This window comes from Cobetia sp. 3AK, from assembly GCF_029846335.1.
GTDB lineage: Bacteria > Pseudomonadota > Gammaproteobacteria > Pseudomonadales > Halomonadaceae > Cobetia > Cobetia marina.
This window is the reverse complement of sequence record NZ_JARWKR010000013.1, coordinates 57672-106737: the sequence shown is the minus strand read 5'-3', so window position 1 is coordinate 106737 and position 49066 is coordinate 57672. Positions and strand designations below refer to the sequence as shown.

The following is a 49066-nucleotide window of genomic DNA, read 5'->3' as shown; positions in this document are numbered from 1 at the left end:
GAGCAGTTGGCTTTTAACCAATTGGTCGAAGGTTCGAATCCCTCACGACCCACCAGATCTTGCCCCGTGCCTTCATTGGCGCGGGGCAATTTTTGTTATGCGTCAGAAAGATTCCGCGGCGTTGCCTCGACGCACGCCCGGGTACCTGGCGTGAGGTCGACTGGAGCGGGGAGCGTGGCAGGCGTATCCTTGTGCGCGAGCCACGGCTCATGTCCTTCAGAGGATGACGCTCGACAGGACACTGCCAAGGGCGATAGACGCCCAAGGCACCAGTTGCAGTCTGGGGAGCCCAGCTGCAGCGCAAGGGAGGGCCGCCACGCGCCGTTCGTGCTCATGGCCGGGCCCTGACCCACTCAGCACAGGGGGAGCCCCTGTGGGCTAGGTGAGAGACACATGAACAGCCTGACAAATGCCATGCCGGGTCGTGAGGCCCACGATAGCGTCCGCGAGCAGGTGCGAGAGCACCTCGCCCGTGCGTACTGCCCGACCCGTCCCGCGGCAGGGGATGCCGCGCTGATCGCCGAGATCAAGCAGCTGCTCATCAAGCGTGATGCCGTACTGGTCGCCCATTACTATTGCGATGACGCCATCCAGCAGCTTGCCGAGGACACCGGCGGCTGTGTCGCGGATTCCCTCGAGATGGCGCGCTTCGGTGCCCGTCATGACGCCTCGACGTTGATCGTCGCCGGCGTGCGCTTCATGGGCGAGACCTCCAAGATCCTCTCCCCGGAGAAGCGCGTGCTGATGCCGACGCTGGAGGCGACCTGCTCGCTGGATCTGGGCTGCCCGGAAGACGAATTCGCCGCCTTCTGTGATGCCCATCCCGATCGCACCGTGGTCGTCTACGCCAACACTTCGGCGGCGGTGAAGGCGCGTGCCGACTGGGTGGTGACCTCCTCCATCGCCGTTGACGTGATCGAGCACCTCCACGCGAAGGGCGAGAAGCTGATCTGGGCCCCGGACAAGCATCTGGGCGCCTATGTGCAGAAGCAGACCGGCGCTGACATGCTGCTGTGGGATGGTGCCTGCATCGTGCATGACGAGTTCCGCGCCCAGGGCATCACCGACCTGCTCAAGGTCCACCCGGACGCCGCGGTGCTGGTGCACCCGGAATCGCCGCAGTCGGTGGTGGAGCTTGCCGACGTGGTGGGGTCCACGTCCCAGCTGATCAAGGCCGCCGTCGAGCTGCCTCACGAGCAGATGATCGTCGCCACCGACCGCGGCATCTTCTTCAAGATGCAGCAGGCAGCACCGGGCAAGCAGTTGTTCGAGGCGCCGACCGCCGGCAATGGCGCGACCTGCAAGAGCTGTGCGCACTGCCCGTGGATGGCGATGAATGGTCTCGAGAATCTGGCCGCGGTGCTGCGCCGTGATCCCGCCGAGGCCAACGGCGAGGAAATCTTCGTCGACGACAGCCTGCGTGAGCGCGCGCTCAAGCCGCTGACCCGCATGCTGGAGTTCAATCGTGGCTGATCACGCCGACGCCTGATCGACGAGAGGCGCTGCAGGCAGGCGACGCAAACCGCCGCACCCGAGGAGTCGGGGCGGCGGTTTTTCATTGTCGGCGGGAAGGGGCGGGGGAGATCAGAACGCTTCGATGGCGTTGCGGTAGTCCTTGAAGTCCTCACGCCGCGCATTGATGCGATTGGCCAGCGCGAAGTCGTCTGCCTTGCGCGCCGCCTCATCGGCCAGTTTCAGCTGGGCGAAGGCACTGTCCATGCGTCCCTCGAGCTGCTCGAATTCCGCCCGGTACAGGAAGGCTTCGGCCTGATGCCCGCTGCGGCCACTGGCCTCGGCCGCCAGATTCCAGACCTTGGGATCATCGGGATGTTCGCGGCGCATGTCTTCCAGCTGTTGGCGTGCGCTGGCGGGGTCCTGCTGCAGCCTGACCTCGGCAAGTGCCAGGCGTGTCGGCAGGTAATCCGGCTGCAGGCGCAGCAGGCGTCTGGCGCGTTGCGTGGCCTCGTCATAGCGACGTGCATCCCGGGCGACCTCGATGGCACTGGCGCTGATCAGGGTGAGGTCGGGATGCTTGTCGTGCAGGCGGTCCAGCGCCGCGAGGGCGCTGTCGATCTCGTGATTCTCGGCGGCCGCCAGTGCCTGGTAGTAGGCGATGGCATCCGGATCGGCTGAGTCCTCACTCAAGGTCACCAGCCCCTGGGAGGGCTGGCTCAGGTTGAGCGCCAGCAGGGCGCGGGCGCGTATCATCTCGTAGGCCAGCGTGCCCAGCGGATCAGGGGTCGCGGTCTCCAGAGCATCGGCACGCGCCTGGGTGTCACCGATACGTGCTTCGGTGACCGGGTGCGTCAGCAGGAATTCCGGCGCGTTGCTGCCCTGCAGGCTGGCCATGCGCTGCATGGCGCGAAACATGCGGGGCATGGCCTCGGGGTCGAAGCCGGCACGCGCCAGCGCCTCGATGCCGACACGGTCCGCCTCCTGTTCGAAGCGGCGTGAGTAGGCCAGCTGATCCGAGATCGCCGCTGCCTGGGTGCCGGCCATGGTCGCGAGACCGGCCGAGCCGCCACCGCCGGCCGCGATCACCATGCCGGCGAGAAAACCGGCCAGTGTCGGCAGGCGGGTTTCAGCCTGACGTTCCATGTTGCGGGCAAAGTGATGCTGGGAGAGGTGGCCCAGCTCGTGGGCGAGCACCGAGGCGAAGGCGTCGCGGTCCGGCGCGAAGGCGAACAGCCCCGTATTGACGCCGACCACGCCGCCGGGCACGGCGAAGGCGTTCAGCTGACTGCTGGCCACCAGGGTGATGATGAAGTCATTGCGGTCCAGCTCACTCCAGGGCGCCAGCTTGCGAACGATGCCATTGATCCAGTCCAGCGTGATAGGGTCATCCCATTCACGCACGTGGGCGCGGAACTGGCGCAGCCAGGCGCGTCCGATACGATATTCATCGTTGCTGGAAATGCCGCCGCTGGCGCTGCCCAGATCCGGCAGTCCATAGTCGTTCTGCGCCACGGCGGAGGGGCTGGCCAGGGAGGCACCCATCAGCGTCAGGCTGAGCAGCAGGCTGGACAGGGTGACGCGTGTGGTGCGTGCGTGACGAACGCGACCGCTCAAGGGGGACAGCAACGACATGCAGGCAATCCTCTTCAATAAGGTGCAAGGCACAGTCGGCCCGCACGACACATGAAGTGAGCCGGACTGACCTGGCGACCCCTCACTCTCAGGGGGTGGCGGGGCGGAAAGTTGCTTTGTCAGGCAAGGTGCCCTTAAATCGGGGCGTTTTCAAGCTGCACCCTTCATGCGTGTGGCAGAACATCATAACGAGAACGGAAGGGCAGATGGCATTCGAACGACCTGGCGCTGAGACTGCGAATCCGACGGCTGATTCCACGGCCGATACCCACCTGACAACGCTCGATGCGCGCGGCCTGCACTGTCCGTTGCCGCTGCTGCGCACCAAGCTGGCACTGGCTGGCATGAGTGCCGGCGAGCAACTCGAGGTCCTCGCCAGCGACGCCGGTGCCTGGGGCGACATCCCTGCCTATCTGGCGCTGAGCGATCACGCGCTGGTCTCGCGTGAAGAGACGGCCGCGGGTGATTATCGCTTCGTGATCAAGGCGCTCACGGAGGATGACCCCTCATGACCATGAAGACTCTGTTGCGTGGCTGGTTGGAGCGCTATTTCTCCGATGAGGAGGCGGTGGTGCTGTTTCTGGTGCTGGTGCTGGTCTTCGCGGCCGTCATCTGGCTGGGCAGCATGCTGGCGCCATTCTTCACGGCCTTGATCGTCGCCTTCCTGCTGCAGAGCGGCGTGAGCTTTCTGGAGCGGTTCGGCTTGCCGCGTCTGGCCGCCGTCAGTCTGATGACGCTGGTGTTCATGGGCATCATGCTGGCCAGTGCGCTGATCCTGTTGCCGCTGGTCTGGCATCAGCTGGCCAATCTGATCCAGGAGATTCCCGGCATGTTCGCCTCGGGACAGCGCTGGCTGGGCGAGCTGCAGCAGCGCTTCCCCGGCCTGATCACGCCGGAGCAGGTCCAGCAGTGGGTCGGCGCCGCCGGGCGTGAGCTGACCCAGTTCGGGCAACGTGCGGTGTCCCTGTCGCTGGCGTCGCTCGGCAACCTGATGGGCGTGGTGATCTATCTGGTGCTGGTGCCGATCCTGGTGTTCTTCATGCTCAAGGATCGCGAGCGGCTGGTGGAGTTCACGCTGGCATTGCTGCCGCGCAAGCGCCTGCTGATGAGTCGGGTGTGGAACGAGATGGATGACCAGATCGCCAACTTCGTGCGCGGCAAGGTGATCGAGATCGTCATCGTCGGTGGCGTCAGCTACGTCACCTTCGTCATCTTCGGATTGCCGTACTCGGCGCTGCTGGCCATCGTGGTCGGTTTCTCGGTGCTGATTCCCTACATCGGGGCGGCGGGTGCGACCCTGCCGGTGGCCGCCGTGGCCGGTTTCCATTTCGGGCTGGGCGATACCTTCATGTACGTGATGATCGCCTACGGCATCATCCAGGCGCTGGACGGCAACGTGCTGGTGCCGTTGCTGTTCTCGGAGGCGGTCAATCTGCACCCGGTGGCGATCATTCTGGCCGTGCTGTTCTTCGGCGGGATCTGGGGCTTCTGGGGCGTGTTCTTCGCCATCCCGCTGGCCACGCTGATGAAGTCGCTGCTCTACGCCTGGCCGCGTCGTTCCCGCGCCGAGGCAGGCCTGCCCGAAGAAGAAGTGCAGAGCTGAGCGCATGTCCCGGGCCTCGTCCCGTGTCGCCTGCATGAAAAAGCCCCGCCGATCGGTGGGGCTTTTTCATGGGCGAGTGGCGGCGTTTCACCGCCATGGCCCTCCAGCAGGACCCTTGCGCACAGGCAGGCCTTGACGCTCGGGGCTTGCAGCCTTCCGGCGAGCATCACTTGCCGGCGTCGAGCTCGCGGGCGGCGTCCAGCACTTCCTCGACATGGCCCTTGACCTTCACGCCACGCCATTCGCGCGCCAGGTTGCCGTCGGCGTCGATCAGGAAGGTGGAGCGCACCACGCCGAGACTTTCCTTGCCCATGAATTTCTTCATGTGAATGACGTCAAAGATCTTGCACAGGGTCTCGTCCGGGTCGCTGATCAGCTCGAACGGGTAGCCCTGCTTGGCCCGGAAGTTCTCGTGGGTGCGCAGACTGTCGCGGGAGACGCCGAGAATCACGGTGTTGGCCGCTTCGAATTCCTTGAGGTGGTCGCGGAAGTCACCGCCTTCGGTGGTACAGCCCGGCGTGTGGTCCTTCGGGTAGAAATAGATGACGGCTTGCTTGCCCTTGAGGCTCGCCGGGGTGACTTCGGTGTCACTGGTGGCTTGTGCGGTAAAATCGGGAATTGGCTGACCGAGGCTGACGCTCATCGTGCTCTCCTGGCGATGACTGACGGCCATGTGGCGGCTGACAGTGTGGAATGAGGAAAAAAACCGGCAGTCATGGGCATCGCGCTTGCCCGGTTCTGCGGTATGTCCTGCATTACACGCAGGGCGCCCGAACTTGTCAAAGACGGGGCAGAACTCTTGTGTTTCACCGCCTTGGCGACCGGCGTCATCGGGCCCGTCCGGCGTGCATCTGTCCCGTGGACAGGCGAGGGAATCCATCGCTTTGCACAACCGGTGCAGATGGCGTCTGTACAGGCTTCGATGGTCTTTGTAACATCATCACCCTTGGCGCGACTCGCGTGTCGGCGTGCCCACGCAATCAGAGTCCTGCGTCAACCAATCTATGTCAGATGTCTGTCCCCGGGATCTGCTGTTTCAACAGCACAGGGACACGCCTGGCGCATCAGGCACCAGAGGAGAATTCGAGGGATGATCACAGGTAGCATTGTCGCACTGGCGACCCCGATGAAGGCCACCGGCGAGATCGACTGGGACGCCCTGCGCCAGCTGGTCGCCTTCCACCTCGAAAATGGCACCGATGCCATCGTCGCCGCCGGCACTACCGGCGAGCCGACCACCATGTCCTTCGCGGAGCACTTCGATGTGATCCGCTGTGTGGTCGAGACGGTCGCCGGCAAGATTCCGGTCATCGCCGGGACTGGCGCCAACGCCACCTCCGAAGCCGTCGAGCTTGCCCGTTATGCCAAGGAAGTCGGTGCGGATTACTGCCTCTCCGTGGCGCCGTACTACAACAAGCCGACCCAGGAAGGGCTCTATCAGCACTTCAAGGCCGTCGCCGAGCAGGCCGGCATTCCGGTCATTCTCTACAACGTGCCGGGTCGTACCTGCTCCGATATCTACAACGAGACGGTCTTCCGCCTCGCCGAGCTCGACAACATCGTCGGCCTCAAGGATGCCACCGGCAATCTGGAGCGTGGTCAGGAGCTGATCGACCGCCTCAAGGGCACCGATTTCGCGCTCTACTCCGGTGATGACCCCACGGCCTGCGACTTCATCCTGATGGGCGGCCACGGTGACATCTCCGTGACGGCCAACGTCGCACCGCGCCTGATGCACGAGATGTGCGCCGCCGCCGTCGCCGGCGATGCCGAGCGTGCTCACCAGATCAACACGCGTCTGATGCCGCTGCACTCCGCGATGGGCGTTGAGTCCAACCCGATTCCGGTCAAGTACGCCATGCATCGCATGGCGCTGGCACCGGAAGCCGGCGTGCGTCTGCCGCTGACCTGGCTGTCCGAGCAGTATCACTCCACGGTCGATGAAGCGCTGCAACTGGCCGAGGTGCTCAACTGATGAGTCAGCGTCTTGTGCCACTGGCCCTGCTGACGGCTCTCGCGGTCGCCGGCTGCTCCAGTGATGGTTATTACTATGACCGCAACAGCGAGTATGCGGACGCCAGCATCGCGCCGCCGCTCGAGCTGCCCGAGACACGCAATCGTGCCGAATATCAGGACTCGATGCCGGTGCCACAGGCCAGCAGCGATTTCCTGGCCAGCGATGACTTCGAGGCGCCGCGTCCGCAGCCGCTGGCGACCAGCGAGAAGGGACAGCGCGAATTCGTCGCCCTGCGTCAGAGTGGCGATGCCCGCTGGCTGGCGGTGAATGCCGCGCCTGCGGCGGTCTGGACGCGCCTGCAGACCTTCGCGCGTGACCAGCAGCTGGACGTGCAGAGCATCGATGCCGGCAAGGGCGAGATCACCACCAGCCAGGGCGTGATCAGCGTCAATCAGGGCCTGCGTGCCGACGCCTCTGAAGTGCGTTGTCAGCAGGGCGGTGACGTCTCCGGCAGCTGCCTGAACGCGCTGCGTGGCTATCTGGCAGCCTCGCCTGCAGACAGCGGTGTCTCGCTGGCGGCGCAGTCGCTCAGCCGTGACGACCGGGTGCGTCTGGAAGGCCGTGACGGTACCTGGCAGATCGACCTGGCACTGGATACCGAGCGCAGCTGGGCCGAGCTGCTCTACCAGCTGCAGAAGAACTTCAACACCGACTACCAGAAGCTGGTGGATCAGAACCGCTCACGTGGCGAATTCATGGTCAACTACATCCCGCGGGAAGATCGCGACGGTGGCTGGCTGGGGATCGGCGGGGATGGCGAGCCGCTGCCGATGGTGCTCACGCTGCGTGGCGAGCAGGATCATACGCTGGTCACAGCCAAGCGCGCCGACGGTGAAGAGACCACGCCTGCACTGGCCCGCGAGCTACTCGACGCCGTGGCGTCGACGCTGCGCTGAGCATGCTGCTTGATGCGTCTGCCGCCTCATTCGACCTTGCGTCGGATGAGGCGGCTGCGTTCTCGGCGCCGGCCCGCAGCGGCGTGATGTCGATGGCCTCGCTGGGCAGTGGCAGCAAGGGCAACGGCACGCTGATACGCACGCGCGAGGCGCTGGTGCTGGTGGACTGTGGCTTCACGCTCAAGGAGAGCGAGGCGCGTCTGGCGCGGCTCGGGGTGCATCCTTCGCAGCTGGATGCCGTGCTGGTCACCCATGAACATGGTGACCATCTGGGAGGCATCGGGCCGCTGGCGCGCCGTCATGGTGTGCCGGTGCATCTGACCACGGGCACCTGGCTTGCCGGCCGCGCGAAGAAGCTGGGCACGTTGCCGAGCCGTCATCTGATCACGCCGCAGCAGGAATTCGCGATCAAGGATCTCGAGATCCTGCCGGTGACCGTGCCGCATGATGCACGTGAGCCGGTGCAGTTCGTGTTCAGCCGACGTGGCGAGACGGCCACGCGGCGTCTGGGCGTGCTGACGGACCTCGGTCACGTCAGCGAGCACGTGCTGAGCTGCTTTGCCGACTGCGATGGTCTGGTGCTGGAGTTCAACCACGACCCGCAGATGCTGGCCAGTGGCCCTTACCCGCCCAGCCTCAAGCGGCGGGTCGGTGGACGGCTCGGCCATCTGGCCAACGCCCAGGCCTGTGCCGCGCTGCCGTATCTGGGGCTGGAGCGCCTGCAGCGGCTGGTCGCCTCGCACCTGTCGGAGAGCAACAATCATCCGTCATTGGCCCGGGAGGCACTGGCCCCCTGGCTTGCGGATGACGATAGCCGCCTGATCATCGCCGCGCAGGACAGTGGCTTTGGCTGGCAGGCCATCGCCTGATACTCATGACGCCCGGTCGCTTCGCGATCGGGCGTTTGTGATTCTGGATGAGCTGACCAGATGGACAGCTCTCGAATCACGCCATACACCAACGCCACGGTCCTTCTCGACTGGGCGTGACAGACTCAAGCGTGATCGATTCATCGTCGACCGCCTCAACACTCGACGCGACTAGCGTCATCAGGGGGAATCTCATGGAAAAGCGTGAAGAGCTCTACGCTGGCAAGGCCAAATCCGTCTTCGTCACCGACGATCCGGATCTTCTGCTGCTGGAATTCCGCGACGATACCAGCGCCTTCGACGGCAAGCGTATCGAGCAGCTGGACCGCAAGGGCATGGTCAACAATAAGTTCAATGCCTTCATCATGGAGAAGCTCAAGGCGGCCGGTATCCCGACCCACTTCGAGCGTCTGGTCAGCGACAACGAGTGTCTGGTCAAGCGTCTCGACATGATGGCGGTGGAGTGCGTGGTGCGTAACATCTCCGCCGGCTCACTGGTGCGTCGTCTGGGTGTCGAGGAAGGCCTCGAGCTCAATCCGCCGACCTTCGAGCTGTTCCTCAAGAACGACGAGAAGGGCGACCCGATGATCAACGAATCGCTGGTCGAGACCTTCGGCTGGGCAGAGCCCAAGCACCTGGCGCGCGCCAAGGAACTGACCTTCCAGGTCAACGACATCCTCAAGCAGCTGTTCCTCGATGGCGGCATCCTGCTGGTCGACTACAAGCTCGAGTTCGGTGTCTTCAAGGGTGAGGTCGTGCTGGGTGACGAATTCTCGCCGGACGGCTGCCGTCTGTGGGATGCCGAGACGCGCGAGAAGCTCGACAAGGACCGCTTCCGTCAGGGTCTGGGCGGCGTGATCGAAGCCTACGAGGAAGTCGGCCGTCGTATCGGGATCGATTTCACGGCGTGAGCATGGCGTGAGGCCGCCGCCTCACTCACGATGCACGCATGAACGAGACGACCCTCCTGCCAGTGGCAGGAGGGTCGTCTCGTGTCAGAGGTTCGCATGTGCAGAGGTGAAGCGGTACGGAGGCGTTACCCGTGGCGCAGTCTCGCCAGCTCGATCACCTGCTGTGCGACACTCGCCAGCGCGTGATCCTGACCTTCGTCATCCAGGCTGCCATCCTCGCGAAAGGCACTGCCTGCCCGGGATACCGCGATCTGCTGGGGCGCGACCAGCATGCCGAGGTTGTTCAGATAGAGTCGCACGAACGGCAGGGCGCGCATGCCGCCCATCCCGCCCGGGGACGCCGAGACGATGCCGACCGGCATGCCGCGCAAGGCATCCATGCCGCTCTGGCCTTCGGTGTCCGGACGCGACAGCCAGTCAAAGGTGTTCTTGAGCAATGGGCTGAAGAAGCCATTGTATTCCGGGGTGGCCAGCAACAGCCCCTGATGGCTGGCAAACAGGGCCTGCAGACGGTCTGCACTGGCAGGACGCCCGTTGGCTTCTTCGCTGTCCCCATCGTAGAGCGGCATCGGGAAGTCGTTGAGGTCGAGCAGGTTGATCTCGGCTCCCTGATCGCCGGCCAGATGGGCGAGGCGAGTGATCAGGCGCCGATTGACGGAGGCCTTGCGGGTACTGGCGGCAAAGGCAAGCAGACGAATACTCATGCGGCGGACTCCCGGTGGAACACGTGAAGATGCTGGAATGCACGCCCAGTATGGTCAGGAGTCGTGACGGTTCGCCAATGCAATCTGGCATTGTCCTGATCTGGCGCCGCTCTCTCGTTCAGCTGGCCACGATGGCGGCGACCTGCATCGTCAGGCTGCCGTCGGGTTGGGTGTACGCCGTGAAGCGCACATCCACGTCCACCAGCTGCACGCCATATTGACGCTTGCCATCGGCAGTCTTGGCGGCGTGGTAGGCGGGGCGCGGGTCCTGGGCGAGCACTTCCTCGATCAGCGCGCGCAGCGTGGCACTGTCGGAGCGCTGTTCAAGCTGCTGCTCGGCCTCGTCACTGAACATGACGGCATGGCGTGGCGGCGGGGCAGGCGCGTAACCGGCACGTGCCTGGGGCACGGCATCGACCCACGGCAGATAGGGCTTGATGTCCATCACCGGCGTGCCATCCAGCAGGTCATGGCCGCGCAGCAGCAGGCGCACGCCGCTGTGCCTGCCCGTCTGTCTGCCCCCCGGCCTGTCGCTGGCGCCTGTCTCGACGCCTGCAAGCTCGACCACCGACTGGCCCAGTCGGTTGGGGCGATGGGTACTGCGCGAGGCGAACACGCCGGTGCGTGCATTGCCACCCAGGCGTGGCGGGCGGATCAGCGGCGTCCAGCGTGTGGGGCTGGCGTGGAACAGGAAGTGGATCCACAGGTGGCTGAAGCCGTCGATGTCGCGCACGCAGTCCGGGTCATCGAAGGGCGGCAGCAGGTGCAGGATGGCGGTGGCATGGCGTGCCAGACCCGGCTGGCGGGGAATGCCGAACTTGTCCGGGTAGCAGCTCTCGATGATGCCCACCGGCTGCATGGTCTGTTGCCCCAGTGCCATGGCCTGCTCACGCAGATGAGGGGGCAGCTGCGGCATGCGCCTGGCCAGTGCGGCATCGCTCATCGGGCGCTCGGCCGTGTCGGCGGTCGGATGGGGGCTGGCGGGCTGATCGGAAGAGGACATGGCAAGACCGTGGCAGAGGCTGAAGTGATGACGGGGCAGGATGTCGTGTGACATCCCGGGCCGCCATGATGCCATGCTCGTCGTCGTACGGCATGACTGGTCTCGCCGGGCTGGCTTGTGTAGTCTGCCGCGAGAGCAGTGCCCCGCGGCACTGAGTCGTGATGCTGGCGTCGGAGCGAGAGCGCTCCACGCGATTCTTGAGGGCCAATCAGACCATGTCAGACCCCATCGCCATTGCCGCCACCGCCGATGGCCTGCAGCCGACGCTGGATCTTGATCATCTGGCGCAGGCGAGCCAGCAGTTGATCGAGGCCGGGCGCGCACTGGACGCTGCCGGTCAGGTGCCTGCCACGGGCGGCAATTTCTCCTGTCGCCTCAGTGATCGCCTGATGGCGGTGACTGCCTCGGGCTGCCACAAGGGCCGCCTGACCAGTGGCGATATCCTGGTCAGCGATTTTGCCGTCAGATTGCTGGGTACATCACGCAAGGCCTCGGACGAGGCACGCCTGCATGGCCAGCTCTACGAGGATCTGCCGCAGGCGCAGGCGATTCTGCATACCCACTCCAGGGCCGCCACCGTGCTGTCGCTGTGTCATGAGGGCGACACCCTGAACCTGGAGGGCTTCGAGCTCAACAAGGCCCTGGAAGGTATCAAGAGCCATGAGACGCCAGTACGTCTGGCGGTGTTCGACAATACTCAGGACATCGATGCGCTGGCGCTGGACGTGCGGGCCCGCCTCAAGGCGGATGCCGGCCTGCATGGCTACCTGATTCGTGGTCATGGCCTCTATACCTGGGCCAGCAGCATGACGGCCTGCCGCCGGCATGTCGAAGCGCTCGATTTCCTGATGGGCTGTGAACTGGAACTGAGGAGACAGCAATGAGCTTTCTGGCCATCTACGCCGAACAGGACGCCTCGCGTCCGCAGTTGATCACGACCGATGGCGCGCGGATCGCCAGCGAACTCGAGGCCGAAGGCATCCGCTTCGAGCGCTGGACGGCGGGCTGCGAGTTGCGTGATCCCACCGACCAGGCTCAGGTGCTGGCGGCCTATGCCGACGATGTCGCGCGTCTCAAGCTGGAAAACGGCTTCGTGACCGCCGACGTGATCGGTCTGACGCCGGATCACCCCGAGCGGGAAGCGCTGCGGGGCAAGTTCCTCGATGAGCATCGCCACGCGGAGCACGAGGTGCGCTTCTTCGTGCGCGGCAGCGGCATCTTCTACCTGCATCTGGGTGAGCGGGTGCTGGCGGTCGGTTGCGAGAAGGATGACCTGATCGCCGTGCCGGCCGGTATCGCGCACTGGTTCGACATGGGACCGACGCCGGACTTCACCGCCATTCGCCTGTTCACCAATCCGGAGGGCTGGGTCGCCAACTTCACCGACAACGACATCGCCGCCCGCTTCCCGCGTCATGAAGCGCTGGCGGAACACTTCACCCAGACTGCCGCCCCGCATTCCCAGGAGTCCGCATGATTCGCGCCATCGTCACTGACATCGAGGGCACCACCGGCTCGATTCGCTTCGTGCATCAGGTGCTGTTCCCCTATGCGCGCGCCAATCTGGGCGATTTCCTGCGCGCCAATGCCGAGCGCGATGATGTCGCCGAGCAGCTGGCAGCCACCCGTGAGCTGGCCGAGGCGCCCGAGGCGGACCTCGAAACCGTGATCGGCATCCTGGAAGGCTGGATCGATGCCGATCGCAAGGCCACGCCACTCAAGGCCCTGCAAGGCATGGTCTGGGCGAAGGGCTACGCGGACGGCGACTTCACCGGCCATGTGTATCCCGATGCCGTGAAGGGATTGCGTGACTGGAAGGAACGCGGGCTGTCCCTGCATGTCTATTCTTCAGGCTCGATCCAGGCGCAGAAGCTGCTGTTCGGTCACTCGGATGCCGGGGATCTCACACCGCTGTTCGCGGGCTACTTCGATACCACGACAGGGCCGAAGCAGGAGGCCGAGAGTTATCGTCGGATTGCCGCGCATCTGGGCCTGCCGGGTGCCGAGATCCTGTTCCTGTCCGATGTGGTGGCTGAGCTCGATGCCGCCGCGGCCGCCGGCTTCCAGACCTGGCAGCTGGTCCGTGAGCCCGGCATGGTCACGGGGGATCACCCTCAGGCCAGTCGCTTCGATGAAGTGTCCTTCAGCGGGTGAGAGGCAGTCGCTGATCAGACGTCTCTCGACACCCTCTGCGCCACCGCGAGTCAGCCGCATTCCCGAAAGCGAATCGCCCCGTCCCGGGGCACAAGGAGGACCTACGATTGCACAGCCAGACCGATAGCCGCGCAGCAGCCTCGCGCATCAGCATCGTGACCGCGCAGCCGCGCCACGCCGCGGATCAGGCCGAGGTGTTCTATCAGGCCGTGATGCAGGGAGCGGCCAGTCACTATGATCTGGCGCAACGCCAGCAATGGGCGTCCCGTGTGCCCAGGGATGCCGAGCGCTGGGCGGCGCGCCAGCATCGCTTCGAAGTGCTGGTGGCCGAACGGGACGGGCGCTGCATCGCCTTCTGCGAGTATGCCCCTGAATGGCCGCTGGCCCGGATCGAGATGCTCTACGTCTACCCGGGGCTGACCGGGCAGGGGATAGGCACCCGCTTGCTGGAGGAGGCCGAACAGGACCTTCGCCGACGCAAGGTGCGGGTGGTGAGTCTGGAGGCCAGTCTGATGCTGTCGCCAGGGCTTGCACGCCGCGGCTGGGAGAGCCTGGGGCTTGAGCACGTCAAGCGAGGCGGCATCTGCCTCAAGCGCGAGCGCTTCGAGAAACGTCTCGACGAGTGACGCGTGCGTCACGGTGATATCGGACATGAAGACGCCCCCACCGGTCACCCGGCGGGGGCGTCTTGCGTTCGACAGGGTAACGGACCTGGCTGGCGATCAGGCCATGGTATCGACGATACCGCCTTCCACCCGCAGCGCGGCGCCGGTGGTGGCGCTGGCCTGCTCGGAGGCCGCGTAGACGCTCATGTTGGCGACTTCCTCGGGGCTTGCCATGCGCTGGAGGATGGAGGTGGGGCGGGTCTGCTGGACGAAGTCGGCCTCGACCTCCTCAAGCGTCCTGCCTTGCTCCTCGGCGTTCTTCTTGAGCATCTCGAGCACGCCCTCGGAGCGGGTCGGCCCGGGCAGGATGGCGTTGACGGTGACCTGCGTGCCGGACAGCACCTTGGCGAGCCCGCGTGAGACGGACTGGACGGCGGACTTGGTCATGCCGTAATGGACCATCTCGCTGGGGATGTTGAGCGCCGACTCGCTGGACAGGAACTGGATGCGCCCCCAGTCGCGCTCCTTCATGCCGCGCGCATAGTGGCGGGACAGGCGTACCGCCGACATCACGTTGACCTGGAAGAACTGCTCCCAGGTGTCGTCGTCGGTCTCGAAGAAGTCCTGTGGGGCGAAGATGCCGACATTGTTGATCAGGATGTCGGTGTCCGGGACGGTCTGGATCAGCGTGTCGCAGCCTTCGCGCGTGCCCAGGTCCGCGGCCACGCCCTGTACCCTGCTGTCAGGGACGTCACGCTTGAGCTGGGCGATGGCGTCATCGACACGTGCCTGGGTACGGCCGGTCAGGGTGACGCTGGCACCCGCGCGGGCGAGTCCCGTCGCGATGGCAAGGCCGATGCCGGCGGTGGAACCACTGATGATGGCGCTGCGTCCGTGTAGATCAATCTGCATGCAACCTCCTTCACGGCAAGCGACGGCGTTCGCACACGATGGCCTGGCACCTGGGTGAGTGCCGGGACAACGGCCACGAATCGGCTCGCTGCTGTCATCTGGATGTCCTTGTTGCGTGGCGGTGCCGGGTGCGCAATGCAAGGGGCAGCGCCGGTGCGGATCAGATCTTGCGAAGGTGCATGTGACGCAACAGGCCGCCAGGCCCGAGGTCGCGGTCTTCCATGCGCTGTATGGCATGCCCTTCCAGCAGGCCATCGAGAGGCACGCTGAGATTGGTGGCCAGCAGGCGGGCCAGCGGATTGAGCAGCCGCCGGATCACCCCGGCTGGCTGCTGACCGCGCAAGCCCTTGTCGAGCAGGGACATCTCGCCGTCTGATGCCAGCACGCGCAATGCTTCATCGAAGGCTGTCTGCGGTTCTGGCACGACCGCGAAGATCAGGTGGGCGATCACGACGTCAAAGTGGCCATCGGGAAAGTCGAGTGCCATGGCATTGCCCAGCTTGACGTTGGCATCGAAGCCCAGCGCCTCGGCGCGCTCGCGGCAGCGGCGCAGCATGGCGGGCGAGGCATCGACCACCTCAAGCTCGATGTCACGGGGCAGGAAGGGCAGGTCGAGCCCGGTACCACCGCCGAGCAGCAGCACGCGAGTCCCGGCTTTCAGGTCCAGTGTCGCGATGGCGTCTCGGCGTGCCGAGCGCAGGGCACGCGCTGCCACGCGGTCGTAGATCGGTGCGTAGAGGCTCCAGCGGCGGGTCTGCCAGCGTCCGCCTGACACCGTGGAGGCGGCAGGCGGACGCTGATGAGGAGATGGCGAGGACATGGGGCGCCTCCCTGGCGGTATGGCAAGGCGTCATGAAGATGGACCGGCGTCACCGGTGGCATCAGCAGGACAGGAGCTGACCAGCAGGAAGACACTCACCTGTCATCTGGCTAGCGGGTCTCGACAGTGTAGATGCGCATCGACAGGTCGATGGCCGTCACGTCCTTGGTCAGCGCGCCGATCGAGATGCAATCCACGCCGGTGGCGGCGATGCCGGCCAGGGTGCTCTCGTTGACGTTGCCCGAGGCTTCCAGCACGGCTGGCTGGGCATGCGCCTTGTTGCGCGCGACGGCCTCGATGAGCTGATCGTTGTTGAAGTTGTCGAGCATGATGACGTCGGCACCGGCATCCAGCGCCTGTTCCAGCTCCGCGAAATTCTCGACTTCCACTTCGCAGGTCAGGTCCGAGGCGATATCGCGTGCTTCACGAACGGCGGCCGCGATGCTGCCACAGGCGGCGATATGGTTTTCCTTGATCAGGAAGGCGTCATACAGGCCGATGCGATGATTGTGGCCGCCCCCGCAGCTGACGGCGTATTTCTGGGACACTCGCATGCCGGGCAGCGTCTTGCGGGTATCCAGCAGACGCACGCCGCTGCCTTCCACGAGTGAAGCGTAGTGGTGGGCGCGGGTCGCGGTACCGGACAGCGTCTGCAGCAGATTGAGTGCTGCGCGCTCTCCGGTCAGCAGCGAGCGAGCGGGGCCTTCCAGCTCAAGGAAGGGCGTGTCGGCCTCGAGTCGGTCACCATCGCTGGCCAGCCACTTGAGACTGACACGCGAGTCGAGGCGACGAAAGAGCTCATCCACCCAGGGCACGCCGCACAGAATGGCCGCCTCACGGCTGATCACCCGGGCCTTGGCCCACTGTCTTTCGGGAATCAGCTCGGCGGTGATGTCGCCACCGCCAACATCTTCGGCGAGCAGGCGGGCGGCGCTGGTGCGGATATCCTCGGCGAGGGCGTCGTGGAAGTTCATGCGCGTCTGATCCTTGTGCAAGAAGTGCTGCCGGAGCTGGTATCGCGCCGCAGGAAGCCCCCCGACACAGACCCATGGCTGCCGAGCATGCCATAATGTGCGCCATTATAGGAAAAGCCGCGCGGGCGGTCAGTCCCTGTGTGCGATACCGGTGCGATATCTCGCCTGACGGTGCACCGGGCCGGCAGGGTCACGATCAGGCCGTCATGAAACCCACGCCCCGCGTGCAATGTCGTTCCCGTCTGGAGTCATCGATGCCCCCCTCGTCTTCCTCCCCATGGTCGGGCCAGCTGGCGCGACTGGCCGTCACCCCTGAGCACTGGCTGGAAAATGCCCGTCAGGTGCCGTCGCCCAACCACAATGCGCGTCCCGAGGGCGAAGTGTCGGCATTGGTGCTGCATTCCATCAGCCTGCCACCGGGGCGCTTCGGGGGGCCGGCCATCGAGCAGCTGTTCACCAATCAACTCGATCCCGGCGCCCATCCCTACTTTGCCGACATCCATCATCTGCGCGTCTCGGCGCATGTGCTGATCCAGCGTGATGGTCGTCTGGTGCAGTTCGTGCCCTTCGATCGTCGTGCCTGGCATGCGGGGCGGTCGCGCTGGCATGACGGAGCGCGTGAGCGCGTGGAGCTCAATGACTTCAGCATCGGCATCGAGCTCGAGGGCGATGAGGTGCACCCCTACCGCGAGGTGCAGTACCGGACGCTGGCACGGACGGTCGCCGGCCTGATGGCCCGCTACCCGGCGCTGACCCGTGAGCGCATCACCTCGCATGCGCGGATTGCGCCGTTGCGCAAGACGGATCCTGGTCCCGCCTTTGACTGGGCTTACTTCGATCGCCTGCTGGACGACATTCAGGACTAAGGTCGCAAGTGCCTCGCGATGGTGCAATGCAGCATGCAGGGGCCGGATTCCGGTCAGGGAGCGTAGCCACGGGGCGCGTTGGTAGTTTTATTACAAGACGTGCTCCAGGCGACGGCTGGCATGCGGCGGGAAATCCCGCTCGGCACTGGCCGAGACCCGCACGGCCACGGCGGTGCCAGTCCATGGCGCACGGCTGCGCGGCCATGCGCACCGAATTGGCACGGGGGGGTGTTTGCGGTATCTTTCACGCCAAATGACTGCATCTTGTGCCCTGCTTTGACGCACGAAGCACAACGCATCTGGCAGCCGGAGTCTCCGGTTGCCGCGGTTTTATCGGAGACGCGGCCCACTCAGAAGGCTGTGCCCACACTGAAGAGCGCCACTGGTTCCGATGTAGCATTTCGTCGGAACAACTGACAAAAAATTTCTTCACTCGGAGAGACGTCTATGAGTCTGGAGGCAAGAGAAGATCTCGATCCGATCGAAACCACGGAATGGTTGGACTCCCTGGAATCGGTTCTGGATCGTGAGGGTGAGGATCGTGCCCAGTACCTGATGTCACGCCTGGCCGACCGCCTGCGTCGTGATGGCCATCAAGTACCCTTCTCGGTGACCACGCCCCATCGCAACAGTATCCCCGTGCACCGCGAAGCGCGCATGCCGGGCGACCTGTTCATGGAGCGTCGTATCCGTTCGCTTATCCGCTACAACGCCATCGCTCAGGTGATCCGCAACAACCGTGCCCACAAGGGCCTGGGCGGTCACATCTCGAGCTTCATGTCCAGTGCGACGCTTTATGATGTAGGTTTCAACCACTTCTTCCGTGCACCCGAAGGCGATTTCGAAGGTGACCTGCTGTATATCCAGGGCCACGTGGCACCGGGTATCTATGCACGTTCCTTCCTGGAAGGTCGTCTCAGCCAGGAGCAGATGGACAGCTTCCGTCAGGAAGTCGACGGCAATGGCCTGTCCTCCTATCCGCACCCGTGGCTGATGCCGGATTACTGGCAGTTCCCGACCGTCTCCATGGGGCTGGGCCCGATCCAGGCGATCTACCAGGCGCACGTCATGAAGTACCTCAACTCGCGTGAGTTGAAGTCCATGTACGACCGCAAGGTGTGGTGCTTCATGGGTGACGGCGAGTGTGACGAGCCGGAATCCCTGGGTGCCATCTCGCTGGCGGGTCGCGAGAACCTCGACAACCTGATCTTCGTCATCAACTGCAACCTGCAGCGTCTTGATGGTCCGGTGCGCGGCAACGGCCGCATCATGGACGAGCTGGAAGGCGTCTTCCGTGGTGCCGACTGGAACGTGCTCAAGGTCACCTGGGGTCGCTTCTGGGATCCGCTGTTCGAGCAGGACAAGAAAGGCATCCTGCAGAAGCGCATGGACGAGGCGGTCGACGGCGACTACCAGAACTACAAGGCCAATGGCGGCGCGTACACGCGTGAGCACTTCTTCGGCAAGTACCCGGAGACGGCCGATCTGGTCAAGGACATGTCAGACGACGACATCTGGCGTCTGAACCGTGGTGGCCACGACCCGTACAAGGTCTACGCGGCGTACCACGAGGCGGTCAACAACGCCAATGGTCGTCCGACCGTCATCCTGGCGCACACCGTCAAGGGTTACGGCATGGGCATGGGCGATGGCGAAGCGGCCAACGAAGCCCACCAGGTCAAGACCATGGAGCACGAAGCGCTCAAGACCTTCCGTGACCGCTTCGGTATCCCGCTGACCGACGAGCAGCTCGAGGAAGTGCCGTACTACAAGCCGGCGGACGACAGCCCGGAAATGAAGTACATGCACCTCATGCGCGAACGTCTGAACGGCTATCTGCCGCAGCGTCGCACCGAGTATGAAACGCTGGAAATCCCGCCGCTGGACGACAAGATCTTCGCGTCCCAGCTCAAGGGCTCCAACGGTCGCGAAGTGTCCACCACCATGGCCTTCGTGCGCGTGCTCAACGGTCTGGTCAAGCACAAGACCCTCGGCGAGCGTGTCGTGCCGATCATTCCTGACGAAGCGCGTACCTTCGGCATGGAAGGCATGTTCCGTCAGCTGGGCATCTACACCGCGGCAGGCCAGAAGTACGAGCCGGTCGACAAGGGTCAGATCATGTATTACCGCGAGGACCAGAAAGGTCAGGTCCTCGAGGAAGGTATCTCCGAAGCGGGCGCCATGTCCGCGTGGGTGGCGGCGGCAACGTCCTACGCCAACCACAACCTGCCGCTGATGCCGTTCTACGTCTACTACTCGATGTTCGGCTTCCAGCGCATCGGTGATCTGGCGTGGGCCGCAGGCGATCTGCAGGCACGTGGCTTCCTGGTCGGCGGGACCGCCGGGCGTACTACCCTGAACGGTGAAGGTCTGCAGCACCAGGATGGCCACAGCCATATCCTGGCCTCGACCATCCCGAACTGCCGCACCTACGACCCGACCTATGCTCACGAAGTGGCGGTCATCGTGCAGGACGGCATGAAGCGCATGTTCGAGCAGCACGAGCCGGTCTTCTACTACCTGGCGGTGATGAACGAGAACTACGAGCAGCCGGAACTTGAAACGGTGCCCGCAGACGACATCATCAAGGGCATGTACCTGCTCAAGGAAGGCGCGAAGGACGGCAAGGCACGCGTTCAGCTGCTGGGTTCCGGCACCATCCTGCGTGAAGTCGAAGCCGCTGCCGTGATGCTGAAGGACGACTACGGTGTCGATGCCGACATCTGGAGCGTCACCAGCTTCAACGAGCTGCGTCGCGAAGCGCTGGAACTGGATCGTCAGGCCTTCCTCAAGCCGGAAGAGACCCCGGCCAAGCCGCACATCACCCAGTGCCTGGAAGGACGTGACGGCCCGGTCGTGGCGGCCACTGACTACATGAAGCTGTTTGCTGACCAGGTTCGCGCCTGGGTGCCGGCTGACTATCACGTGCTCGGTACCGATGGTTTCGGTCGTTCCGATACCCGCGAGAAGCTGCGTCACTTCTTCGAAGTCGACCGCAACTTCGTCACCGTCCAGGCCCTGAAGGCGCTGGCGGATCGTGGTGAGATCGACCGCAAGGTGGTCGCGGAAGCGATCAAGACCTACGGCATCGACCCCAACAAGCCGAATCCGCTGAGCGTCTGAGCGGAGATCGCGGAACAGGCGAGCGGCACTCCATCCTCGACATCAAGATGATGCGAAGGTGATTCGGGTGTCGCTCCCCGTGCACGTTTTGGAAGGAGCACGATCTTGAGCAGCGAAATCATCAAGGTTCCCGACATTGGCGGTAGTTCCGATGTCGAGATCATCGAGATACCGGTGGCGGTCGGAGATGTCATCTCCGCCGAAGACACCATGATCACTCTTGAGTCCGACAAGGCCAGCATGGATGTGCCGGCACCGAAGGGCGGCAAGGTGGTGAAGATTCTCGTCAAGGAAGGCGACACCGTCTCCGAAGGCGACGACATCCTGGAGCTGGAAGCGGAAGGCGGTGGTGACACCTCCTCTGACGCTTCTGACGAGCAGGAAGCGCCGAAGGAAGAGGCTCCCAAGCAGGAAGCGTCTGAGCAGCAGGCGCCGAAAGAGGCCGCTGCTGCACCGAAGGCCGCTTCCGGTGGTACCCGGACCGTCGACATCGTCGTGCCGGACCTGGGCGACTCCGAGGCCGTGCCGATCATCGAGATGGCGGTCTCCGAAGGCGACGAAGTCGACGCCGAGGATGCGCTGATCACGCTGGAGTCCGACAAGGCCAGCATGGACGTCCCGAGCCCGCACAAGGGCAAGATCGTCAAGCTGACCGTCAAGGAAGGCGACAACGTCGCGTCCGGTGACGTCATCGGTCAGATGGAAATCGCCGGTGAAGGCGGTGACAGTGCGGCGGAATCAGCGCCGGCGGAAGAATCCTCTGCGTCTGCGTCTGCGTCTGAAGAGACCGCCTCTGAAGCGCCGGCTGCCGAAGAAGAGCCGGCCTCCGGTGAGCCGGCCTCCGGTGAGCCGGAGCGCAAGGAATTGCGTGTCCCGGATCTCTCCGGCAGCGACAGCGTGCCGATCATCGAGATGGCCGTGGCCGTCGGTGATGAGGTCAACGAGGAAGACGCGCTGATCACGCTGGAGTCCGACAAGGCGACCATGGACATCCCGAGCCCCTACAAGGGCAAGGTGGTGGAGCTTTCCGTCAAGGAAGGCGACACCGTGTCCGAGGGCGACCTGATCGGTTACCTCGAGGTCGCCGGTGCCAAGCCTGCGCCGAAGGCTGCCAAGGCGGAGGCTCCGGCCGCGCCCAAGGCAGACAAGGCCGAGCAGAAGCCTGAGCCGACACCGGCCGGTACGCCGAGCCCGGAAGCCCAGATGGCGGCCCACAAGCCGAGCAAGGGTGCCAAGGTCCACGCAGGGCCTGCGGTTCGCCTGCTGGCGCGTGAGTTCGGTGTCGATCTGGCGGACGTCTCCGGCAGCGGTCCGAAGGGCCGTGTGGTGAAGGAAGATGTCCAGGCCTACGTCAAGCAGATGATGCAGAAGGCCAAGTCCGCACCGGCAGCCCCTGCTGCGCAGGCCACCGGCGGTGCCGGTATCCCGCAGGTGCCGGATCAGGACTTCAGCCAGTTCGGTGAGATCGAAGAGTCGAAGATGGGCCGCCTGATGAAGGCGGGGGCCACCAACCTGCATCGCAGCTGGCTCAACGTCCCGCACGTGACCCAGTTCGATGAAGCCGACATCACCGAGCTCGAGGCCTTCCGCAAGTCCATGAAGGCCGAGGCAGAAGCGGCAGGCGCCAAGCTCACGCCGCTGCCGTTCATGATCAAGGCGGCTGCCCACGCGCTGGCCAAGTATCCGCAGTTCAACGTCAGCCTCAAGTCTGACGGCGAGACCCTGGTGCACAAGAAATACGTGCACATCGGTATCGCGGTGGATACGCCGGACGGCCTGATGGTGCCGGTGATCCGCAATGCGGATCAGAAGAGCCTGCTGGAGCTGGCCCGCGAATCCGTGGAGCTGGCCAAGAAGGCGCAGACCAAGAAGCTCAAGCGCGAAGAGATGACCGGTGGTTGTTTCACCATCTCGAGCCTTGGCTCCATTGGGGGTACTGCCTTCACGCCGATCGTCAACACGCCGGAAGTCGCCATCCTGGGTGTCTCCAAGGCGCAGATGAAGCCGGTGTGGGATGGCGCTGCCTTCCAGCCGCGCCTGATGATGCCGCTGTCGCTGTCCTATGATCACCGGGCGGTGAACGGGGCGGATGCAGCACGCTTCACGGCGTATCTGGCTCAGGTGCTGACCGACGTGCGTCGTCTGCTGCTCTGATCCGTACCTTGCATGACAAGGGCAGGTGCCAGATGGCCTGTCGACAGAACGGCCTCCTTCGGGAGGCCGTTTTTTTTGTGCATGTCCGTTGGCGTGGCAGGGCGGCGATAGCTGTTGCTGCCCTGCACAACATGCGATGCTTCACGCCAACCTGCCGCGATCTGCCGCATCGTGCTGGCACTCCCCGGGAAGGCCGGTTCTCGCAACACACAAGGAGCAAGACAATGGAATGGTTGATGGACCCTTCGGCATGGGTGGCTCTGGCGACCCTGACCGCGCTTGAGATCGTGCTGGGCATCGACAACATCATCTTCCTGTCGATTCTGGTCGCGCGCCTGCCCGAGGCTCAGCGCCAACGTGGCCGCATGATCGGTCTCGGCCTGGCGATGGGCATGCGCATCGTGCTGTTGATGTCGTTGTCATGGCTGATGTCACTGACGACACCGTTGTTCAGCGTGCTGGATTTCAGCTTCTCCGGGCGGGATCTGATCCTGGTCTTCGGGGGTCTGTTCCTGCTCGGCAAGAGCACCCATGAGATCCATGCCAACCTCGAGGGTGAGGACCCGGCGGAAGAGGGCGCGAAGAAGGGCGGTGCCAGCTTCATGGCGATCATGGTCCAGATCGCGTTGATCGATATCGTCTTCTCGCTGGATTCGGTGATCACGGCGGTGGGCATGGTCGACCATCTGACGGTGATGATCATCGCGATCGTCATCTCGGTGGGCATCATGATGGTGGCGGCCAAGCCGATCGGTGATTTCGTCGATCGCCATCCGACCATCAAGATGCTGGCCCTGTCCTTCCTGATCATGGTCGGCATGATGTTGATGGTCGAAGGCTTCGGCGTCCATGTGCCCAAGGGCTACATCTACGTGGCGATGGCTTTCTCGCTGGCGGTGGAAATGCTCAACATCCGGCTACGCGGCAAGCGGGCCAAGGCGGTGCGGCTGCGTCGCAGCAGCCAGGCGGAAGAGGTCGCCGAGTGAGGTCATGACCCCCAGGCCATGACGCCTGAACCCTGAAATGAGTGGAACCCTGCCATGACGCCCCTGCGACCGAGTGCCGCGGGGGCGTCATGCCATCGTGAGGCTGGATCACGAGGCGCTGCACGCGCCGATCGCCTCGTCCGTCATCAATGAGCCAAAACAGTGCCAAGGGGCGTCATGCGCGCCTTTGGTGTGCTTGTGCGATGGCCGTGTGAGCGGTATCGTCAGCCCTTGCGTTGCATAGCGATGACATAATGAGATCGTCAGTGCGTGGAGAGTGTTCGTCACGCCACCAGTCGGTCCGCTTCCTGTTTCATCCTGGTCGCAAGCCGCTCGAGGCCCCGTGGCTGTCTCCTTCACTGTCATGTCGATGGGGGAGACACTGCGCAGGTCAGCGCGTGAGCCGAGTCGTCTTGAGCGCTCGGCGGCCAGAGCGCCTCGGATGGCCATCTGCCGTCGAGGGCAGGGCACACAAGCCCGGATGACCCATTTACACCCGTTTCACGCTTTTCATTTGCACACTCAAGGAGCAGTACCGATGCGTTTGATCCTGTTGGGCGCCCCCGGCGCCGGCAAGGGCACTCAGGCCCAGTTCATCTGCGAGCGTTTCAACATCCCGCAGATTTCCACCGGAGACATGTTGCGTGCAGCGGTCAAGGCCGGCAGCGAGCTGGGGCTCAAGGTCAAGGAGATCATGAATACCGGCGGGCTGGTGTCCGACGAGATCATCATCGCTCTGGTCAAGGAACGCATCAGCCAGCCCGACTGCGAGAACGGCTTCCTGTTCGATGGCTTCCCGCGCACCATTCCGCAGGCTGACGCCATGAAGGAAGCGGGCGTGAAGCTGGACCACGTGGTCGAGATCGCCGTGGCGGACGAGGAAATCGTCAAGCGCCTGTCCGGTCGTCGTGTGCACCCGGATTCCGGTCGTGTCTATCACATCGAGTACAACCCGCCGCGCGAGGAAGGCAAGGACGACGTCACTGGCGAAGCCTTGATCCAGCGTGAAGATGACCGTGAAGCCACGGTGCGCAACCGTCTGTCCGTCTACCATGAGCAGACCGAGCCGCTGGTCGAGTACTACTCCAGCTGGTCCGCCACTGGCGATGCCCAGGCACCGGCCTACCATCGCATCGAAGGCATCGGCTCCGTCGATGACATTCGTGCCCAGTTGGTCAGCGCGCTGGAGCAGTGAGTCGCGTTGCCTGAGACGGCATGAGGACTATGGCGCCGTCATGGCCCGCATGATGCGCTCTTTCGGTATCAAGCGCCTTGAAAACGCCCGCAGGCTTTGTCTGCGGGCGTTTTCTTTGGTCGCGAAAGCGAAATGGCGTGTTGCGACAGACCCCTTCTCCAGCGCAGGTTCGCGGCCTGTGGCACGACTGACGCACAGCGCCGACACCTGCCGTGGACACCCTGCGTCTTTTGCTGCTAGCGGGGGACGGGTAGAATCGCGTCACATTTTTCTGATGATGAACCGCCCATGACCACGCTTCTGGCCATTGATGCATCCTCCTCCGCCTGTTCCGTTGCCCTGTGGCAGGACGGCGTTGTTACTGCCGAGCGCTGTGAAGCTCCCCGTCAGCATACCCAGCTGATGATGCCGATGATCGAGACGCTGCTGGCAGACGCCCAGCTGACGTTGAAGGATCTGGACGCGCTGGCCTATGGCCACGGCCCGGGTTCCTTCACGGGCCTGCGCATCGCGGCTGGCACCATCCAGGGACTGGCCTTCGGGCTTGAGGTGCCGGTGATCGGTGTCTCGACCCTGGCGGCGCTGGCGCTGCAGGCCCATCGCCATCACCACGCCCGTTTCGTGTTGCCGATGCTGGATGCCCGCATGGGCGAGCTTTACACCGGCGCCTATCGTGTGGCGACCTCCGCCGAAGGTGAGGTCGAGGTCAGCCAGCTGCTGCCCGAGCAGGTCGTGGCGCCGGGACTCGTGGAGTTGCCCCAGGAGCTTCGTGAGCACGACTGGCTGGCCATCGGTTCCGGGCTGGTCATGCACGATGCGCTGCCGGAAGCCTTGCGCGCCAGCATCGTGCAGCGCCTGGAGGCACCGCAGCCGGATGCCGAGGACATGGTCATCCTGGCGGCGCAGGCCTTTGCGCGCGGCGAGGCAGTCGCTGCCGTCGAGGCGCAGCCTGTCTATCTGCGCAACGAGGTGGCATGGCGCTGATGGCGCCAGGGATCGCCATCCTCTCGCGTCAGTCAGGTGGTCTGCCAAGGCTGCCGTAAGGTTTCAGCATCACACTGCGGCCCCTGATGTCGGTCGCGCATCGGCTGACAGGGAACCGTTCTGTCATCACCGCACCTCGCAGTGCCACAGGCGATGTCTGTCGTCCGTGTGGGCCATTGAGGCCCGTTACTCTTAAAAGGATGTTTCATGGAACTCATGCACGTGGTGGCGTTGGCCGTCATTCAAGGTCTGACCGAATTTCTGCCGATTTCCTCCTCCGCTCACCTGATCCTGCCCTCCCAGGTGCTTGGCTGGCCGGACCAGGGACTGGCCTTCGATGTCGCGGTCCATGTCGGTACTCTGCTGGCCGTGGTGATGGCCTTTCGCAAGGATGTCGTCAATATCCTCGCTGGCTGGTTCGGACAGTTCAGCGGTTCAGGCGGGCTTGCGGCGCGTCAGACCGACGACAGCCGTCTGGGCTGGGCGGTATTGCTGGCGACGCTGCCGGCCGTCGTCTTCGGTGGCCTGTTGGGCGATGTGGTGGAAACGGCCGGGCGTTCGACTGCCGTGATCGGCACGACCACCATCGTCTTCGGTCTGCTGCTGTGGTGGGCGGATGCCAAGGGCACGCGCACGCGGGATCTGGCGACGCTCACGCTCAAGGGGGCGTTGATCATCGGTCTGTTCCAGGCATTGGCACTGATTCCGGGCACCTCGCGTTCGGGCATCACCATCACTGCCGCGCTGCTGCTGGGCTTCGAGCGTCAGAGTGCGGCGCGCTTCTCCTTCCTGCTGTCGATTCCGCTGATTCTCGCGGCGGGCTCACTCAAGGGGCTGGAGCTGATCGAGACCGGCAGTGAAGCCCAGCTGTTCGATGTCGGACTGGGTGTGGTGCTGTCCTTCGTCTCGGCGCTGGTGTGCATCAAGCTGTTCCTCAAGGCCATCGACAGCATCGGCATGTTGCCCTTCGTCATCTACCGTCTGCTGCTGGGCGTGCTGCTGTTCGGCATGCTGTTGCTGTAAGTCGCGTACGGCAAGTTCAGTCTTTCTCCGACGGCGTCGCTCTTGCGGCGCCGTCGGCGTTTCTGTCAGCCTTGCTTGCGCTTATCATGTCGCCTTTGTGCTGGTCTTTCGCGAGTCCCAGTGTCTCTTCATTTCCATAGAGCCCGTTCATGCTGCCATCCGATCCCCTCGCTCCTTCCTCTGACGCCGCTGACGCGACCCCCGTGATCGCCATCGCTCGCTCGCAGCTGGCGGTGCATCCGGAGCTCGCCATGCTGGCGGCGCACTTCGGGATCGCCATCCGGGACGATGATGCGTTGCCGGCTCTGCGGCTCGAGGTGGCGCAGGACGAGCAGGGCATACCGCGGGTCGTGATCGCCGGTGACGAGCGCGAGTACGGCAAACCGCTGCATGTGGATTTCGTCGCTGGTCGGGCGGACCACCGCCGGCGTTTCGGTGGGGGGCGCAATCAGCTGATCGCGCGGGCCTGTGGCCTGAATCGCGGCGTGCTGCCAAGCATCGTCGATGCCACCGCCGGGCTGGGGCGCGATGCCTTCGTGCTGGCAAGTCTCGGATCGCCGGTGCTGATGATCGAGCGTGTCGCCGCGACGGCGGCGATCCTGGTCGATGGCCTGACCCGCGCGCAGGGCTGTGCAGACGACGAGATACGCGAGATCGCGCTACGCATGCAGGCGCTGCAGGGGGATGCCTCGCGTGATCTGGGAGAGCTCGTCGCGCTGTGGGATCACCCGCCGCAGGTGGTGCATCTGGATCCGATGTACCCGCACCGTGACAAGTCTGCGCTGGTGAAGAAGGAGATGCGGCTCTTCCGTGCCCTGGCGGGGGATGACGCGGATGCGCCGGCCTTGCTGGATTCGGCACTGGAGGTCGCGACCCATCGGGTGGTGGTCAAGCGTCCACGCAAGGCTGAGCCGATCGGCGGCATCGCGCCGAGTCATGTGGTGGAGGAGAAGACCAGCCGCTACGACGTCTACGTCAAGCAGGCGCTGCGCTAGCCGCGAAGGCCGGGTGATGCACCCTGACGTGCATGACCGCTCTGAAGATGACAGGACCCCGCTCGCGTCTGCCGCGAGCGGGGTCCTGTCGTTCATGCGAAGGGATGGCGTGGCACCGTTGTCAGCGTGGCTCGTCAGCCGAGTCAGCATTGTCCTCTGGCGTGTCCGGCGTGTCCGGCGTATCGCGCAGGCGCACATGCTGCAAGCGATGGCGCAATGCCGGGTCGAACAGGTCGCGCCCACGGGTCTGCAGGTCTTCCAGCGCTTCGCCGAAGCACAGGCGGTTGTCGTCCAGCCAGATGAAGTCCAGCTCCAGCAGGGTATCCAGCAGGCCGCGGAACAGTCGCTTGTCGAAGAACTCGGGCGCGTTGAGGCCCGAGAGCAGCGTCAGCCGCTCTGCCAGCGCGCCGGAGTGGGTCTCGAGGGCTTCGCGATCCAGCGTGCCGCTGCCGTGTTGCAGCAAGGCCGCGATCAGCAGGTAGCCGCGCTCCAGCGTCGGCTGGACCGGCTGGGCCAGCAGCCGCAGCTGCTCGGAGGATTCCTGGCTTGCGACCGGACGCGACCAGCGTTCGGGCGTGTTCTCGGTTGCCGGCTGGTGCTCCAGCAGGCCCTCGTCGCTGAGCAGCGCGAGGGTGGCGGCGATATCGCCTTTCAGCTCCGGGGCTTCCGGCACGAACAGTTCACGTACCAGCACGGGCCAGGCCGGGCTGATCTGCTCATCCAGCGCCTGCAGGGTGTACTGGGCGGTGTTGCGGAAGGCGAAGGCGATCAGCGCCGGCAGCGCCAGCAGATGCAGGACGTTGTTGCGGTACCAGGTCAGCAGGCTGGCCTGTTCCGGTGTGGCGATCACCAGCTCACCGAGGTGCTGGGGGCGCAGAGTGACCAGCCCCAGGTGCGCGCAGTGCGCGATCCATTCTTCCGGCGTGCCTTCGGGCAGGCTGTGATCCTGCCGGCCAGGCAGCTTGCCGGCCAGCCGCACCAGCATGGCCAGCTGGCGCTGCATCAGGCTGGACTCGATGGCGTGGTGTGCGGTGGAAAGCAGTACCAGCGCCGACAGCGAGACAGGGTTGAGGGCCGCGGCGGCATTGATGCGCGTGGCGATCTCGTTGCCCAGTCGCGGCACGGCACTGGTCAGCCATTCCGGACGCCGCTGGTGGCGACTGGCCTGCCATTCGGGAGTGGTCTCGTCCAGCCAGGCCCCCAGCTTGAGCGGCTCGCCAATGTTGAGATAGACCTTGCCGAAGGGCTGCTTGAGCTGCCCCAGCACGCGAATCAGATCCAGCGGCGACTCCTTCTTCTTGCTGGCGCCCGACAGTTCACGCTGATAGCTGAGGCTCTCGAAGACCTTCTCGTAGCCGATGTAGACCGGGACGAAGGCGACCTCGCGGCGCGTGTCACGCAGGAAGGAACGCAGCGTCATCGCCAGCATGCCCGGACGTGGCGGCAACATGCGCCCCGTGCGTGAGCGTCCACCCTCGATGAAGTATTCCACCGGGTGCCCGCGGGTGATCAGCTGGTGGACATATTCATCGAAGACCGCGCCATAGAGGCGATTGTCACGGAAGCTGCGGCGCAGGAAGAAGGCGCCGCCACGCCGGAGGATCGGGCCGATCACCGGCATGTCGAGATTCTTGCCGGCTGCCACGTGCGGCGTCATCAGCCCTTCGTGGAACAGCACGTAGGACAGCAGCAGATAATCGATATGGCTGCGATGGCATGGCACATAGATCAGCTCGCAGTCCCCGGCGATCGCCTTGACGCGCGACATGCCGCGGATCTCGATGCCGTCATACAGCTTGTGCCACAAGCGCTTGAGGGCGTGAGCCAGGAAGCGCTGGACGGGATAGCCCATGTTGGAGGCGATCTCGCGGCCGTATCTCAACGCGCGCTTCTCGAGACGCGCGGGACGCTGGTTCTGGTCGCGGGCCAGCTCGCTGATCACGTCCTGTACGGCGGGCGCCTTCTGCAGATTGCGGATCATGGTGTGGCGATGCGAGAGGTCCGGCCCCAGCAGTCGGGTGCGCACGCGACGAAAGTGCACGCGCAGCAGACGAGCGATGCGCCGGCGCGCCAGCGCCTGATCCTCGGGACCTTCGCGCAGCACCTCGTGGAGCTTGAGCGGCTGGCCGAAGTGCACATCCACCGAGCGACCATGCACGAGGATGGCGATGGCGCGACGCAATACCCCGGTGACACGCCAGCTGTCAGCGGAGATGAACTTCCAGAAGCCGAATTCCTTGCCCGGCGCACGTCCCCAGAACACGCTGACCGGTACCAGCTGGACCTCGACCTCATCCGGGGCGTTCTCCAGTGCCTCGATCAGCTGCGCGAGTCGTCGGGAGAGCAGGCCCTTGCCCTTGCGTGAGTGACGCAGCAGGCGCAACCGCGAGTGACTCAGACGCATGTCGCCTATGCTCAAGGGCAGAGTGGGAGACGGCAGGCCACGCCCCTCGCAAAGCTGCTCGATCACCAGTTCATCGGAGAGCGCCTGATAGGGGAAGACGTAGACCACCGGCAGGTCGGGGTCGAGATTCAGGGCACTGTGGTCCAGCGCGTTGATGTCGGGTTCCACCGCGCGCAGCTCCACCCATTTGTCCAGCAGACGGCGGCTGAGGTTGCGCAGAGGGCGCAATAACAGGGTGACGGGCGACATGGCGGAGCCTCGCAGGTGTACTCGAAAAGTTCGATGGTGAGACGCTGTCACAAGCAGGATCGTTTGCGTTGACTCACAGGATGCGGGAGTGGCGATCCGAGGATATCGACGTTGGGTCGCCGCATGCATGATATTGATCATTATACGCATTCTGTTCGATGACGCCGATATCGGCTGTCATTGCCCAGTGCGGGAGCGACGGGAGGCATGTCATGCTCGGAATGTGGCGTTCAGGCAATCGATTTACCCTGCTGCCGGAGGGGGCGCGCTTTCTGCCCAGCATGCTGGAGGCGGTGGAAGGCGCACGTCACTCGATACTGCTCGAACTGTATCTGGCCGAAAGCGGTCACCTCAGTCGGGTCCTGATCGAGGCTTTGAGCGCTGCGTGCCAGCGTGGCGTCAATGTACTGGTGCTGCTGGATGGTTTCGGCTCGCTGGGGCTCGAGGAGGCGGATCGCCAGCGCATGACCGAGGCCGGCATCGCCCTGCGCTTCTACAACCCGATTCGCTGGTGGCGGTTCGGTCGCAACCTGACGCGGGATCACCGCAAGCTGCTGGTCGTGGATGGCGAGGTGGGCTTCACCGGCGGTTTCGGCGCGGTCGATGAGTTTGCCGAGGCCTGGTCAGAAGTGGCGATACGCATCGAGGGGCCCTGTATCCGTGACTGGGTCAGGCTGTTCGCGCGGGTCTGGGATTCCGCTGCCAGCGAGGGGCAGGGGCGTCGTGAGGCCGTGCGCAGCGTCAACATCAATGCGGTCAACGTCGTCACGGGATATCTGGGGATGCGCGGGCGTGTCGTCTGGGGCCATGGATTTCGTTATCAGGCGATTCGCCACTCGCTCCAGCATCAGGCCAGCAGCACCCGCAAGCGGCTGTGGATCTGCACGCCTTACTTCGTGCCGACCTTCAGCATGCGTCGACGCCTCAAGCGGGCGGCTCGGCGCGGCGTCGATGTGCAGCTGTTGATCGCGGGACAGCATCACGACCATCCCGGCGTGCGTTCTGCGGGGCAGCGTTTCTATGCGAGTCTCCTCAAGGCGGGCGTGCGGATCCATGAATTCCAGCCGCGCTTCCTGCATGCCAAGTTCTCGCTGGCGGATGACTGGGTCACGCTGGGGTCATGCAACTTCGATCACTGGAGCCTGCAATGGAATCTGGAGGCCAATCAGGAGGTGCAGGACCATCGCTTCGCGGCGGAGGTGGCGGCGCTGTTCGAGCAGCATTTCGCGCGCAGCGTCGAGATCACCCGGGCTGCCTGGCAGCGACGCTCTCTGGCGCAACGCTGTCGTGAGTGGGGCTATGGCACCCTGGATAGCCTGGTGACGCGGCTGCGCTAGCCAGTTCACGGATGTCAGACACTGCTTCGTGACACGACAACGCCGGACGACCCCAAGGGGCGTCCGGCGTTGTCGTGTCTGGCGCAGCGCGGCGCAAAGAGGGGGATGGCGGGGGCTCAGCGCTTCTTGCCGCCACCCTTGCCAGCAGGCTTCTTCGCGCCGCCCTTGCCACTGCCCTTGCCGCCCGCATGCTTGCCACGCGGAATGCCCGCGGCGCCCGGCGTTGCGGCTCCCTTGCGGCGCGGTGATGGCTTGGGGCTTTCCGGCGGCACGCGATAGAGCAGGTAGAGATCCAGCAGCAGTTCCGGCAGCTGGTTGACGAAGCGCTGGGCACCGACGGGGTCGGCGATCAGCTCGCCGATCTCCGGGTCTTCATCGTCGAATACGCCCGAGATGGCCATGAAGGGCAGCAGCAGCTCGGCCGCGGTCTCTTCCTGGGTCCCGAACCAGGCTTCCTCGTCCATGAAGACACCTTCCATGAAGCCTGCACACCAGTCACCGATCGGCGTCTCGACGGGGTCGAGGCCACCGAGTTCCAGCTCGAACAGCAGCTCAGGCAGGATGCCGTGCTCGAGGGCGTCGATGGCATTGGCGCGCATCTGCTCGAACAGCGCGACCACCTGGGCTTCCTGCTCGGGGCTTTCATAGGCGGGCTGTCCCTGGAACAGCTCCGGCAGCCACAGGCTGGAAGGCACTTCGCGTGGTGCGATGGCCAGTGCCAGCATGAAGCCATGCGCGCTGATGATGTCGAGGGCTTCCGGGCCGACCAGGTCGGATTCAAGGAACTCATCGAGGATGTCGAGGGATTCATCATCCAGCAACGGCTGGGTCTGGACAGGCTCGGCCATGGGGAAGGTCTCACATGCGGGATAGAAGTCGGGCAGGGCGTCGCGGCCACTGCGAATGTGGCTAGTGTATCATCTCGTGGCAAGGGTTTTCGTCGCCACGAAAGCCCCTGAATCGTCGAATTCTCCACTTTCTTCAGCGGTTGCCGTTCACCTCGATCGTCTGGCATCAAGGGGTCGTCTCATGTCTTGTTCCCGTGTCGCGCACGCCGTGGATGGCAGTGTCGTCAGTCGATATCGCTTTCCCGTCGACCATGTACTGGCGTGTCTCGGTGATGCGGTCGCCGACCCCCTGCCGTTGGCCGATGAGCAGACACTGGATGCCCTCAGCGAGCCGCAACTGCATGCCATGCTGCAATCCCGTGTGCTGGCCTGTCTGGCGCGCGCACGTGCGCACTATCCCGAGATGCGCATGCCCGCCGTGTCCTGTCGTCTCAGAGGACGCACTGCCGGGACAGCCGAACCGGCGCGCCAGCGCCTGCGCTTCAACTGGCAATTGCTGTGCGAGAACCGCCATCACTTCCTGAGCCAGACCGTCCCTCATGAGGTGGCGCACTGGGTGGTGATGGAAGTGGTGGAGCGCGCGCGCGGCCAGCGGGTCAAGCCGCATGGCCCGGAGTGGCAGCAGGTCATGACGAATCTCTATGGTGTCGCACCTGAGGTGACCCACCGCATGGATGTTTCCCGCGCGAGTCCGATGCCCTGGGCCTACGGATGCGATTGCGAGACACCGCACTATCTGAGTCATCGTCGACATGCCAATGCGCTTCGTGGGCAGCGTTACCGATGCCGGCTGTGCGGGAAAGCGCTCAAGGGGCCATTGAGCGATCCATGATGCCTGTCATCGCCTTCCGTGCAGTCCTGCCTCCCGTTTTCAATGCCTCCGTGGCGCGCTCAGTCCCTCTGGAGTGCGGGTTTTCTGCGGCGAAAGTCGCTGTGACCTTGGTGTTATTTGTTGATAAATAGTTGAAATTATTGGGAAAAAATTGTCTACCAAGGTCTAGTGTGTGGCCCCCCCATGCTTGGGTTTAAGCTGAAACGGACTAGCCATGACTCGTCCGCAGCGTACCCGTGTCGTATGAGGCAGCCCGAGGCGTGTCGCCCGCCAACTTCCAGAGGTCGAACAACAATGAGCGAAGATGCCAAGGTCCACCCGGTCAAGCCTGATGTTGCCGCCCGTGCATGGGTAGATCGTGAGCGCTATCAGGCCATGTATCAGCAGTCTGTCGAGGCACCCGAGGATTTCTGGGCCGAGCAGGCGCAGTCGCTGGACTGGTTCAAGGCGCCCTCGGTGATACGCAGTACCGACTTCGGCCCTGAGAATGTCGATGTGCGCTGGTTCGAGGATGGTCAGCTCAACGTGGCCCACAACTGTCTGGATCGTCATCTCCAGGAGCGTGGCGACCAGGTGGCGATCATCTGGGAAGGGGATGACCCCAGCGAGTCCCAGTCGATCACCTATCGCGAGCTGCATGCGCGCGTCAGCCAGTTCGCCAATGGCCTCAAGGAACTGGGCGTGGGGCGTGGTGACGTGGTCACCCTGTACATGCCGATGATCCCCGAAGCGGCCATGGCGATGCTGGCCTGTACCCGTATCGGTGCGGTGCACTCGGTGGTCTTCGGGGGCTTCTCGCCGGACGCGCTGGCAGGACGGATCGCCGATTCCAGCTCGCGTATCGTGATCACCGCCGATGAATCGCTGCGCGGTGGCAAGCGAGTGCCGCTCAAGGAGAATGTCGACGATGCGCTGGAGCGCGATGGCACCGACTGCGTCGACCACGTGCTGGTGGTGCGGCGTACCGGAGGTGACGTGCACTGGGGGAGTCGTGATCTGTGGTTCCACGAGCTGGTCGACCGTCAGTCCAGCGACTGCCCGGCAGAAGCGATGGGCGCGGAAGACCCGCTGTTCATTCTCTACACCTCCGGCTCCACCGGCACGCCCAAGGGGCTGAAGCACACCACGGGCGGCTATCTGCTCTATGCGGCCATGACCCATCGTTACGTCTTCGACTACCACGATGGCGACATCTACTGGTGCACGGCGGATGTCGGCTGGGTGACAGGGCACAGCTACATCGTCTATGGACCGCTGGCCAACGGCGCGACCACGCTGATGTTCGAGGGGGTGCCCAGCTATCCGACTCACGGGCGCATGGGGGAGATCGTCGACAAGCATCAGGTCAATATCCTCTACACGGCCCCGACCGCCGTGCGCGCGCTGATGGCACACGGCGATGGCGTGATGGACTCCAGTTCCCGCGACAGCCTGCGCCTGCTCGGCTCGGTGGGTGAGCCGATCAATCCTGAGGCCTGGGAGTGGTTCCACCGCGTGATCGGCAAGGGCAACTGCCCGCTGGTGGATACCTGGTGGCAGACCGAGACCGGCGGCATCATGATCGCGCCGCTGCCGGGTGCCACGGATCTCAAGCCGGGTTCCGCCACCTTGCCGTTCTTCGGCGTGCAGCCGGCGCTGGTCGACAACGAGGGCAACATTCTCGAGGGAGCCACCGAAGGCAATCTGGTGATTCTCGACAGCTGGCCGGGGCAGGCGCGCTCCATCTGGGGCAACCATGAGCGTTACGTGCAGACCTATTTCTCCACCTATGCCGGCATGTACTTCACCGGCGATGGCTGCCGCCGTGATGAGGATGGGTATTACTGGATCACCGGACGCGTCGACGACGTGCTCAACGTTTCCGGGCACCGCATGGGCACGGCCGAGATCGAGTCCTCGCTGGTCGCGCATGAGGCGGTCGCCGAAGCCGCGGTGGTCGGTTATCCCCACGACATCAAGGGGCAGGGGATCTACATCTACGTGACGCTCAATGATGGCATCGAGCCAAGCGATGAGCTCAAGAAGACCCTGACCCAGTGGGTGCGCAAGGACATCGGGCCGATCGCGTCACCTGATGTCATCCAGTGGGCACCGGGACTGCCCAAGACGCGTTCCGGCAAGATCATGCGGCGTATCCTGCGCAAGATCGCCGCCAACGAGACCGACGGTCTTGGGGATACCTCGACGCTGGCGGACCCGACGGTGGTGGATGATCTGATCGAGCATCGCGCCAACCGCTGAACTCGTCGGATGGCGGCCATGCAGGCCTGACGAGACACGTCGCGACATCGAAGCGCGGGAGCCTGGCTCCCGCGCTTTTTTCGTGTGCGTCCGGGTCATGCGCTCCTGTTTCATGGGAACCTGTTTCGTGGGTGCCTGTCTCGTGCACATCCTGGCCGTGTCTGAAGCAGGAAAGGTTGGCCATCGATGAGCGGCTGACTTGATAATGATGCGACAACCCGCATGCGACAGGTGGGCCTGATGGCCTCCCTGAGCATTTCCTCATTCACTTCATGATCAAGGCAGCCCCCATGTCAGCAGGCAAGTCGGATGCATCCTGCGCCACGTCTCAGCTCGCCACTTCCTCACAGGTTGCATCATCGTCATCCACCGAGGGCGAGAACCGTCCACGCGCTGTCGTGCTGATGTGCCTGTCGGCGATCTCCTTCGCGTTGATGGGGGCGATGGTCAAGTTGAGCGGTGACTTGCCGCTGTTCGAGAAGGTCTTCGTGCGCAACCTCGTAAGCCTAGTGGTTGCCGTCGTGATGGTTCGCATGGCGGGCGCTCGTCTGCTGGGACACTGGCACCATCAGCCGTTGCTGCTGGCGCGCTCGCTGATCGGGCTTGGCGGCGTGATGAGCTTTTTCTACGCCATCGATCACCTGCTGCTTGCGGATGCGACTATCCTAAACAAGCTGTCGCCGTTTTTCGTGATGCTGTTTGCCGGCATGTTTCTGGCAGAGCGCCTGGGCGGCTGGCGGCTGGTAGGCATGCTGATTGCCTTCGTGGGGGCGACTCTGGTCATCAAGCCACAGCTGGCGTTCGCCGAGGGAGGTGTGGAGGCACTGTTTCCGGCGCTGGTCGGATTGGGCTCGGCCATGTTGGCCGGCGCTGCCTACACGCTGATTCGGGCGCTGCGAGGGCGTGAGGCTTCCGCGACAATCGTGTTACATTTCTCGCTGGTCTCCAGCATCGTCACCCTGGTGCCGATGCTGATGAATCCGGTGATGCCCAGTGCGCCACAGGCACTGGCCCTGTTGGGGATCGGGGTCTTCGCGGCCGGTGGCCAGATCCTGATGACCACTGCCTATCGGCTGGCGCCCGCGGGGGAAGTGTCGATCTATTCCTATCTCACCATCGTGTTCTCCGCATTGGCCGGCTGGGCGATCTGGGGGGAAGTGCCGGACGCTGCCAGCCTCATGGGTTTCCTGCTGATTGCCGGTGTGGCACTGGTCGGTTGGCATGCGAGTCGCGTTGCGGTTAGGGTGGTCTGACTCTCCATCCGCAGGATGCTGTCAGAATTCACTTGTGCATTGTCCACTCATCATTGGGCAATCCGTGCGATACTCGTGTTCCCCGAGCGAAACATCAGTATGTCTCCCGATGGTGGGCTGCTTTGTTAAACGCGCGTTCCATGGGGTAACATGCCAGAAAATAACGGCGATCATTGACCGGCCAGGAAGGTCGGTGATGATCACCATCGGGGTTTTGGAGGAGACTCAATGGCCTTTGCCCAGAAGTTCATCGTTGCAGACGATCATCCGCTCTTTCGTGCCGCACTGACGCAGGCACTCAGGCAAGTGGCCTCACAGGCAGAGATTGTCGAAGCCGACAGCATGGACGCGACCAACGATATCGTTGCCCGCCACCCCGATGCTGATCTGATCCTGCTGGACCTGCACATGCCGGGAGCCCATGGCTTCTCAGGCCTGATCCAGCTGCGTGGTCAGACGCCGGATATCCCGGTCGCCGTCGTATCCGGTAGCGAGGAGCCCTACGTGGTGCGCCGCGCCATCGATTATGGCGCTTCCGGTTTCATCCCCAAGTCCGCAAGTCTGGATGTGATCGCCGAGGCGATCGGCGAGATTCTCGAAGGCGAAGTCTGGCTGCCGACGGATATCGCCGAAGCCATGGGCGAGTCCAGCGAAGATGAGTCCCGCTTTGCCGAAGCGATCGCCTCGCTGACGCCACAGCAGTTCCGCGTGCTCAACATGCTGACGGAAGGCCTGCTCAACAAGCAGATCGCCTATGAGCTGAATGTGTCCGAGGCCACCATCAAGGCGCACGTGACCGCCATTCTGCGCAAGCTTGGCGTGCATTCCCGCACCCAGGCCGTCATCGCGGCGCAGCGTCTGGAAGTCGAGCCGCCGAAGGTTCGCTCCTGAAGTGGCTGTGATTGACGGGATGATGCATCCCGTTCGATGAGCATGATCCTGCTTCGGAAAGACAAAAGCCCGCCCTGTCACTGACAGGGCGGGCTTTTTGCGGATACAGCGCCTGCTCGTTCACAGGCGCTGCGCGATTCACCCGCGATCAGCCATCGCCGTTCTCCGGGGCTCCGCCTGTCTCATCCGAGGTACCGCTGGCATGCTTCTCGGCACGATTGGCCTGCAGGGTACGCGTCAGCAGTGCGCGCAGCGCCGCCGGACGCACCGGCTTGAGCAGCAGGTGATAGCCGGCACGGCGTACCTCCTCGGCGACTTCGTCAGTGCGATCCGCGGTGATGACGATGCCGGGCACGGAGCCTGCCAGGCGTTCATCCAGAGCATCCAGCGCCATCAGACCGGTCACTTCATTGTCGAGGTGATAATCGGCGAGGATGGCATCCGGATCACCATCCAGATTGCGAATCACGGATTTGGCACCACCGATGGACGTGGCGGTGAAGACTTCGCAGCCCCAGCCGGACAGCATCGCCTTCATGCCTTCCAGAATCAGGCTCTCGTTGTCGATGCACAGCACGCGGGTGCCGGTCAGCTTGTTGCCGGCGCGCTTGCGGGCCGGGACGGCATCCGGCTGTTCAGCGGCCGGCAGTGTCTTGCTGATCGGGACGCTGACCGCGAAGACCGTCCCCACACCGACCCAACTGCGCACCGTGATCGGGTGATCGAGCACGCGACTCATGCGCTCGGCGATCGACAGGCCCAGCCCCAGCCCCTTCTCGCTCTCCTTGTGACGCTCGCTCTGATCGAGACGCCGGAATTCCTGGAAGATCTCGGTCAGCTTGGACTCGGGGATGCCGGGGCCGGTGTCCCAGACTTCGATGCGAATGCGATCCCCCAGGCGGCGACAGCCCAGCAGCACGTGGCCCTGACGGGTGTAGCGCACGGCGTTGGAGAGGAAGTTCTGCACGATGCGCCGCAGCATCTGGCCGTCAGAATCCACCGCCAGCTGAGTCATCACCACCTTCAGGTCCAGCCCTCGGTCTTCCGCCATCACCTCGAACTCGGCCTTCAGCGGCTTGAGAATATCCGACAGGCGGAACACGCTGCGACGTGGCGCCAGCGCGCCGGCATCGAGCTTGGAGATGTCGAGCAGGGTGCTGAGCAGCTCCTCGGCGGCCTGCAGCGAGTTGTCGATGTGATTGGTGGTGGTCTTCATCTCGCCTTCCACCTGCTGGGCGAGAGCGGAGGTGAACAGGCGCGCGGCATTCAGGGGTTGCAAAAGGTCATGACTGGCCGCGGCCAGAAAGCGCGTCTTGGAGGCGTTGGCATCCTCGGCCAGCTGCTTGGCCTGACGCAGTGCCTGCTCGGCTTCCGCGCGCACACGGTTCTCGGTACGCAATGCCTCGTTGACCTGTGACAGCTCCTGGGTACGCACGCGAACGCGTTCTTCCAGATTCTCGTTGGTTTCCTTGAGGGCAATCTCGGCCAGGCGGCGTTCGGTGATGTCCTGATAGAGCGCGAAGAAGCCGAGGATGTTGCCCTTGCCGCTGAAGTGCGGCGTATAGGTCACCAGCATGTAACGCACACCGCCCTCGGGGGCTTCCAGCGAGATCTCGAAGGAGACGCGTTCCCCCGCCAGGGCGCGCGTCATCCAGGGGGCGCGCTGGCGATAGATGTCTTCAGGCATCGCCGCCTCGGCCGGCTCGCCGATGACGGCGGTACGGTCGATGCCCATCACTGCTTCATAGGCGCGGTTGGTGAAGAGGTAACGACACTCCTTGTCGAAGTAGGCGATCAGCGCCGGCACATTGTCGGTGTAGATGCGGATGTTGTTTTCCGAGCGGATCAACGCCTCTTCGGTGCGCTTCTGCTGGGTGATGTCCTGGTAGGTATAGACGAAGCCGCCGCCGGGCATCGGGTTGCCCTGGATCTCCATCACGGTGCCGTCCTGGCGATAGCGCACGTAGCGATGCGGCTCGCCGTCACGGATGGCGTCCAGCAGCTGATCGACATGCTCTTCCGGGTCGCCCGGACCATATTCACCATTGTGCGCGTTGTAGCGGAAGATGCGATCGATCGGGGCGCCGACACGGATCAGGTTGTCAGGGAAGCGGAACATGTCCAGATAGCGCTGATTCCACACCACCAGGCGCATGTGCTGGTCGACCACGCTGATGCCCTGATGGATGTTCTCGATGGTGGCCTGCAGCAGGGCGCGGTTGAATTCCAGCACCTGTGAGGCTTCATCGACGATGGAGATGACATCCGAGATACCGATGCCGCGCCCCTGCAGGGCGGAGTTGACCACGATCCGCGCCGAGGAGGCACCGAGCACGGAAGCCAGGAAGCGCTCGGTGAACTGGATCAGGTCGATTGACGCGCGCCCGTGGAGTTCCAGCGGCTGGCCGCTGCGGCGTGCGTAATCTTCGAAGGCGCGTTCGACCTGCTCATGGCTCAGGAAGCGCTCACAGAGTACGCGCAGGTCCGAGACGGAGGTAGAGCCGGTCCACGGGCGCGAGACGCTGGTCTGACGCGTCTCGACGCTATCGACGAACAAGGATGCCTGGATGCGCTCGACCACGCGTTGCGGCGTCATCTGCGAGACGAAGATATAGCCGAACAGGTTGAGGCCGAGAGACAGCATCACGCCGTGGGTCAGCGGGTCACTGAAGCGGAAGCCGAACAGGCCATGCGGCGAGAGCCAGTCGATGCCGAGCGGACCGTAATTGACCATGTCGGCGGGCATCAGGCCTGCCTGGGCCAGTGCCGGAACCAGCAGGGTCCAGGCCCAGACGGCGAAGCCGAGGTTGAGGCCGACGATGACTCCCAGGCGATTGCCACGCTTCCAGTAGAGCCCGCCCAGCAGAGAGGGCGCGAACTGGGCCACGGCGGCGAATGACAGCAGCCCGATGGCTGACAGCGTGCTGTATTCGGCGATCAGCAGATAGAAGCCGTAGGCCAGGCCGAGAATCATCACGATGGTCAGGCGGCGGGCCAGCAGCACGATATGACTGTAGTCGCGGGCTTCGGTATCGAACCAGCGCAAACGGAACAGCAGCGGGATGACGATCTCGTTGGAGATCATGATCGAGACCGCGACCGCCGCGACGATGACCATGCCGGTCGCGGCCGAGAAGCCCCCGATGAAGGTCAGCAGGGTCAACCAGGTCTGATCTGCCGCCATTGGCAGTGCCAGCACGAAGCTGTCCGGTGACACCGAGCCATCCGGGAACATCGTCAGGCCGGCGGCGGCGATGGGCAGCACGAAGAAGGAGATGGCGATCAGATAGATCGGGAACAGCCAGCGGGCGCGGCGGGCATCCGAGTGGTGGGTGTTCTCGACCACCGCGACATGGAACTGGCGCGGCAGGCAGAAGATGGCCAGCATCGCCAGCAATGTCTGGGCCCAGAAGCCGGAGCCGAAGGTCTGGTTCTCGAGCTGTTGCTGGAGCTCCAGATAGGTGTCCGCCTTGGTGAAAAGATCCCCCAGGCCATTGAACATGCCCCAGGTGACATAGGCGCCCAGCGTCAAAAAGGCGATCAGCTTGACCAGAGATTCGAAGGCGATGGCCTGCAACAGGCCGACATGGTGCTCGGTGGCATCGGTATGCCGCGTGCCGAACAGGATGGCGAATATCGCCATCACCGCCGCGACATAGAAGGCGGTATCCCCCAGCCAGGCAGTGCGCGTGACGTCACTGGTGTCGGTCAGTACCTGATAGGCACTCGACACCGCCTTCAGCTGCAGGGCGATGTAGGGCAGGGTGCCGACCAGTGCCACCAGCGAGGCAAACACGGCCAGTGACTGCGTCTTGCCGTAGCGCGAGGCGATGAAATCGGCGATCGAGGTGATGTTCTGTCGCTTGGCGACGCGAATCATCTTCAAGAGGATCGGCCAGAACAGCAGACAGGTCAGGATCGGCCCGATGAAGATGCTCAGGTAGCTCCAGCCACTGGTCGCGGCCTGGCCGACACTGCCGTAAAAGGTCCAGCTGGTGCAGTAGACCGCAAGCCCCAGACTGTAGACTGCCGGTCGGCGACTGGCCGACCCGTGCTTCTTGGCGTTGCGATCCCCTCGCCACGCAATCATGAACAGTACCGCGATATAGCCCAGCGCCACTGCGATTAGCCACCACCCCTGGAACATGTTGCTCTCCTCTCTGGAAGCGCCATTCTACGCAGGCCCGGCCATGAGTCCCAAGCCTTGCAGGCCGCTCGGGGCTTCCTCCTGACCATCAGACGACAAGATGTCTGCTCTCGCTCGTCCGTTCTCACCCGGCCTGAGGTGTCTCCGGCAGAAAATTGCGCCGCTTTCTTTCAGTGACATGACGAAAGAGCGGGGTCGTCTCGCCATCATTGCCGACGCGTCATGAGAGTGTTTCGTTACTCATTTGGCCAATAGACCAAGGGAGTGCGTCTTTAGTTTATCTTTCAAGTATCTGTTATTTAAGGAATTGATGAGAGGCGTCATGAGGTCTTCAAGCGGATGCTCATGCTCTCGACTAAAGTCAGCCTGCGATGAGCTGGCCCCTTGGCTACTGACAGAAGCGAGTCGCCAAGTTTCCTGATAAGCAACGCAAGACGCAGGGAATATCACTCACTCCATGAGGACGAATGATTCAGTCAATGGAGACCATTCATCGGTTCATCGCCGATGGGTCTCTCGCCAATCACAATAACAATGCGAGAACTCCGTCATGAAGGAAGAGAATGCCAAGGCGTATTGGGCCGCCAATATCAGACTGATCATGGGGTATCTCGTGATCTGGTTTGTCGTGTCCTATGGATGCGGAATCCTGTTGGTGGATGTCCTCAACAATATCCAGTTCTTCGGTTTCAAACTCGGTTTCTGGTTTGCTCAGCAAGGGGCGATCTATTTCTTCCTCGCGCTGATCATCTTGTACGCCCGTTCGATGAACAAGCTGGATGAACGCTTCGACCTCCACGAGCAATGAGTGGTGTTGAACCGCTTCCGTGGGCAGGTCTGCGATGAATTACAGCGACGGCTCTGCAGGAAAGGAACAGGACTGAGCGTTTCATCTCTCACGACAACAAGATGATCGATATCGCCAAGGACAACGCCAATGGATGTTCAATTACTGACGTACCTTTTCGTGGGCGCCTCGTTCGCGCTCTACATCGGCATTGCGGTGTGGTCGCGTGCCGGCTCTACCAAGGAATTCTACGTGGCGGGCGGAGGGGTCCACCCCATCGCCAACGGGGCCGCCACCGCTGCGGACTGGATGTCTGCCGCCTCCTTCATCTCCATGGCGGGCATCATCGCCTATGTGGGCTATGACGCCTCCGTCTATCTGATGGGCTGGACGGGTGGCTATGTGTTGCTGGCGATGTTGCTGGCACCGTATCTGCGCAAGTTCGGCAAGTTCACGGTGCCGGATTTCGTCGGTGACCGTTATTACTCGAGCGTCGCACGTACCGTGGCGGTGGTCTGTGTCATCTTCATTTCCTTCACCTATGTCGCGGGTCAGATGCGCGGCACCGGCATCGTCTTCGCGCGCTTCCTTGAAGTGGACGTGAACGTCGGTGTCGTCATCGGCATGGCGATCGTCTTCTTCTATGCCGTTCTGGGTGGCATGAAGGGGATCACCTATACCCAGGTGGCGCAGTACTGCGTGCTGATCTTCGCCTTCCTGGTACCGGCCGTCTTCCTGTCGATCATGATGACCGGACACGTGCTGCCTCAGACCGGCTTCGGCGGCACGCTGGTGGATGCACAGGGCAACGATACCGGCGTCTATCTGCTGCAGAAGCTGGATCAGGTCGTGACCGACCTCGGCTTCCGCGAGTACACCGAAGGCTCCAAATCCACCATCGATGTCTTCTTCATCACGGCGGCACTGATGTGCGGGACCGCGGGTCTGCCGCACGTCATCGTGCGCTTCTTCACGGTACCGACCGTCAGGGATGCGCGTATCTCCGCTGGCTGGGCGCTGTTCTTCATCGCACTGCTCTATACCACTGCGCCGGCCGTGGGTGCCTTTGCGCGGGTGAATCTGGTCGAGACCGTCAACGAGACAGCCTATGAGGAACTGCCGGGCTGGTTCTACAACTGGGAGAACACCGGTCTGATCGGCTGGGTCGACAAGAATGGCGACGGCATCATCCAGATGCGCGGCGGTGACCCCTTCGCGGGCAAGCCGAGCTATGAAGGCGACGCCGACAGCCAGGCCGCTCGTGGTGAGTATGGGCAGCGTCTGGTGAGCAACACGCCCACCGACAACGAGAGCGAGGTCTACATCGACCGCGACATCATCGTGCTGGCCAACCCGGAAATCGGCAACCTGCCGGCATGGGTCATCGCGCTGGTGGCGGCAGGTGGCGTGGCGGCGGCGCTCTCGACGGCAGCGGGGCTGTTGCTGGTCATCTCCTCGGCCATCTCGCATGACCTGCTCAAGAAGACCTTCAAGCCAGACATCACCGAGAAACAGGAGTTGATAGCAGCTCGCATGGCGGCAGCGGTGGCCATCGTGATCGCCGGTTACTTCGGCATCAATCCGCCAGGCTTCGTGGCGCAGGTGGTGGCCTTTGCCTTCGGTCTCGCGGCCTCGAGCTTCTTCCCGGTCATCCTGCTGGGGATCTTCTCCAAGCGCATGAACAAGGAAGGCGCCATCGCGGGCATGCTGGTCGGGCTAGTGTTCACCTTCAGCTACATCGTCTACTTCAAGTTCATCTCGCCGGAGCTCAACACGGCGGAGTACTGGCTGCTGGGCGTGTCGCCGGAGGGGATCGGCTCGCTGGGCATGGTGCTCAACTTCGTCGTCGCGGTCGTCGTCTGCAAGGTGACACCGCCGCCGCCCGAGCACATCCAGCATATCGTCGAGGACATCCGCGTGCCGCGCGGGGCAGGAACGGCAGTGGATCACTGATCCCTGACGACAGCGCCTGGCCCGCTTGACCTCTCGGTCTGCGGGTCAGGCCCTACATATCCCGAGGCCCCGTCGTGCATTCGCAGGCGGGGCCTCATGGCTTGATGATCCGTGCCCTTCGGGACGGAGAGCCAGTGGAGTCGTGTCATGCAAGCCACATTAGTCGAAATTCCGTTCGGCGAGCCGCCGTTCAGCCTGCTGGATGAGCGCAGCCGGGCACGCCTGGCCGAGAACGTCGACCTGCAGTACTTCGCGGCCCTGGAGCAACCGCTGATACCGGGAGCGGTGGGAGAGGCGCTCTTCATCATCCACAAGGGCGAGGTGGTCGAGCTGGCGGCAGAAACGCCATTGCCGGACACCGCCACCCTGGAGCAGGCGCGACGTGAGGGTCACGACGCCTGGCTGAGTCTGCGCATCGGGCATTACAGCAAGGGAGATCTGTTCGGGGCCTTGACCCTGCTCAACGGCGAATGCCGGACACGCTTCGTCTGCGAGCAGGAAACGCTCTGCTATCAATTGCCGGCCGACCACTTCTGTCAGCTGTGTGAAGACAATCCCGGGTTCGAGGAGTATTTCCAGCACAGCCTGCGTGACAAGGCCCGGCTGCTCGCGGCGTATCGGGACACCCGACTCGGCAGCAGCCGGGACCAGACAGGCTTCATGCTGGCGAGGGTGATGGATTGCATGCGTCCGCCACTGGTGATGCCAGCCAGCAGCAGCATCGAGGCAGGCGTGAAGGCCATGGGAGAGGCTGGTGCTGACAGTCTGATCATCGAGGTACAGGGCCGTTGTGGCGTGGTCACGCGCACCGATCTGCTCAACGCACTGGTGCTGGAGGGACTCCCTGCCACGCATCGTCTCGCCCCTCTGGGCACCTTCGCGCTGGTGGCGGTCACCGCCGAGGATTATCTGTTTCAGGCACTGGTCCAGATGACGCGTCATCGGGTCGCCCGCGTGGTGGTGCAGGAATCGCTCGCTGCCGATGCCAAGGTGGTCGGAGTCATCGAGCTGACCGATGTGCTGGGCTTCTTCTCCAATCGTAGCCAGCTGGTCAGTCTCGAGATCGAGCGCGCGGCGGATCTGGAGGCGCTGGCGCTGGCCAGTGCTCGCCTGCCGGAGCTGGTCCGCGCGCTGGTTCTCCAGGGCGCGCATCTGCGCCATGCCATGGCACTGCTCAGCGCCCTCAATGGGCGTCTGATCGAGCGCACCTTCGCCCTGCTGGTGGAAGAGCAGCACCGAGTCTCCTGCTGTCTGATGCTGATGGGCAGTGAGGGGCGTGGCGAGCAGATGCTCAAGACCGACCAGGACAACGGGCTGATTCTCGCTGATGGTCATCAATGGCCAGACTGCAGCGACGCCATGCAGACCTTCAGCGCTACCCTGGCACGCCTCGGCTATCCACCGTGTCCGGGCAACATCATGGTCTCCAATCCAGAGTGGGTCGCGACCGAATCCCGCTGGCGCGGCAAGGTGGCGCGCTGGTGTGCCGGACGCGATGGGGAGGCGCTGATGAATCTGGCCATCGTCTTCGATGCGCGCGCCAGCGGTGGCAATGCCGAGCTGGTCGACAGTCTGCGCGGACACCTGGTGCAGCATGCCCGACGTGATGAATTGCTGCTGTCGCACTTCGCGCGCCCGGCATTGCGGTTCTCGACGCCGTTGACGCTGTTCGGCTCACTGCGCTCACCCCGCCATGGCATCGACATCAAGAAGGGCGGCATCTTTCCCATCGTGCATGGGGTGCGCACCATGGCGCTGGAGCGTGGCGTGATGGCGACCGGCACCTTTGCGCGTCTTGAGGTGCTGGTAGAGGAGGGGCGTATCGAGGCCAGTGACAGCGAAGATCTGTCTGAGGCCCTGTCGCTGTTCTCCGAACTGCGTCTGCGTCAGCAGTTGCGGCATCTCGAGGAGGCGCCGGCCAACGCTGGCAGACACGCTGAGCAAGAGCTGTCCGAGGCACGGGGTGACGCCAGCACCGCCAGTGCCAATCTCATCATCACCCAGTCGTTGTCTTCGCTGGAGCGGGACCTGCTGCGCGATGCCTTGAGTCGGGTCAAGGATTTCAAGCAGCGCCTGACCCATCGTTATCACCTGGATTACTGACGCGCGGCCGAGCGCCGCAAGGAGATGGCATGTTCCAGCAGCTACGTCGTGCGGCAGACCGCCGCCGCCATGGGCATGGCGAGTTTGCCGAGCTGTTCAGACCCTGGCACGCCAGTGAGCATGAGGGAGAGCGGGTGGCACTGGATTGCGAGACCACCAGCCTCGATGTCGAGCGTGCCGAGCTGGTCTCGCTGGCGGCGGTACGTTTCGATGCGCGCCGGGTGAGGACGGCCAGCGCGCTGTCGTTGCAGCTCCAGTGTCCGGAAGGCCTGCGCGGTGACTCCATCCGGATTCATCGCCTGCGCGGAATCGACCTGCATGGTGGCGAGGCGCTCGGCGACGCCTTGCACCAGTTGCTGGCCTTCATCGGCAATCGCCCGCTGGTGGGGTGGTGCATCGATTTTGATGTCGCGGTGATCAATCGCCACCTGCGGCCACGTTTCGGCTTCGACCTGCCCAATCTGCGTCATGATCTCGCGCGCGACTACCTGAAGCGCTGTCGTCACGCTCAGCCCGAGGCCGCGCCGGACCTGCGCTTCGAGGCCATGGCCGAGGCGCTGCAGGTGCCGGTGATCGGGCGGCACACTGCGCTGGGGGATGCCGTGACCAGCGCCATGATGGCGCAGCGCCTGATGCTGCCGGTCACTCAAGTCGTGTCACGTCACGATGCCTGTTCAGGCTCATGAGCCTGAACCACCTGGTCCATGCGTCGCCCGGGCGACGAGCCTGTGGTTGATGGCCCTGCGATTGATGGCCCTGTCGTTGTTAAACCTCTTGGCTAATAAACCAAGGTCTGTTGCCGGAATGTCCAATGGCAAGACATCACCAGCTTGGCCACACTGGCCCCATACGACGACGCCACGCTGCTTTTCCTCATCGTGACAGGCATGCGCGAGCCCTTGTCGAACCGGATTACACGCCAGTGCAGTACCGACCAGCAACACGGTCAGCCATGCAGGATGCATTACCGAGCAGATTGATAATCATAACGGGGTAGCGACAGCGTGCAGAGGTCATGATCGACGAAGACCTGCTGTCAGCCAGCCCCAGTCAGGCCCGAGGGATGTGAACGCTTCGCCCTGCGCGATGACGGATGCACTCTCGGGATCGCCATCACTACGCCAGGTGATGGCACCGGGCCTTGGGCACCTGCCTGAGGCCCGGTTTCAGATTGGGCACCACGCGCTGTTGCCTTTCTTGCCTATTCAGGGTTCTTGCCCACGAGGTGCGACATGCTGATCGCGACCAACACGTTATTGATCATTGGCCTTGCCATCGTTCTGTTTGCCTATTCCCTCTACATCCGTCGTACCCAGGATGTCCGGGGAGTACTGATGTTCTGGTCTCGCAAGCTGGCGCTCACCGCGCTCGAATTCCGACTGCAGCGCTTCGGCATCATGGTGATGCTGGGCGGAGTGGTCATCCGCTATCTGGAAGTCCTGCGGCTGTTCTGATCGCTTCCCGTCATCTGCACGAATCCCCCCACGCCCGCTGACTGCGGGCGTCTTGCGTATTGCGGCAAGCCGTCCGCCTCTGTGACGTGACACTGGCCGATGCTAGACTGTGTGCCCTCCCAAACTGCCTGTCTGATGCCCCATGTTCACACCTGAAACTGACGCCACCTCCCGCACGCATGACGCAGCGGATGCCAAGCATGAGCTGAACAAGCTGCAGAAGCGGCTGCGCCGCAATGTCGGCACCGCCATCACGGATTACGGCATGATCCGCGATGGCGACAAGGTGATGGTGTGCCTGTCAGGTGGCAAGGACTCCTACACCATGCTGGACATCCTGATGAACCTGCAGCGCAATGCGCCGGTCCAGTTCAGTCTGGTGGCGGTGAATCTGGATCAGAAACAGCCCGGTTTCCCGGAGCACGTGCTGCCGGCATGGCTTGAGTCAGTGGGCGTGGAATACCACATTCTCGAGCGTGACACCTATTCCATCGTCAAGGAGAAGGTGCCCGAGGGCAAGACGACCTGCGGGCTGTGCTCACGCTTGCGGCGTGGCTCGCTGTACGGCTTTGCCACCGAGATAGGGGCGACCAAGATCGCCCTTGGCCATCACCGCGATGACATTCTCGAGACGCTGTTTTTGAACATGTTCTTCGGTGGCAAGCTCAAGACGATGCCGCCCAAGC

Annotated in this window: 40 protein-coding genes (1 of these 40 running past the window's edge); 30 read left to right on the top strand and 10 right to left on the bottom strand. The window is 63.6% G+C overall.

The genetic code is table 11. The features are described from left to right. The first annotated feature begins 414 nt into the window (after positions 1–414). The gene (gene nadA / locus QD228_RS15960) at positions 415–1473 is read left to right on the top strand and encodes a quinolinate synthase NadA (protein ID WP_084209590.1); all 1059 of its coding nucleotides are present in this window, start codon (positions 415–417) and stop codon (positions 1471–1473) included. A 111-nt stretch (positions 1474–1584) separates the two neighbouring features. On the opposite strand, the gene QD228_RS15955 is transcribed toward nadA, so the two are convergent. Then, complete coding sequence (locus QD228_RS15955) at positions 1585–3087, bottom strand: M48 family metalloprotease (RefSeq protein WP_279876034.1); 1503 nt, start codon at positions 3085–3087, stop codon at positions 1585–1587. Between the two features lie 206 nt (positions 3088–3293). On the opposite strand from QD228_RS15955, the gene QD228_RS15950 reads away from it, so the two are divergent. Further along, positions 3294–3599 carry a sulfurtransferase TusA family protein gene (locus tag QD228_RS15950; RefSeq protein WP_077380174.1) on the top strand — a complete coding sequence of 102 codons (306 nt, stop codon included), beginning with the start codon at positions 3294–3296 and terminating at the stop codon, positions 3597–3599. Next, entirely contained in the window at positions 3596–4690 is a 1095-nt protein-coding gene (locus tag QD228_RS15945) for an AI-2E family transporter (RefSeq protein ID WP_077380172.1), read from the top strand. Before QD228_RS15950 ends, QD228_RS15945 begins: the two co-directional genes overlap by 4 nt. Before the next feature lie 166 nt (positions 4691–4856). Here QD228_RS15945 and QD228_RS15940 read toward each other — a convergent pair whose 3' ends face one another. Then, complete coding sequence (locus QD228_RS15940) at positions 4857–5333, bottom strand: peroxiredoxin (RefSeq protein WP_077380170.1); 477 nt, start codon at positions 5331–5333, stop codon at positions 4857–4859. 447 nt (positions 5334–5780) lie between these two features. Between QD228_RS15940 and dapA the strand changes: the two genes are divergently transcribed. From dapA to purC, 4 genes are all read left to right on the top strand, one after another. Then, the gene (gene dapA / locus QD228_RS15935) at positions 5781–6665 is read left to right on the top strand and encodes a 4-hydroxy-tetrahydrodipicolinate synthase (RefSeq protein WP_077380168.1); all 885 of its coding nucleotides are present in this window, start codon (positions 5781–5783) and stop codon (positions 6663–6665) included. Next, positions 6665–7603, top strand: coding sequence for a hypothetical protein (locus tag QD228_RS15930; RefSeq protein WP_077380166.1), 939 nt, complete (start codon positions 6665–6667; stop codon positions 7601–7603). The genes dapA and QD228_RS15930 overlap by 1 nt, the downstream gene beginning before the upstream one ends. A gap of 2 nt (positions 7604–7605) precedes the next feature. Beyond that, a complete protein-coding gene (locus QD228_RS15925; protein ID WP_307722814.1) occupies positions 7606–8472 on the top strand; it encodes an MBL fold metallo-hydrolase in 867 nt (288 codons plus the stop codon). 194 nt (positions 8473–8666) lie between these two features. Further along, a complete protein-coding gene (purC, locus tag QD228_RS15920; RefSeq protein WP_077380164.1) occupies positions 8667–9383 on the top strand; it encodes a phosphoribosylaminoimidazolesuccinocarboxamide synthase in 717 nt (238 codons plus the stop codon). A gap of 125 nt (positions 9384–9508) precedes the next feature. Here purC and QD228_RS15915 read toward each other — a convergent pair whose 3' ends face one another. After that, the gene (locus tag QD228_RS15915; protein WP_077380162.1) at positions 9509–10087 is read right to left on the bottom strand and encodes an NAD(P)H-dependent oxidoreductase; all 579 of its coding nucleotides are present in this window, start codon (positions 10085–10087) and stop codon (positions 9509–9511) included. Between the two features lie 118 nt (positions 10088–10205). Beyond that, a complete protein-coding gene (tsaA, locus tag QD228_RS15910) occupies positions 10206–10946 on the bottom strand; it encodes a tRNA (N6-threonylcarbamoyladenosine(37)-N6)-methyltransferase TrmO (protein WP_176503953.1) in 741 nt (246 codons plus the stop codon). Positions 10947–11305: 359 nt separating this feature from the next. Between tsaA and QD228_RS15905 the strand changes: the two genes are divergently transcribed. The 4 genes from QD228_RS15905 (at position 11306) to QD228_RS15890 (ending at position 13870) form a co-directional block, all read left to right on the top strand. Continuing rightward, positions 11306–11974: a methylthioribulose 1-phosphate dehydratase gene (locus tag QD228_RS15905; protein WP_279876033.1), complete on the top strand. Its 669-nt coding sequence runs from the start codon at positions 11306–11308 to the stop codon at positions 11972–11974. Next, on the top strand, positions 11971–12567 hold the full coding sequence (locus QD228_RS15900) for a cupin (RefSeq protein ID WP_279876032.1): 597 nt from the start codon (positions 11971–11973) through the stop codon (positions 12565–12567). The genes QD228_RS15905 and QD228_RS15900 overlap by 4 nt, the downstream gene beginning before the upstream one ends. Next, positions 12564–13244, top strand: coding sequence for an acireductone synthase (gene mtnC / locus QD228_RS15895; RefSeq protein ID WP_084207884.1), 681 nt, complete (start codon positions 12564–12566; stop codon positions 13242–13244). Before QD228_RS15900 ends, mtnC begins: the two co-directional genes overlap by 4 nt. 107 nt (positions 13245–13351) lie before the next feature. After that, positions 13352–13870, top strand: a complete 519-nt coding sequence (locus tag QD228_RS15890; protein WP_240499645.1) for a GNAT family N-acetyltransferase — start codon at positions 13352–13354, stop codon at positions 13868–13870. Between the two features lie 96 nt (positions 13871–13966). On the opposite strand, the gene QD228_RS15885 is transcribed toward QD228_RS15890, so the two are convergent. From QD228_RS15885 to nadC, 3 genes are all read right to left on the bottom strand, one after another. Then, complete coding sequence (locus tag QD228_RS15885; protein WP_279856306.1) at positions 13967–14761, bottom strand: SDR family NAD(P)-dependent oxidoreductase; 795 nt, start codon at positions 14759–14761, stop codon at positions 13967–13969. 160 nt (positions 14762–14921) lie between these two features. Next, positions 14922–15581 carry a class I SAM-dependent methyltransferase gene (locus QD228_RS15880; RefSeq protein WP_279876031.1) on the bottom strand — a complete coding sequence of 220 codons (660 nt, stop codon included), beginning with the start codon at positions 15579–15581 and terminating at the stop codon, positions 14922–14924. A gap of 110 nt (positions 15582–15691) precedes the next feature. After that, entirely contained in the window at positions 15692–16555 is an 864-nt protein-coding gene (gene nadC / locus QD228_RS15875; protein WP_077380152.1) for a carboxylating nicotinate-nucleotide diphosphorylase, read from the bottom strand. A 254-nt stretch (positions 16556–16809) separates the two neighbouring features. On the opposite strand from nadC, the gene ampD reads away from it, so the two are divergent. The 8 genes from ampD to QD228_RS15835 all read left to right on the top strand — a co-directional run bounded on the left by ampD (position 16810) and on the right by QD228_RS15835 (position 27881). Next, complete coding sequence (ampD, locus tag QD228_RS15870; protein ID WP_084207887.1) at positions 16810–17421, top strand: 1,6-anhydro-N-acetylmuramyl-L-alanine amidase AmpD; 612 nt, start codon at positions 16810–16812, stop codon at positions 17419–17421. A 447-nt stretch (positions 17422–17868) separates the two neighbouring features. Next, a complete protein-coding gene (gene aceE, locus QD228_RS15865; RefSeq protein ID WP_077380148.1) occupies positions 17869–20544 on the top strand; it encodes a pyruvate dehydrogenase (acetyl-transferring), homodimeric type in 2676 nt (891 codons plus the stop codon). Between the two features lie 105 nt (positions 20545–20649). Beyond that, positions 20650–22698, top strand: a complete 2049-nt coding sequence (gene aceF / locus QD228_RS15860; RefSeq protein ID WP_279876030.1) for a pyruvate dehydrogenase complex dihydrolipoyllysine-residue acetyltransferase — start codon at positions 20650–20652, stop codon at positions 22696–22698. A 224-nt stretch (positions 22699–22922) separates the two neighbouring features. Next, complete coding sequence (locus QD228_RS15855) at positions 22923–23684, top strand: TerC family protein (protein ID WP_077380144.1); 762 nt, start codon at positions 22923–22925, stop codon at positions 23682–23684. A gap of 538 nt (positions 23685–24222) precedes the next feature. Continuing rightward, positions 24223–24879 (top strand): adenylate kinase, encoded by a 657-nt coding sequence (gene adk / locus QD228_RS15850; RefSeq protein WP_077380142.1) that lies wholly within the window; start codon positions 24223–24225, stop codon positions 24877–24879. Between the two features lie 288 nt (positions 24880–25167). Then, complete coding sequence (gene tsaB / locus QD228_RS15845; RefSeq protein ID WP_077380140.1) at positions 25168–25863, top strand: tRNA (adenosine(37)-N6)-threonylcarbamoyltransferase complex dimerization subunit type 1 TsaB; 696 nt, start codon at positions 25168–25170, stop codon at positions 25861–25863. Between the two features lie 207 nt (positions 25864–26070). After that, on the top strand, positions 26071–26886 hold the full coding sequence (locus QD228_RS15840) for an undecaprenyl-diphosphate phosphatase (RefSeq protein ID WP_077380138.1): 816 nt from the start codon (positions 26071–26073) through the stop codon (positions 26884–26886). 251 nt (positions 26887–27137) lie between these two features. After that, a complete protein-coding gene (locus QD228_RS15835) occupies positions 27138–27881 on the top strand; it encodes a class I SAM-dependent methyltransferase (RefSeq protein WP_279876037.1) in 744 nt (247 codons plus the stop codon). A gap of 121 nt (positions 27882–28002) precedes the next feature. On the opposite strand, the gene plsB is transcribed toward QD228_RS15835, so the two are convergent. Continuing rightward, positions 28003–30534 (bottom strand): glycerol-3-phosphate 1-O-acyltransferase PlsB, encoded by a 2532-nt coding sequence (plsB, locus tag QD228_RS15830; protein ID WP_077380136.1) that lies wholly within the window; start codon positions 30532–30534, stop codon positions 28003–28005. Positions 30535–30746: 212 nt separating this feature from the next. Between plsB and QD228_RS15825 the strand changes: the two genes are divergently transcribed. After that, a complete protein-coding gene (locus QD228_RS15825; RefSeq protein ID WP_084207890.1) occupies positions 30747–31871 on the top strand; it encodes a phosphatidylserine/phosphatidylglycerophosphate/cardiolipin synthase family protein in 1125 nt (374 codons plus the stop codon). Between the two features lie 116 nt (positions 31872–31987). On the opposite strand, the gene QD228_RS15820 is transcribed toward QD228_RS15825, so the two are convergent. After that, complete coding sequence (locus QD228_RS15820; protein WP_077380132.1) at positions 31988–32719, bottom strand: YecA family protein; 732 nt, start codon at positions 32717–32719, stop codon at positions 31988–31990. Between the two features lie 181 nt (positions 32720–32900). Between QD228_RS15820 and QD228_RS15815 the strand changes: the two genes are divergently transcribed. From QD228_RS15815 to QD228_RS15800, 4 genes are all read left to right on the top strand, one after another. Beyond that, positions 32901–33551, top strand: a complete 651-nt coding sequence (locus QD228_RS15815) for a SprT-like domain-containing protein (RefSeq protein ID WP_279876029.1) — start codon at positions 32901–32903, stop codon at positions 33549–33551. Positions 33552–33845: 294 nt separating this feature from the next. Further along, positions 33846–35792 (top strand): acetate--CoA ligase, encoded by a 1947-nt coding sequence (acs, locus tag QD228_RS15810; protein WP_279876028.1) that lies wholly within the window; start codon positions 33846–33848, stop codon positions 35790–35792. Positions 35793–36082: 290 nt separating this feature from the next. Continuing rightward, positions 36083–37045, top strand: coding sequence for a DMT family transporter (locus tag QD228_RS15805; RefSeq protein ID WP_279876027.1), 963 nt, complete (start codon positions 36083–36085; stop codon positions 37043–37045). A gap of 228 nt (positions 37046–37273) precedes the next feature. Next, positions 37274–37936, top strand: a complete 663-nt coding sequence (locus QD228_RS15800; protein WP_077380128.1) for a response regulator transcription factor — start codon at positions 37274–37276, stop codon at positions 37934–37936. Positions 37937–38084: 148 nt separating this feature from the next. Here QD228_RS15800 and QD228_RS15795 read toward each other — a convergent pair whose 3' ends face one another. Next, positions 38085–42083: a NahK/ErcS family hybrid sensor histidine kinase/response regulator gene (locus tag QD228_RS15795; protein WP_077380126.1), complete on the bottom strand. Its 3999-nt coding sequence runs from the start codon at positions 42081–42083 to the stop codon at positions 38085–38087. Between the two features lie 550 nt (positions 42084–42633). On the opposite strand from QD228_RS15795, the gene QD228_RS15790 reads away from it, so the two are divergent. The 6 genes from QD228_RS15790 to ttcA all read left to right on the top strand — a co-directional run. After that, positions 42634–42891 (top strand): DUF4212 domain-containing protein, encoded by a 258-nt coding sequence (locus QD228_RS15790; protein ID WP_077380124.1) that lies wholly within the window; start codon positions 42634–42636, stop codon positions 42889–42891. Between the two features lie 129 nt (positions 42892–43020). After that, positions 43021–44823, top strand: a complete 1803-nt coding sequence (locus QD228_RS15785) for a cation acetate symporter (RefSeq protein WP_279876026.1) — start codon at positions 43021–43023, stop codon at positions 44821–44823. A gap of 147 nt (positions 44824–44970) precedes the next feature. Beyond that, the gene (locus QD228_RS15780) at positions 44971–46926 is read left to right on the top strand and encodes a DUF294 nucleotidyltransferase-like domain-containing protein (protein ID WP_279876025.1); all 1956 of its coding nucleotides are present in this window, start codon (positions 44971–44973) and stop codon (positions 46924–46926) included. A gap of 29 nt (positions 46927–46955) precedes the next feature. Beyond that, positions 46956–47612, top strand: coding sequence for a 3'-5' exonuclease (locus tag QD228_RS15775; RefSeq protein WP_279876024.1), 657 nt, complete (start codon positions 46956–46958; stop codon positions 47610–47612). Positions 47613–48158: 546 nt separating this feature from the next. Then, positions 48159–48380, top strand: coding sequence for a hypothetical protein (locus tag QD228_RS15770; RefSeq protein WP_077380116.1), 222 nt, complete (start codon positions 48159–48161; stop codon positions 48378–48380). A 142-nt stretch (positions 48381–48522) separates the two neighbouring features. Next, positions 48523–49066: the 5' portion of a tRNA 2-thiocytidine(32) synthetase TtcA gene (ttcA, locus tag QD228_RS15765; protein ID WP_077380114.1), read on the top strand. 422 nt of this gene lie beyond the right edge of the window; the window shows 544 of its 966 coding nt (coding positions 1–544); its start codon is at positions 48523–48525; the stop codon falls past the right edge of the window.

What these genes read in the sequence shown, in the direction of transcription:
- nadA (WP_084209590.1), top strand. Translation starts at nt 415, where the DNA reads ATGCCGGGTCGTGAGGCCCACGATAGCGTCCGCGAGCAGGTGCGAGAG.
- QD228_RS15955 (WP_279876034.1), bottom strand. Translation starts at nt 3,087, where the DNA reads ATGTCGTTGCTGTCCCCCTTGAGCGGTCGCGTTCGTCACGCACGCACC.
- QD228_RS15950 (WP_077380174.1), top strand. Translation starts at nt 3,294, where the DNA reads ATGGCATTCGAACGACCTGGCGCTGAGACTGCGAATCCGACGGCTGAT.
- QD228_RS15945 (WP_077380172.1), top strand. Translation starts at nt 3,596, where the DNA reads ATGACCATGAAGACTCTGTTGCGTGGCTGGTTGGAGCGCTATTTCTCC.
- QD228_RS15940 (WP_077380170.1), bottom strand. Translation starts at nt 5,333, where the DNA reads ATGAGCGTCAGCCTCGGTCAGCCAATTCCCGATTTTACCGCACAAGCC.
- dapA (WP_077380168.1), top strand. Translation starts at nt 5,781, where the DNA reads ATGATCACAGGTAGCATTGTCGCACTGGCGACCCCGATGAAGGCCACC.
- QD228_RS15930 (WP_077380166.1), top strand. Translation starts at nt 6,665, where the DNA reads ATGAGTCAGCGTCTTGTGCCACTGGCCCTGCTGACGGCTCTCGCGGTC.
- QD228_RS15925 (WP_307722814.1), top strand. Translation starts at nt 7,606, where the DNA reads ATGCTGCTTGATGCGTCTGCCGCCTCATTCGACCTTGCGTCGGATGAG.
- purC (WP_077380164.1), top strand. Translation starts at nt 8,667, where the DNA reads ATGGAAAAGCGTGAAGAGCTCTACGCTGGCAAGGCCAAATCCGTCTTC.
- QD228_RS15915 (WP_077380162.1), bottom strand. Translation starts at nt 10,087, where the DNA reads ATGAGTATTCGTCTGCTTGCCTTTGCCGCCAGTACCCGCAAGGCCTCC.
- tsaA (WP_176503953.1), bottom strand. Translation starts at nt 10,946, where the DNA reads ATGCAGCCGGTGGGCATCATCGAGAGCTGCTACCCGGACAAGTTCGGC.
- QD228_RS15905 (WP_279876033.1), top strand. Translation starts at nt 11,306, where the DNA reads ATGTCAGACCCCATCGCCATTGCCGCCACCGCCGATGGCCTGCAGCCG.
- QD228_RS15900 (WP_279876032.1), top strand. Translation starts at nt 11,971, where the DNA reads ATGAGCTTTCTGGCCATCTACGCCGAACAGGACGCCTCGCGTCCGCAG.
- mtnC (WP_084207884.1), top strand. Translation starts at nt 12,564, where the DNA reads ATGATTCGCGCCATCGTCACTGACATCGAGGGCACCACCGGCTCGATT.
- QD228_RS15885 (WP_279856306.1), bottom strand. Translation starts at nt 14,761, where the DNA reads ATGCAGATTGATCTACACGGACGCAGCGCCATCATCAGTGGTTCCACC.
- QD228_RS15880 (WP_279876031.1), bottom strand. Translation starts at nt 15,581, where the DNA reads ATGTCCTCGCCATCTCCTCATCAGCGTCCGCCTGCCGCCTCCACGGTG.
- nadC (WP_077380152.1), bottom strand. Translation starts at nt 16,555, where the DNA reads ATGAACTTCCACGACGCCCTCGCCGAGGATATCCGCACCAGCGCCGCC.
- ampD (WP_084207887.1), top strand. Translation starts at nt 16,810, where the DNA reads ATGCCCCCCTCGTCTTCCTCCCCATGGTCGGGCCAGCTGGCGCGACTG.
- aceE (WP_077380148.1), top strand. Translation starts at nt 17,869, where the DNA reads ATGAGTCTGGAGGCAAGAGAAGATCTCGATCCGATCGAAACCACGGAA.
- QD228_RS15855 (WP_077380144.1), top strand. Translation starts at nt 22,923, where the DNA reads ATGGAATGGTTGATGGACCCTTCGGCATGGGTGGCTCTGGCGACCCTG.
- adk (WP_077380142.1), top strand. Translation starts at nt 24,223, where the DNA reads ATGCGTTTGATCCTGTTGGGCGCCCCCGGCGCCGGCAAGGGCACTCAG.
- tsaB (WP_077380140.1), top strand. Translation starts at nt 25,168, where the DNA reads ATGACCACGCTTCTGGCCATTGATGCATCCTCCTCCGCCTGTTCCGTT.
- QD228_RS15840 (WP_077380138.1), top strand. Translation starts at nt 26,071, where the DNA reads ATGGAACTCATGCACGTGGTGGCGTTGGCCGTCATTCAAGGTCTGACC.
- QD228_RS15835 (WP_279876037.1), top strand. Translation starts at nt 27,138, where the DNA reads ATGCTGGCGGCGCACTTCGGGATCGCCATCCGGGACGATGATGCGTTG.
- plsB (WP_077380136.1), bottom strand. Translation starts at nt 30,534, where the DNA reads ATGTCGCCCGTCACCCTGTTATTGCGCCCTCTGCGCAACCTCAGCCGC.
- QD228_RS15825 (WP_084207890.1), top strand. Translation starts at nt 30,747, where the DNA reads ATGCTCGGAATGTGGCGTTCAGGCAATCGATTTACCCTGCTGCCGGAG.
- QD228_RS15820 (WP_077380132.1), bottom strand. Translation starts at nt 32,719, where the DNA reads ATGGCCGAGCCTGTCCAGACCCAGCCGTTGCTGGATGATGAATCCCTC.
- QD228_RS15815 (WP_279876029.1), top strand. Translation starts at nt 32,901, where the DNA reads ATGTCTTGTTCCCGTGTCGCGCACGCCGTGGATGGCAGTGTCGTCAGT.
- acs (WP_279876028.1), top strand. Translation starts at nt 33,846, where the DNA reads ATGAGCGAAGATGCCAAGGTCCACCCGGTCAAGCCTGATGTTGCCGCC.
- QD228_RS15805 (WP_279876027.1), top strand. Translation starts at nt 36,083, where the DNA reads ATGTCAGCAGGCAAGTCGGATGCATCCTGCGCCACGTCTCAGCTCGCC.
- QD228_RS15800 (WP_077380128.1), top strand. Translation starts at nt 37,274, where the DNA reads ATGGCCTTTGCCCAGAAGTTCATCGTTGCAGACGATCATCCGCTCTTT.
- QD228_RS15795 (WP_077380126.1), bottom strand. Translation starts at nt 42,083, where the DNA reads ATGTTCCAGGGGTGGTGGCTAATCGCAGTGGCGCTGGGCTATATCGCG.
- QD228_RS15790 (WP_077380124.1), top strand. Translation starts at nt 42,634, where the DNA reads ATGAAGGAAGAGAATGCCAAGGCGTATTGGGCCGCCAATATCAGACTG.
- QD228_RS15785 (WP_279876026.1), top strand. Translation starts at nt 43,021, where the DNA reads ATGGATGTTCAATTACTGACGTACCTTTTCGTGGGCGCCTCGTTCGCG.
- QD228_RS15780 (WP_279876025.1), top strand. Translation starts at nt 44,971, where the DNA reads ATGCAAGCCACATTAGTCGAAATTCCGTTCGGCGAGCCGCCGTTCAGC.
- QD228_RS15775 (WP_279876024.1), top strand. Translation starts at nt 46,956, where the DNA reads ATGTTCCAGCAGCTACGTCGTGCGGCAGACCGCCGCCGCCATGGGCAT.
- QD228_RS15770 (WP_077380116.1), top strand. Translation starts at nt 48,159, where the DNA reads ATGCTGATCGCGACCAACACGTTATTGATCATTGGCCTTGCCATCGTT.